The following is a 57,671-nucleotide window of genomic DNA, read 5'->3' as shown; positions in this document are numbered from 1 at the left end:
CCCGAGCGCGCAGAAGTACTACGTGCTGGCGCTGCACGCCGCCAAGGAGGCCGGGGACCGCCCGTTCGGCGCCCTGATCCTCACCGACATGAGCCGGCAGATGATCCACCTCAACCGGGGGGAGGACGCGCTGGAGCTGATCCACCTCGCCCAGTACGGCAGCCGGGACACCGCCACCCCGCGCCAGCAGTCCCTGCTGTACGCGATGGAGGCGCGCGCGTACGCCACGATCGGCGAGGTGAACCGGTGCGCCCGGGCGGTCCGGCTGGCCGAGGACACCTTCACCGACATCCGTGACGGCGACGCCGACCCGGACTGGCTGAAGTTCTTCTCGCCGGCCGAGCTGAACGCCGAGAACGCGCACTCCTTCCGCGACCTCGCCTACCACTCCGACAACGGCGCGCTCTACGCCTCGATGTCCGCGCCGGTGATGGAGCGCGCGGTCGACCTGTTCCGGCAGGACGGCGACCACGTCCGCTCGTACGCCTTCAACCTGGTCGGCATGGCCAGCGTGCACCTGCTCCAGAACGAGCCGGAGCAGGCGGCGGTCTTCGCCGAGCAGGCGGTGGACATCGCCACCAAGGTCCGCTCCGAGCGGCTCAACTCCCGGGTGCGCAAGACCACCGAGGCCGCCTCGTCCCGCTACCGGGGCGTGGACGCGGTCAGCCGGCTCAAGGAGCGGGTGGTGCAGGACATCCCGGAGTACGTCTCGGTGGTCTGAGCCGCCACCGACCTCGGGCCCCGACCCGGCCCCGATCCGGCCCCGATCCGGCCCCGATCCGGCCCCGACCCGCCGACCGTGCCGTCCGCCGACGGCACGGTCGGTGTCGTTCGGTGCCATTCCCTGCCGTCCCGCCCCCTGCCGCCCCCTGCCGTCCCGTTCCGTGCCGTCCCGGGCACACCGCGTGCGGGGCGGCCGTACGGTAACCCCTCCGGCCCCGCGACACGGCCGGGGTTCACGCGGGTGTAACCCCGCGGTCGCCCTCGTCACGGCGGTGAAACAACCGGCGGCATCGGCCGAAACCGGCCTTCGGCACGCTCCTCCTCATCGCCGACGCCCCGGTGCACGGGACAGGAACCCGGGTGCGGATCGGCTTCCAGTCAGGAGGTACGCCGATGCCGGACGGCTTCAGCGCGGGTGACACCGCCTTCGTACTCGTCAGTGCGGCCCTGGTCATGGTGATGACCCCGGGGCTGGCCTTCTTCTACGGCGGGATGGTCCGGGCCAAGAGCACGTTGAACATGCTGGCGATGAGCTTCCTCTCGCTGGGCATCGTCAGCGTGCTGTGGGTCCTCTACGGCTACTCGCTCAGTTTCGGGCCCGACGCGGGCGCCGGTCTGATCGGAAACCTGGACTTCCTGGGGATGCAGGGCATCGGCCTCAACGACCTCGCCGGGACGATCCCGGTGACGGCCTTCTCCGCCTTCCAGCTGATGTTCGCCATCATCACCCCCGCACTCATCAGCGGGGCGGTCGCGGACCGCGCGAAGTTCACGGCCTGGGGCCTGTTCGTGGCGCTCTGGGTCACTGTGGTCTACTTCCCGGTCGCGCACTGGGTGTTCTTCTTCGACGGCGGCGACGGCGGCTGGCTCGGCGACCGCAACGGCGTGATCGACTTCGCCGGCGGCACGGCCGTCCACATCAACGCCGGTGTCGCGGGCCTGGCGCTGTGCCTGGTGCTCGGCCGACGGATCGGCTTCCGCAAGGACCCGATGCGCCCGCACTCGCTGCCGCTGGTGATGCTCGGCTCCGGGCTGCTGTGGTTCGGCTGGTTCGGCTTCAACGCGGGCTCGGCGCTGGCCGCCAACGGCGTCGCGGCGATGGCCCTGATCAACACCCAGGTCGCCACCGGTGCCGCGCTGATCGGCTGGCTGGTCTACGAGAAGCTGCGGCACGGCGCCTTCACCACCCTGGGCGCCGCCTCCGGCGCGGTGGCCGGCCTGGTGGCCGTCACCCCGGCCTGCGGCTCGGTCTCCCCGCTCGGCGCGGTGGCGATCGGCCTGGTCTCCGGCGCCGTCTGCGCGGCCGCGATCAGCCTCAAGTACCGCTTCGGCTTCGACGACTCGCTCGACGTGGTGGGCGTGCACGCGGTCGGCGGGGCGATCGGCTCGCTGCTGGTGGGCCTGTTCGCCACCGGGACGGTCGGCCAGACCGCCAAGGGGCTCTTCTACGGCGGCGGGTTCGAGCAGCTGGGCAAGCAGGCGATGGGCGTGGCGGTCGTCGCCGCCTACTCCTTCGTGCTCTCCTGGCTGCTGGCCAAGGCGATCGACACGACGATCGGGTTCCGGGTCCCCGAGGAGGTCGAGGTGGCCGGTATCGACCAGGCCGAGCACGCCGAGTCCGCGTACGACTTCAGCGCCATCGGCTCGGGCCTTGCCCGCTCCTCGGCCGCCCCGGCGACCGCCGGAACCGAGACCGCCGCACCTGCCGCCGCCGCCGCACCCGCCACCGCCACCGCCACCGCCGTGGCGAAGAGCACCGAGAAGACCGAGGTGGACGCCCGATGAAGCTCGTCACCGCCGTCATCAAGCCCCACCGCCTGGACGAGGTGAAGGCCGCCCTGCAGTCCTTCGGCGTGCACGGCCTGACCGTCTCCGAGGCGAGCGGCTACGGCCGCCAGCGCGGCCACACCGAGGTCTACCGGGGCGCGGAGTACACCGTGGACCTGGTGCCCAAGGTCAGAGTCGAGGTCCTGGTCGAGGACGAGGACGCCGAGCAGTTGATCGACGTCCTGGTCGAGGCGGCCAGGACCGGGAAGATCGGCGACGGAAAGGTGTGGACCGTCCCGGTGGAGACCGCCGTCCGGGTCCGGACCGGCGAACGCGGCCCCGACGCCCTGTAGGCACCGGAGCGCCGGCCTCCCGGCTCCCGGCCGGCGGCCCACCCCGGCAGACCCTCCCCGCGGGCCTGCGACCCCCCACGGTCGCAGGTCCGCCGACGGCGTTCCGGCGCCCGCTCGACCGACCCGCACGACCACGGACGGGGACTTCACATGGCTTCCCACACCGACGACTCCCACCCGGGCCCGGCCGGACCGGCCGACCCCGCCGCCGCCCGGGCCCGGCTGGTCACCGCCCCCGGCCCCGGCGGCCGGGCCCGCCGCGCCGAACTGTCCGCGCGCACCGACGACTGGCTGGCCGCCCTGTTCGCCTCGGCCGGCGCCCCCGCCGGGGCCGCCGTGGTCGCGGTCGGCGGCTACGGGCGCGGCGAGCTCTCCCCGCGCAGCGACCTCGACGTGCTGCTGCTGCACGAGGGCCGGCTGGACCCCGCCCTGCCCGAGCGGCTCTGGTACCCGGTCTGGGACTCCGGCGCCGCCCTGGACCACGCCGTCCGCACCCCGGCCGAGGCCCGGTCGGTGGCGGCGGCCGACCTCAAGGCACAGCTCGGCCTGCTGGACGCCCGGCACGTGGCGGGCGACCCGGCGCTCACCGCCGCGCTGCGCTCCACCGTGCTCTCCGACTGGCGGGCGGGCGCGGTGCGGCGGCTGCCGGAGCTGCGCGAGCTGGGCCGGGAGCGGGCCGAGCGGCACGGCGAACTGTCCTTCCTGCTGGAGCCCGACCTCAAGGAGGCCAGGGGCGGTCTGCGGGACATGGTCGCGCTGGACGCGATCGCCGCGAGCTGGCTGGCCGACGCGCCCCGGGAGGGCCTGGACGCGGCCGCACTGCGGCTGGCCGACGTCCGCGACGCGCTCCACCTGGTCACCGGCCGGGCCACCGAACGGCTCGCCCTGCAGGACCAGGACCAGGTCGCCGAGCGGCTCGGCGTGCTGGACGCGGACACCCTGCTGCGGCAGGTCTACGAGGCGGCCAGGACCGTCGCCTACGCCGCGGACGTCACCTGGCGGGCGGTGGACCGGGTGCTGGCCGCCCGCTCGGGCCGGGGCCGGCGTCCGCACCGGCTCGGGTTCCCGTTCGCCGGTCCGTTCGGCGGCGCCTCCGGTGCGGCCCGGCGCGGCGCGGGCGCGGTGGCCCGGGGTGCGGTGGAGCGCCGGCCGCTCGCCGAGGGCGTCGTCGAGCAGGACGGCGAGGCGGTGCTCGCCCAGGGCGCCCGTCCGGCCGCGGACCCGGTGCTGCCGCTGCGCGCCGCCGCGGCGGCCGCGCAGAACGGGCTCACCGTCTCCCACGCGACGGTGCGCCGACTGGCCGCCGAGTGCCGTCCGCTGCCGGTGCCCTGGCCGGACGAGGCGCGCGAGCAACTGATCACCCTGCTCGGCGCCGGCGAGGCCTGTCTGCCGGTCTGGGAGGCGCTGGAGGCGGAGGGGCTGATCACCCGGCTGCTGCCGGACTGGGAGCGGGTCCGCTGCCGGCCGCAGCGCAACGCGGTGCACCGCTGGACGGTGGACCGGCACCTGGTGGAGACCGCGGTGCGGGCCGCCGCGATGACCCGCCGGGTGGCCCGGCCGGACCTGCTGCTGGTCGCCGCGCTGCTGCACGACCTCGGCAAGGGCTGGCCCGGCGACCACAGCGAGGCGGGCGAGGTGATCGTCCGCGACGTGGCCGCCCGGATGGGCTTCGACCCGGAGTCGGTGGAGACCCTCGCCGTGCTGGTCCGCCACCACCTGACCCTGGTGGACACCGCGACCCGGCGCGACCCGGACGACCCGGCCACCGTCGAGGCCGTCACCAAGGTGGTCACCACGCTGCCCCGGCTGGAGCTGCTGCGGGCACTGACCGAGGCGGACGCGCTGGCCACCGGCCCGGCCGCGTGGAGCGGCTGGCGGGCCTCGCTGGTGGACGGCCTGGCCGCGCGGGCCGCCGCCCGGCTGGCCGGGGACGCCGCCCCGGGCCCGGAGCCGGCCGCCGCGCCGACCGCCGAGCAGGAGCGGCTCGCGGTGGAGGCGGCGAGGACCGGCGGACCGGCGCTCTCCCTGCTGGCCCAGACCGGGACGGACACGGCGGGCACCGAGCCGATGGGCGTGCGGCTGCTGCTGGCCGTCCCGGACCGGCCGGGGCTGCTCGGCACCGTCGCCGGAGTGCTGGCCCTGCACCGGCTGGCGGTCCGCTCGGCCGGGCTGCGGGAGCTGGACCCGATCGGCGCGGGGCCGGTGCTGCTGCTGTCCTGGACGGTGGCGGCGGAGTTCGGTGAGCTGCCGGAGGCGGCGCGGCTGCGGGCCGACCTGCGCCGGGCCCTGGACGGCTCGCTGGACGTCGCGCGCCGGCTGGCCGAGCGGGACGCGGCGGCGCCGCGCCGGCGGGGGATCCCGACCCCGCCGCCGGTGGTCGCGGTGGCGCCCCCGGTCGCCTCGGCGAACGCGACGGTGCTGGAGGTGCGCGCCCACGACGCCCCCGGGCTGCTGCACCGGATCGGCCGGGCGCTGGACGGCGCGGGGGTGCGGGTGCGGACGGCGCACGTCTCCACCCTGGGCGCGGACGCCGTCGACGCCTTCTACCTGACCGACGCGGCGGGCCGTCCGCTGTCCGCCCGGAGGGCCGGGGAGGTGGCGGCGGCGGTGCGCGCGGCCCTGGGCTGAGCGGCTCCTCCGGGGGCTGCCGGAGTTCCTCCGAACCCGGGTGGAGACCGTCCGTGGACCGGCCGGATACCCTTGGGGGCGACGACCGTACTCAGACCGATGCCGTAGAGGACCCGCGACGACGTGTTCGACACCCTTTCCGATCGCCTCGCAGCGACGTTCAAGAACCTCCGGGGCAAGGGCCGCCTGAGCGAGGCGGACATCGACGCCACCGCCCGCGAGATCCGCATCGCGCTGCTGGAGGCGGATGTCGCGCTGCCGGTCGTCCGGGCCTTCATCAAGCGGGTGAAGGAGCGCGCGCTCGGCTCCGAGGTCTCCGGTGCGCTCAACCCGGCGCAGCAGATCATCAAGATCGTCAACGAGGAGCTCGTCGCCATTCTCGGCGGCGAGACCCGCCGGGTGCGGTTCGCCAAGAGCGGCCCGACGGTGATCATGCTCGCGGGCCTCCAGGGTGCCGGTAAGACCACCCTCGCGGGCAAGCTCGGCCACTGGCTCAAGAAGCAGAAGCACACCCCGCTGCTGGTCGCCTGCGACCTCCAGCGCCCCAACGCCGTCAACCAGCTGCAGGTCGTCGCCGACCGCGCCGACGTCGCCTTCTACGGGCCGCAGCCGGGCAACGGCGTCGGCGACCCGGTCCAGGTGGCCCGGGACTCGATCGAGTACGCCAAGCAGAAGCAGTACGACGTCGTCATCGTCGACACCGCCGGCCGCCTCGGCATCGACGCCGAGCTGATGCAGCAGGCCGCCGACATCCGGGCCGCGGTGAACCCGGACGAGGTCCTGTTCGTCGTCGACGCCATGATCGGCCAGGACGCGGTCACCACCGCGCAGGCCTTCCTCGACGGTGTCGACTTCACCGGCGTGGTGCTCTCCAAGCTCGACGGCGACGCCCGCGGCGGCGCCGCGCTCTCGGTCGCGCACGTCACCGGCCGCCAGATCATGTTCGCCTCCAACGGCGAGAAGGTCGACGACTTCGACGCCTTCCACCCGGACCGGATGGCCTCGCGCATCCTGGGCATGGGTGACGTCCTCTCGCTGATCGAGAAGGCCGAGCAGACCTTCTCGCAGGCCGAGGCCGAGAAGATCGCGGCCAAGCTGCGCGGCGGCCCGAAGGCCTTCACGCTGGACGACTTCCTGTCGCAGCTGGAGCAGGTCCAGAAGATGGGCTCGATCTCCAAGCTGCTGGGCATGCTGCCCGGGATGGGCCAGATCCGCGACCAGATCAACAACATCGACGACAAGGACGTCAACCGCGTCGGCGCCATCATCAGGTCGATGACCCCGACCGAGCGGGCCGAGCCGGAGCTGATCAACGGCTCGCGCCGGGCCCGCATCGCCAAGGGTTCGGGCGTCCAGGTCGGCGAGGTGAAGAACCTGGTCGAGCGGTTCTTCGAGGCCCGCAAGATGATGTCGGCGATGGCGTCCGGCAAGGGCATGCCCGGTATGCCGGGCATCCCGGGCATGGGTGGCGGCGGCAAGAAGAGCACCAAGAAGGCCCCGGCCGCCAAGGGCAAGCGCAAGAGCGGCAACCCGTTGAAGCGGGCGCAGGAGGAGGCCGCGGCCGCCGAGCGCCGCGCGCTCGGCCCCGGTGCCGACCAGGCGCCCGCCCAGGGCGGCGCGTTCGGCCTCGGCGCGGGCAAGGGCCCGGCCGACTTCGAGCTGCCCAAGGAGTTCAAGGACCTGCTGTAGTCCTGCCCCGGTCCTGCCCCGGCCCCGCCGCCCGCGGGTCCCGGGACGAACGGCCCGCCGCCCCGGCCTCCCCGGGGCGGTGGGCCGTTCGCATGCCCGATGGTCATCCGAGATGATGGTCCGATGCGAGTAACGATCAGGGCCCCGCGGGCCGGGGACGAGGTGGCGTACGCCGAGGCGGTCCGGCGGTCCGCCGAACACATCGGCCGGTGGAACCCGGTCGAGCCGGACGCGCTGCCCGACATCCTGGAGCGGCAAGGGCCGGGCCTGCGCACCTTCCTGATCGTCGACCTGGAGACCGGGGGACTGGTCGGCAAGGTCAATGTGGCCAACATCGTGATGGGCCGCTTCTGCAACGGCTCGCTGGGCTACGACTCGTTCCTGCCGTTCGCCGGCACCGGACGGATGACCGAGGGCCTGCGGCTGGTGCTGGACACCTGCTTCGCCGGGCACCCGGAGGGCGGGCTGGGGCTGCACCGGCTGGAGATCAACGTCCAGCCGGACAACGGGCGGTCGATCGCGCTCGCCAAGCGGCTGGGCTTCCGGCACGAGGGGTTCACGCCGCGGATGCTGTTCCTCCAGGGGGCCTGGCGGGACCACGAGCGGTTCGCGCTGACCTCGGAGGAGTGGCCGGGGTCGGCCGCGGCGGACGAGCGGGGCTGACGGCGGGTCGGCCGGGGACGCTGGGCGGATGTCCGTACTGTCCGACGGGTGACCGATCCCGTGCCGCCGCGCCAGACCCCCGACCAGCCATGGCGTTCGGAAGGGGCCCCGCCCCCGCCGCCCGCGCGCCGCAGGATGCCCGGCGGCTGGACCGGCCTCGTCCTGACCGCGCTCGTGGTGTTCCTGATCAGCGACCTGCTGCTGTCCTTCTTCGGCCCGGACGGCGCCACCACGATCTCCTACACCGAGTTCAACAACCAGCTGAACAAGGGCAACATCACCAAGATCTACTCCAAGGGCGACTCGATCGAGGGCACCCTCAAGAACGCCGAGCCGAAGCCGGACGGCGACAAGGGGACGTACACCGAGTTCGACACCCAGCGGCCGGTCTTCGCCGGGGACAACCTCTGGACCACCCTCCAGCAGCAGGGCGTCGAGGTCACCGCCGAGCCGGTCGTCCAGCAGCGCAGCTTCCTCGCCAACCTGCTGATCTCGCTGGCCCCGATGCTGCTGCTGATCCTGGTCTGGGTGCTGCTCGCCCGCCGGATGGCCGGCGGCCTCGGCGGCGGCCCGCTCGGCCGCAAGGCCCCGCCCAAGCCGGTCACCGCCGAGGCCGGCCGGCGCACCACCTTCGCCGACGTGGCCTGCATCGACGAGGTCGAGGCCGAGCTCAGCGAGGTGGTCGACTTCCTGAAGAACCCGCAGCAGTACCGCCGGCTCGGCGCCAAGATGCCGCGCGGCGTCCTGCTCAGCGGCCCGCCCGGCACCGGCAAGACGCTGCTGGCCCGGGCCGTCGCGGGCGAGGCGGACGTGCCGTTCTTCTCGGCCTCCGCCTCCGAGTTCATCGAGATGATCGTCGGCGTCGGCGCCGGCCGGGTGCGCGAACTCTTCGCCGAGGCCCGCAAGGTCGCCCCGGCGATCATCTTCATCGACGAGATCGACACCATCGGCCGGCAGCGCGGCAGCGGCGGCGGGATGGGCGGCCACGACGAGCGCGAGCAGACGCTCAACCAGATCCTCACCGAGATGGACGGTTTCAGCGGCTCCGAGGGCGTCATCGTCATCGCCGCGACCAACCGGGCGGACGTGCTCGACCCGGCGCTGCTGCGCCCCGGCCGCTTCGACCGGCGGATCACCGTCAGCCCGCCGGACCGCGACGGCCGCGCGGCCATCCTGCGGATCCACTCCCGGCACGTCCCGCTGGCCGGGGGCGCCGACCTCGACCAGCTGGCCAAGGTGACCCCCGGCATGACCGGCGCCGAACTGGCCAACCTCGTCAACGAGGCGGCGCTGCTGGCGGTCAAGCGCCGCCAGGACGCGGTGAACGAGCGCGACCTCTCGGACGCGCTGGAGAAGGTCCAGCTGGGCGCCGTCCGGCCACTGGTGATGCCGCAGGCCGAACGCGAGCGGACGGCGTACCACGAGAGCGGCCACGCCCTGCTCGGCATGCTCCAGCCGGGCGCCGACCCGGTCCGCAAGATCACCATCGTGCCGCGCGGCCGCGCCCTCGGGGTCACCCTGTCCACGCCGGAGACCGACCGGTACTCCTACACCGAGCCCTACCTGCGCGGCCGGATCATCGGCGCGCTCGGCGGGATGGCGGCCGAGCAGGTGGTCTACGGGGTCATCACCACCGGGGCGAAGAGCGACCTGGAGCAGGTCACCAACATCGCCCGCGGCATGGCCGGCCGGTGGGGCATGAGCGAGCGGGTCGGGCGGCTCACCGCCGTGCCGTCCGACCCGCAGGGGGCGTACGGGCTCTCCGCCGCGCCGACCACGCTGGACGCGGTGGACGAGGAGGCCCGGCGGATCGTGGCCGAGTGCTACGACGAAGCGGTGCGGCTGCTGACCGAGCAGCGGGCCCGGCTGGACACACTGGCGGCGGCGCTGCTGGAGGCCGAGACGCTGGACGAGGAGGCGGCCTACCGGGCGGCGGGGGTGCCCCGGAAGACGCTCGACCAGGCCTGAGCCGACGGTCCCCGTGCCCGTCTTTCTCCCCGTCCCTGTCCCCGTCCCCGTCGCCCTCCCCGGCCCGGGCGGACGGGCGTGCGTCAGGGTGACGCGCGCCCCGCCGTCAGCGGGGGCGTTCGGCGATCAGGTAGCGGAAGACGTTCGCCATCCGCACCGTCCCGTCCGGCCGCAGATACGGCTGCAGCGCCTCCTCCAGCTCCTTCGTGACCAGCGACGCCCCGGAGAACTCCGCCGCCGCGTCGTACAGCCCGGTGGAGAGCAGCCCGCGCACGGCACTGTCCAGGTCCGGGTAGGCGAACGGGCAGCCGACCCGTCCGCCGCCGGCCGGGCGCAGGCCGGTTCCGACGAGCAGGTCCTCCAGCGCCCCCGGCGGGCTCAGCTCGAAGGGGTCGCGCGCGCTGCGCCGGGCCATCCGCCGGGCGACGTCCAGGACGGCCGCGCTCCCGCAGCGCTCCCTGGGCCCCCAGGCGGCCAGCACCACGTGCCCGCCGGGCAGCACCAGCCGGGCCGCCGCCGCGACCGTCCGGCGCGGTTCGCCCGCCGGTGGCGGCTGCTCGAAAACGGTGACCAGCGAATAGGCCGAGCGGGCGACATCCGCGGTCGGAAGGCGGCCCGCGCCGACCCGCAGACCGCGTCCGCCGGCCAGCGCGCGCAGCTCGCCGTCCTGCTCCAGCCCGGCCACCTGGGCGCCCCGTCCGGCAGCCAGCAGCAGGGCGAGACCGGAGCGGCAGCCCAGGCCGAGCACGCTGGTCGCCGGACCCACCTCCAGGCGGTCGTGGACGGCCTCGTAGAGCGGTACCAGCATCCGTTCCTGGATCTCCGCCCAGTCCCGGGCCCGGGCGTTGTCCTGCCCGGTGCCGACGGGTCCTGCGGTCGTGCCGATCACCCCAGCCGAAGCCATCGCGGCCTCCCATCCGGTCCTCGACGTGCTGCTCCGAACCCCCCTCGACGTCCCGCCCCACTCCAGCGAACAGCGGCTCGGGCGCGGCGTCCAGAGGAGTGCGGGGTGGTGCGCGCGTGTCGGGGGCGTGCGCCCCGGTGCGGGGCGCCGAGGACGGGACCCGGGCGTCGGCCCGGAACGGATTCGAAGTCGGGGGCCCGCTCCCCGTACGATTCGCCCATGGCTAAGGCACCCGTTCTCACCCCCCAGGCGGAAGACTTCCCGCGCTGGTACCAGGACCTCATCAACAAGGCCGAGCTGGCCGACAACGGTCCGGTGCGCGGCACCATGGTCATCCGACCGTACGGCTACGGCCTGTGGGAGCGGATGCAGCAGGAGATGGACGCCCGGATCAAGAAGGCCGGTGCCCAGAACGCCTACTTCCCGATGTTCATCCCGCAGTCCTACCTGACCAAGGAGGCCGAGCACGTCGAGGGCTTCGCCCCCGAGCTCGCGGTGGTCACGCACGGCGGCGGCAAGCAGCTCGACGAGCCGGTCGTCGTCCGGCCGACCTCCGAGACCATCATCAACGAGTACTTCTCGAAGTGGGTCCAGAGCCACCGCGACCTGCCGCTGCTGATCAACCAGTGGGCCAACGTGGTCCGTTGGGAGCTGCGTCCGCGGGTCTTCCTGCGCACCACCGAGTTCCTCTGGCAGGAGGGCCACACGGCCCACGCCACCTACGAGGACGCGCGTGAGTACGCCTCGATGATCCACACCCAGGTCTACGGCGACTTCATGACCAACGTGCTCGGCATCGACGTCGTGCTCGGCCGCAAGACCGCCAAGGAGCGCTTCGCCGGCGCCATCAACACCCTCACCCTCGAGGGCATGATGGGCGACGGCAAGGCGCTGCAGATGGGCACCAGCCACGAGCTGGGCCAGAACTTCGCCAAGGCGTTCAACACCACCTACCAGCTGCAGGGTGCCGAGCGCGAGTACGTCTGGCAGACCTCCTGGGGCGTCTCGACCCGTATGGTCGGCGGCCTGATCATGTCCCACGGCGACGACAACGGTCTGCGCGTCCCGCCGCGGCTCGCCGCCGTCCAGGCCGTCGTGCTCGCCATCAAGGGCGACGACGCGGTGATCGCCAAGGTCCGTGAGATCGGTGCGGCGCTGGAGGCCGCCGGCATCCGCGTGGTCGTCGACGACCGCACCGACACCCCGTTCGGCCGCCGCGCGGTCGACTGGGAGCTCAAGGGTGTTCCGCTGCGGATCGAGGTCGGCCCGCGCGACCTGGAGAACGGCACGGCCATGCTGGCCCGCCGGATTCCGGGCGGCAAGGAGCCGGTCTCGATCGACTCGCTGGTGGCGACCCTCCCGGGCATCCTGGAGGAGGACCAGGCCCTGCTGCTGCGTCAGTCGCGCGAGCGCCGCGAGACCCGCACGGTGGACGTGGCCAACCTCGACGAGGCCGTCGAGGCCGCCGCCACCGGCTGGGGCCGGATCTCCTGGGCCGAGCTGGGTCCGGAGGGCGAGGCCAAGCTGGCCGAGCAGGGCGTCTCGGTCCGCTGCATCGTGGCCGCCGACGGCTCGGTGCCGCTGACGGACGACCAGGACGGCAACATCGCGATCGTCGCGCGCGCCTACTGACCGTTCGGTGGCTTCGGTGGCTTCGGTGGCTTCGGTGATGGCTTCCGCGGCGGCTTCCGCGGCATCCACCGCAGCGGCTTCCCGTGCGCGCGGGATGTCGCCGTAAAAGGGCGCCGGGCGACGCGTTCTGACGGTTCTCGGCCTGGCCGACAGGTAATTCGAACGTCCGATGAGCGGTGTTGTTCAACGGACGTCTCACCTGTCGACATCCCTACTGGTCGGTCAACTGCCGGTATTAACGGAATAGCGGTACGGTGTACGGCCCGTGGCCCTGTCAACTCGACAGGACCGCGGGCCGTACGTCCTGGGGGCGACAGCCCGTCTCCGGGCGGAATTGACGAGGCGCCCGTCGAGCTCGACGGGGCCCGAACCTGTAGGGGGTTGGTCTTGCGTCAGATCCGGAACGCGCATTTCGCGCGAGGTCGCGCATTCCTGAGAGTTTCCTGGGAAATCCCGGGGAACGGGAACACGCGGAACATCGGCTCCTACTCCATCGTTGGTCTAGCGTGAGCACGACACAGCCCCTCGTTCTCGCGGCCGAACTGGCCGCCGCCTGGAGTGACATCCAGGCCTACCACCAGGACCTCCCCGACCTCGCCTCGCCCGAGGCGCTGATCGGTGAGTCCTCCTCGGCCTGTGGCACCCGGCTCGGTTTCGAGCGGCTGCTCCACGAGGCTGCCCACGGTCTGGCCGCGGCCCGGGACATCCGGGACACCTCGCGCGCCGGCCGCTACCACAACCGGCGCTTCCTGCTCCTGGCCTCCGAGCTGGGCCTGGCGCACCCGGTCGAACCGCACGCCAGTAGCGGCTTCTCCCAGGTGACCATGCTCAAGGAGACCCGCGAGCGGTACGCCGACACCATCGAACGCCTGGACCGCGCCCTCGGCGCGCACCAGGAGGCGGTGGCCGGCGAGGGTGCCTCGCGCGCCTTCCGCGGCCCGGCGGCCCGGCACGGCTCCTCCGGGGGCGGCGTCCGGGTGAAGGCGGTCTGCGGCTGCGGGCGCAACGTCCGGGTCGTTCCCTCGGTGCTCGCCCAGGCGTCCATCGTCTGCGGCGCGTGCCAGCAGCCGTTCAAGATCGCGTAGCGCGGGTCGCGCGACGCGAGTGGTGCGGCTCGGGTCCTGTGATTCGGGTCGCGTGATGCGGGAAGTTCCGGGATCCGGGGAGACCCAGGGCCCGGGGAAGCAGGAGAGCCGGCCGGCGACTGTGCGGGCAGTGGTCCGGCCGCATCGACGGACGGTGGCCGTAGGGGATCCGCAGGGGGTCTGCGGATGTCCGGGGGCGATCGGTCGAAAGTCGGCCGGTGGTCCGGAGGCGGTCCACCGTGATCCGCCAGGGAGGTGTGCCGCGAAGGCGCACGTGTTGGGCTGACCGGGAGCGGGGGCTCCCGGTCGACCTGTTTTCGGGGGTAGGGCGCCCTTGTGGCAGAATGGACCGCTGAGTACCCGGCAGCCGGGCAGGACCCCTCTCTCCTACGGCTGGCGTGTCCCTTGGACGGCCCACCACGCAACCCCACGCGAGGGCGGGGCCGCTCACCCACGTCAACACCAGGAGAACCCACTCCCGTGGCAGTCAAGATCAAGCTGAAGCGTCTCGGCAAGATTCGCGCCCCGCACTACCGCATCATCGTCGCCGACGCCCGCACCAAGCGTGACGGCCGTGCGATCGAGGAGATCGGCCTCTACCAGCCGACCTACAACCCCTCGAAGATCGAGGTCGACAGCGACCGTGCCCAGTACTGGCTGTCCGTCGGCGCCCAGCCGACCGAGCCGGTGCTCGCCATCCTCAAGCTGACCGGCGACTGGCAGAAGTTCAAGGGCCTGCCGGCCCCGGCGCCGCTGCTGGTTGCCGAGCCGAAGGTCGAGGACTTCTCGCACCTGTTCGCGAAGGCCGTCGCCGGCTTCGAGGACGCCACCACCGGTGTCGCCATCACCCCGAAGGCCAAGAAGTCGGACAAGGCCGAGGCCGACGCCGACGCCGAGGTCTGATCGTGATCGAGGATGCCCTCGACCACTTGGTGAAGGGCATTGTCGAGCACCCCGACGAGGTGCAGGTGCGCTCGCGCAACCTGCGTCGGGGCAACACCATCGAGGTGCGGGTGCACCCCGATGACCTCGGCAAGGTGATCGGCCGGGGCGGTCGTACGGCTCGTGCTCTGCGCACGGTCGTCGGCGCCCTCGGCGGTCGCAACGTCCGGGTCGACCTGGTCGACGTGGACAACATTCGCTGATCCGGCTGCTCGTTCAGCCGTCAGGGTTTCGAGGCCGGCCGGGACGCATGTCGTCCCGGCCGGCCTTCGCCGTTCCGGCGGCAATCCCGCAACTCCGCAACTCCGTAGCACTCATCCAGGAGAACGATCACCGTGCAGCTCGTCGTCGGCAAGATCGGCCGCGCCCACGGCATCAAGGGGGACGTCAGCGTCGAGGTCCGCACCGACGAACCCGAGCTCCGGCTCGGCCCCGGTGCCGTCCTGTTCACCGACCCCGCCTCGGCGGGTCCGCTGACCGTCGAGTCCGGCAAGGTCCACAGCGGGCGGCTGCTGTTGCGGTTCGCCGGCGTCAAGGACCGCAACGCCGCCGAGGAGCTGCGGGGCACGCTCCTGATCGCCGAGGTGGACCCGGAGGAGAGCCCGGACGACCCGGAGGAGTACTACGACCACCAGCTGATCGGTCTGGACGTGGTGCTGCTCGACGGCACCCCGGTCGGTGAACTCACCGAGGTCGTCCACCTGCCGTACCAGGACCTGCTCACGGTGCGGAAGGCGGACGGGACGGATGCGCTGGTGCCCTTCGTCAAGCGGATCGTGCCGACCATCGACCTGGAGAACCAGCGCGCGGTGATCGACCCGCCGGTCGGGCTGATCGATCTGGGGCAGGCCGAGGTCGCCGCCGGTGATGTGGCCGGTGATGTGGCCGACGGTGTTGGTACCGATGCCGATGCCGACGTTGCTGCGGACGCCGGTGACGCGGAGGATTCGCGGTGAGCACCGAGGAAGGCGCGGCGGACGCGGCGGAGTCCCTCGGGTCGTCCGGGGAGTCTTCCGCGGGGTCTTCCGCGGGCTCGTCCGCGGGCTCGTCCGTGCAGCCGTCCGTGCGGGACGGGATGCGGATCGACGTCGTGTCGATCTTCCCCGAGTACTTGGAGCCGCTGAACATCTCGCTGGTCGGCAAGGCCCGCGCCCGCGGCCAGCTCGACGTGCACGTCCACGACCTGCGGGGCTGGACGCACGACGTGCACCGGACCGTCGACGACAGCCCGTACGGCGGCGGCCCCGGCATGGTGATGAAGCCCGAGCCCTGGGGTGAGGCCCTGGACGCGGTGCTCGGCCAGGGCCCGGAGGGTGAGGTGCCGACCCTGGTGGTGCCGACCCCCAGCGGTCGGCCGTTCACCCAGGAACTCGCGCAGGAGCTGGCCGGCCGGCCCTGGCTGGCGTTCACCCCGGCCCGTTACGAGGGGATCGACCGGCGGGTCATCGAGGAGGCGGCCACCCGGATGCCGGTGGTCGAGGCATCGATCGGCGACTACGTGCTGGCCGGCGGCGAGGTTGCGGTGCTGGTCATGGTCGAGGCGATCGCCCGGCTGCTGCCCGGCGTGCTCGGCAACGCCGAGTCCCACCGGGACGACTCCTTCGCGCCCGGCGCGATGGCCGACCTGCTGGAGGGGCCCGTCTACACCAAGCCCGCCGAGTGGCGCGGCCGCACCGTGCCGGACATCCTGCTGAGCGGAAACCACGGCCGGATCGCCCGCTGGCGCCGTGAGCAGGCCTTCGCCCGCACGCTGGCGAACCGGGCGGACCTGGTGGCGCGCTGGCGGCACGCGGACTTCGACAAGAAGGACCGCGAAGCGCTCAGCCTGCTTGGCCTGGCCTGGGACGAGCACCTCGGCCGATTTCGGTCCGTGGCCGATGGTGTGGAAGAATAGGCCGCTGCTGTCTGTCGCTGGGCTCCTCCCGTAGGGGTCACGTGGTCCGACGCCCCCGCCACGGGGGGCTCGTCGGCAACCGGTGCGGCCCGCAGCGAACCCCATTTGTGACGACTTCCGTGGGCGGCCCGTGGCGCCTGCGATGGAGAGCAACATGAGCAACAAGCTCGCTGCTGTCGACGCGGCCTCGCTGCGTAGCGACATTCCGGCCTTCCGCGCCGGTGACACCCTGAAGGTTCACGTCCGGGTCATCGAGGGCAACCGCTCCCGTGTCCAGGTCTTCCAGGGCGTCGTCATCCGCCGTCACGGCGCCGGCATCGGTGAGACCTTCACCGTTCGCAAGGTCAGCTTCAACGTCGGTGTCGAGCGCACCTTCCCGGTGCACACCCCGATCGTCGAGAAGATCGAGGTCGTGACCCGCGGTGCGGTTCGCCGCGCCAAGCTGTACTACCTGCGTGACCTCCGCGGCAAGGCCGCGAAGATCAAGGAGAAGCGCGACCGCTGATCCACCGGCCCCCGGCACTGCCGGGGGATCGGGATCGCTCTGGGGGGCCGGACTGCCGCACGGTAGGCTCAGCCCCCGATGAGCACGCACGAACCACCCGCGGACCGCGACGGCTGTCCCGCACCCACCGGTGCGGACTCGCCGACGCGGTCCGCGGTCGTTTCCGCGCCGGATGCGGGGACGGCGCCCGCCGCCGTGGTGGTGCCCGATGCGGGGGAGACGGTCGACCGGGGGACGCGAGGCGGCCCGGGCGCCGCAGCTCCGCCGGACAGCTCGGACGGCACGGGCGGTCCGGACACCTCGGACGACGCCCCGGTGGAGGGTGGGCGCTCCCGCTCCCGCGAGCTGTTGCTGCTCACCGGTACCTGCCTGTTCGTACTGCTGCTGGTGAACGCCTTCGTGGCGCGCCCGTTCTCGGTGCCCTCCGGATCGATGGAGAACACCCTGCGCCCGGGTGACCGCCTGGTCGTGAACAAGCTGTCCTACGCGTTCGGCGGCCACCCGCGCCGCGGCGACGTGGTCGTCTTCGACGGCACCGGCTCCTTTCTGCGCAAGCCCCTCGAACCCGCCGGCCTCGGGACCTCGCTGCGCTCCTTCGGCCGGGAGATCGGGCTGGTCCCGGCCGGTGACTCCGTCTACGTGAAGCGGGTCGTCGGCATCGGCGGTGACCGCGTCACCAGCACCGGGCCGGGCCACCCGATCACCGTCAACGGTGTGCCGGTCGACGAGTCCGGCCACCTCTTCCCGGGGGACGAGCCGTCCAATGTCGCTTTCGACGTGGTGGTGCCGCCCGGCAAGCTCTGGGTGATGGGCGACCACCGCGGCGCCTCCCGCGACTCCCGCGACCACCTCGGCGAACCGGGGGGCGGTTTCGTCCCGGAGTCCAAGGTGATCGGGCGGGCCGCCTGGGTGGTCTACCCGGTCGGACACTGGGCCGGCCTGGACCGGCCGGACGCCTACGCCGCTGCAGAAGGGACGGGCGGCCATGGGGAGCAGGGGTAGAGGGCGGCTCGCCGACCGCCCGGGCGCCGGCTCCGAGCCCTCTGCCGGTGCCGGTGCCAGTGCCGGTACCGGCTCCGGGACGGCGAGCGGTTCCGGGACGGAAGCCGACCCCGGGACGGAGGCCGGGTCCGGGGGAGCCGTCGGACCGGTGGATCCTGCCGGGGCTGCCGGGGCTGCCGGGGCGGCCGATGCCCCGGTGGTGCGCGGCCGTGCCGAGCGTCGCCGCACCGCCCGCAGGGCGGCCCGTCGCCGCAGGCGCTCCCATCTGCGGGAGATTCCGTTGATCACCGTGGTCGCGCTGATCGTCGCGCTGGTGATGAAGACCTTTCTGGTGCAGGTCTTCGTGATCCCCTCGGGATCGATGGAGCAGACGATCCTGATCGGGGACCGGGTCCTGGTCGACAAATTCACTCCCTGGTTCGGTGCCGAGCCGGAGCGCGGCGAAGTCGTGGTGTTCAAGGACCCGGGCGGCTGGCTGGAGAGCCGGCACGGGGCGTCGACGGACGGTGTGCTCCTGGGCGGGGCCAAGCAGGCGCTGACCTTCGTCGGACTGCTGCCCTCCGACAGCGAGCAGGACCTCATCAAGCGGGTGATCGGGGTCGGCGGCGACACGGTCGAGTGCTGCGACGAGCAGGGCAGGCTCCTCCTCAACGGCAAGCCCCTGGACGAGCCCTACCTCGCGTCGGGCAACCCGCCGTCGCGGCAGCCGTTCAAGGTGAAGGTGCCGCAGGGGCGGCTCTGGGTGATGGGCGACCATCGGGACGTCTCCGCCGACTCCCGTTTCCACATGGGCAATCCGGGTCAGGGCACGATTCCGGTGAGCGGGGTGCTGGGGCGGGCGTTCATGATCGCCTGGCCGGTCGGCCGGGTTCATCAACTTGATGTGCCGGTTTCACTCTCCTCGGTGGCGCGGAGTCCGATGGACCCCGGAACTGCGCGGAACGCGGTGGGTGTTGACCCGATTCCTGAGGAACCTCCGCTCGTTATGGGTGTGTTGGGCCTCCTTCCGCTCGTCGGCCGCCGGGTGGGACGACCCAGGCGGTAGGCCCGGCGGGGCCGGTGGACGGTCGGAACGCGCGCGTGGGACCGCGAGCCGGATGTCCGGGAGTGATAGAGAGGTGCTGGGTGCGGCCGTTGTGACGAGCCGCGCCCGAGGGCTGTGCCGGTGTCGGACTACCTCCGCAGGGGGCGGTTCCGGCGGGCGCGGCCGATCGTGGAACGTGGTGCCCGCTGTGCGGCACTGTGAGCGCGGACGCGCAGGCGTCCGCACAGCAGGGAGGAGACGTTGTGGGGGATTTGGTGATCGGCGCCCGCTCGGACGCGGGAGAGCCCGAGGGCTCCGGCGGCCGGGTGGCCCGGACCGTGGAGGCCGCGGCGCCTTCGGCCTCGGCCGAAGAGGCCGCTGCCCAGTCCGCGGACGAACACGGCGACGGCACGAACGACGCCCCGAAGCCCACCCCGGACAACGCGGAGCCGGCGGGCGGCACCGAGGAGCAGCCGGAGCGGAAGGAGCGCAAGCCCCGGTCGTTCTGGAAGGAGCTGCCGATCCTCATCGGCATCGCCCTCGTGCTGGCGCTCGTGATCAAGACGTTCTTCGTCCAGGCGTTCTCCATTCCGTCGGAGTCGATGCAGAACACGCTCCAGGTCGGTGACCGGGTCCTGGTGGACAAGCTCACCCCGTGGTTCGGCGCCGAGCCGGAGCGCGGCGAGGTCGTGGTGTTCCACGACCCGGGCGGCTGGCTGGCGGACGAGCCCACCAACGAGAGCAGCAACTCCTTCGTCCGGGGCGTCCAGAATGTGCTGAGCTTCGTCGGCCTGATGCCGTCCGACAACGAGAAGGACCTCATCAAGCGCGTCATCGCGGTCGGTGGGGACACCGTCGAGTGCGAGGGCGAGGGCCCGGTGAAGGTCAACGGGATCGCGCTCGACGAGCCCTACGTCTACCCCGGCAACACCCCCTGCGGGACCAAGCCCTTCGGGCCGGTGAAGATTCCGGACGGTCGGATCTGGGTGATGGGCGACCACCGCGCGGACTCGCTCGACTCGCGTTTCCACATGGACCAGCCGGGTGGCGGCGCCGTCCCGGTGGACGATGTGATCGGGCGTGCCTTCGTGGTGGCCTGGCCGATCAACCGCTGGTCGACGCTGCCGGTGCCGGACACCTTCGACCAGAAGGGGCTGGCGGCGGCGGCCCTGCCCGCGGTTCCGGCCGCGGCCGGTGCCGTGGGCGCCGTCGCACTGCTCCCGCTGGTCCGCCGGCGGTGGAACGGGCCGGACCGCGACGACCGGTCCTGACGACGACCGGGGGCGCCCGGGTCTTGCGCGGGCCGTGGTACCGACGAGTAATCTGCTCGGACGTGCCACGGCCCGCCGGGTTTTCCGCGCGTGGTCCCGGCGCGGCGCTGTGGGCGTTTCCGGGTCGGTCAGGGTTTGGACGGTATCGATGAGCAGTGTCGTGGAACGTGCGACCGACAATCCACCGACCGCCGCCCGTCGTCGGCGCGGACTCGCGGCCGTGGTGCAGGGTGTGCTTCTCGGTCTCGGACTGGTCCTGCTGATCGGCGGCTTCGCGGTGATCGCCGTGAGCTACCGGCCGTACAGCATTCCGACCGCCTCGATGGCGCCCACCCTCCAGGCCCAGGACACCGTGCTGGCCAGGAAGTCCGACGGCTCGGACGTCGGGCGGGGCGACGTGGTCGTCTTCCGTGACCAGGCCTGGGGCGGCGAGCTCATGGTCAAGCGGGTCGTCGCGGTCGGAGGGGACACCGTCGCGGTCGGCGACGGCGACCGGAGGCTGACGGTGAACGGCAAGCCGGTGGACGAGCCCTACCTCGCCGGGGCGGGTGCCCAGGGCGCCACCTTCAGTGTGGAGGTGCCGCCAGGCCGTCTCTTCCTGCTCGGCGACAACCGGCTCGGCTCGCTCGACTCCCGGGTCCACCTGGAGACCGACGGCGGGACCGTCCCGGCCACCGAGGTGCAGGCCAGGGTGGAGGCCACCGTGCTGCCGTTCGGCAGGGCGGCGGTGCTGAGCGGCACCTCGGCGTTCGAGGCGATCGACGGGCACCGGCCGGCGGGCCCGGGACCGCTGGAGCCGGCGTTCTGGGCGAGCGTTGCAGGCGCGGCGACGATCGTCGTGACCTCGGTGGTGGGCGGTGTGGCGGGCCTGGCGCGCCGCCGTCGCCGTTCCGCCTGACCCCGGCCGATACCGTCCGGGCCGGGACCGCTCTGCCGAACCTCGCCCCGGACGACCGCGCCGGGTGGCAGGATCGGGGGAACGACCGGGGCGGACGGAGAGAGTGTGGAGGCTCGTCATGGCGGCGCAGCGGCGCAGGGCCTCACGGATCCTGCTGCTCGACGGGCGGGACCGACTGCTGCTCTTCCACGGCTCGGACCCGGCGACGCCCGGCGTCACCTGGTGGTTCACCCCCGGCGGTGGGCTGGAGCCGGGGGAGAACGTCAGGGACGCCGCCGAGCGGGAGCTGGTGGAGGAGACCGGGTTGCGCGGCGTGGAGCTGGGACCGGTGGTCGCGTACGGCAATGCTTCGTTCTCCTATCGGGGACAGCGCTTCGAGCAGGAACAGTGGTTCCACCTGGCCCGGACCACACTGACGGTGCTGGACCACTCGGGCATGGGCGAGGACGAACACGCCCAGTTGCTCGCGGCGCGCTGGTGGACGGTCGAGGAATTGAGGTCCACCTCCGAGACGGTCTATCCGGTCGGACTGGTGGACTTTCTGGAGCGGCTGTTGACCGAGGGGCCGCCGGTCGCCCCGGTACGGCTCTGAGGGTGAGTGCGGTGGTCCACAATGGGTGGACGTGACAAGTTGAGGGGACGCCTGGATGAGTGCCGAAGATCTCGAGAAGTACGAGACCGAGATGGAGCTCAAGCTCTACCGGGAGTACCGGGACGTCGTCGGCCTGTTCAAGTACGTGATCGAGACCGAGCGACGGTTCTACCTCACCAATGACTACGAGCTGCAGGTGCACTCGGTGCAGGGCGAGGTCTTCTTCGAGGTGTCGATGGCGGATGCGTGGGTCTGGGACATGTACCGGCCGGCCCGGTTCGTCCGCAAGGTCCGGGTGCTGACCTTCAAGGACGTGAACATCGAGGAACTCGCGAAGAGCGACCTGGAGCTGCCCTCGGACGAGTCCGGCTTCGGGAACTGACGTTGGACCGCCCGGTCCCCGGATGTCCAGGGGAATTTCGGATATTCCGGAATTCTCACTCCCGTGGGTGACGGGAGTTATCCACAGGCCCGGGTTTTCCACAGGAAATAACAACCCTCTGGTCCGCTTCCGGACCGCACGGCAGCCTCCTCGTCGGAGGTGGTCACCGTGCAGGACATCGAGCGCGCCACGCGCCAACAGACCGCGAAGGCCCGGCGGGACGGGCAGCCACGTCGACGGGCGGCACGCGCCCCGGCGGGAGGCCCGCCACCCCAGGCCGACTCGGCCTCCGCCGTGCCCGCGTCCGCCCCTGCCGAGCCCACCCTGTCCGGGTCGGCACCGCCCGGGTCGGCACCGCCCGTGCCCGGCGGGGCCGGACCGGGTCGGCTGAGCAATACCGGCCTCGGCCGCTACGGCGAACGGGTGGCCGCCCGCCGGCTGGCCGAGAAGGGGCTGCGCATCCTCGACCGCAACTGGCGGTGCGTGGAGGGCGAGCTGGACATCGTCGCCCTCGACGGCGACACCGTGGCCGTCTGCGAGGTCAAGACCCGTTCCGAGCGGGGCTTCCAGCAGCCCAGCGAGGCCATCGACCCCATCAAGGCGGACCGGCTGCGCCGCCTGGCCGAGCGCTGGATGTCCGAGCGCTGGCCCGGCCACTTCGCCCGGCTGGCGGGCTCCGAGTACCGGCCCGGCTCCACCGAACCGCCGTGGGCACCCGTTCCGCCGGGCGGCGTCCGGATCGACCTCGTCGCCGTCATCAACCGGGTCCGCGGCGCGGCCACGGTCGACCACCTGCGGGGGGTGGTCTAGATGGCCTTCGCCCGGACGTGTTCCGTGGCCCTGGTCGGGGTCGACGGGGTGATCGTCGAGGTCCAGGCCGACCTGGAGCCCGGGGTGGCGGCGTTCACCCTGGTCGGCCTGCCCGACAAGGCGCTCTCCGAGGCCCGTGACCGGGTTCGCGCGGCGATCGTGAACAGCGGCGAGGCCTGGCCGCAGCGCAAACTGACCGTCGGGCTGAGCCCGGCGTCGGTGCCCAAGAGCGGCAGCGGCTTCGACCTCGCCGTGGCGTGCGCCGTGCTGGCCGCGGCCGAACGGCTCGACCCCTCCGCTATCGCCGACCTGCTGCTCATCGGGGAGCTGGGGCTGGACGGGCGGGTGCGCCCGGTCCGCGGGGTGCTCCCGTCGGTGCTGGCGGCCGCCGATGCCGGCTACCAGCGGGTGGTGGTCGCCGATCAGACGGCCGCCGAAGCCGAGCTGGTCCCCGGAGTGAGCGTCATCGGTGTGCGCAGCCTGCGCCAGCTGATCGCCGTGCTCACCGGTGCCCCCGAGCCGGAGGAGCCCGCCGACCGGATCGTCGGGCGTCCCGACCCGCTGATGGCGGGCCTCATGCTCCCCACCGCCGGGGTGCGCGGCCTGCCCGACGCGGCGGCCGCCCGGATGGACCTCGCCGACGTGGCCGGCCAGTACGAGGCCCGCCGGGCCCTGGAGATCGCCGCGGCCGGCGGTCACCACCTCTACCTCAAGGGCCCGCCGGGCGCGGGTAAGACGATGCTGGCGGAGCGGCTGCCGGCGCTGCTCCCGAGGCTGACCCAGAAGGAAGCACTGGAGGTCACCGCGGTCCACTCCGTCGCGGGGCTGCTCCCGGCCGGTCGGCCGCTGATCGACCACGCGCCCTACTGCTCCCCGCACCACTCGACCACCATGCCCGCCATCGTCGGCGGCGGCAGCGGTCTGCCGAGGCCGGGTGCGGTCTCGCTGGCCCACCGCGGGGTCCTGTTCCTGGACGAGGCGCCCGAGTTCCCCGTCCGGGTGCTGGACGCGCTGCGCCAACCGCTCGAGGCCGGCGAGGTGGTGATCGCGCGGTCCGCCGGATCGCTCCGGCTGCCCGCCCGCTTCCTGCTCTGCCTGGCAGCCAACCCCTGCCCGTGCGGGCGCCACTCACGGCGGGGCGAGGGGTGCGAGTGCACGCCTGCCATGGTCAGCCGATACCAGGGCAGACTGTCCGGCCCGTTGCTCGACCGGGTCGACCTCCAGGTCCAGGTCGCTCCGGTGACCAGGGCCGAGCTGATGGAGCGCGACACTTCGGCGGAGACCACCGAGATCGTCGCCGCCCGCGTACTGGCGGCTCGGGAGCGCGCGGCGGCCCGGCTCGAGGGCACACCGTGGCGGACCAACGCGGAGGTCCCCGGACACGAGCTGCGTACCCGCTGGCAGCTGGCGCCGGGCGCGCTGAACGACGCCGCGCGCCAGCTGGAGCGGGGCCTGCTGACCGCCCGGGGCCTGGACCGGGTGCTGCGGGTCGCCTGGACCGTCGCCGACCTCGCCGGCCGGGACCGCCCGGAACAGCGGGACATCCGGACGGCCCTCGTGCTGCGCACCGGCGTGGAACAGGGCCTCCCACTGACGGAGCAGTTCTTCCGCGGTCCGAAGCTCGTCGCCGACCGCCCCGACCGCCCCGACCGCCCCGACCGCCCCGACCGCCCCGACCAGTCCGACCGACCCGACCGGTCCGGCGACGGCTCCGAGGACCCGGCCGGTGACCGTTCCGGTGACGACCCGGACAAGCGGCCCGAGGAGCGACCGGGCGCCCGGGCCGGACGCCTTCCCGACCGGCCCCGGTCCGCGCGCCGCCCGCCCGATCCCACTCCCACCGAGAAGCCAGAGGAGAGCGGCACATGAGCCTCACCGCGAACGACCTCCCCCAGCGCCCGCCCACCGAACCGGGAGCCGCTCCGGAGTCCGGAACGCAGGCCCGGCCGCGCGTCGCCGAACCGTCCGGCCCGGCGGCGCCCCGGGCCCCCGGAGCGGAGGCCGAGGGACCGCCGGGGCCGGAGGCCCGGCCCCGGCCCGAGCCGGAGCGCCTCGCCAGGGCGGTGCTCAGCCGGCTCGGCGAACCGGGGGACGCCGCGCTCGGCCGCTGGCTCACCCGCCTCGACGCACTGGGCGTCGTACAGGCGATCCGGGGCGGCGCCCCGGCCGAGCAACTGGGCGTGGACGCCGCCAGACTGGCGGCCTACCGGGCCCGGATGACCGGCCTCGATCCCCTAGCCGACCTGGAACGGGTGCACGCGGCCGGCGGGCGCTTCATCATTCCGGGCGACAGTGAGTGGCCGAGTCAGCTGGACGACCTCGGGCAGGGCCGGCCCACCGGGCTCTGGGTGGTCGGGACGGGTTCGCTGCGCCTGCTCGCCCTGCGATCGGTCGCGGTGGTCGGGGCCCGGGCCTGTACGGCGTACGGTGCGCACGTCGCCGGGGACCTCGCCGCGCAGCTCGCCGAACGCGGCTGGGTGGTCGTGTCCGGCGGCGCCTACGGGATCGACGCGGCCGCCCACCGGGGCGCGCTGGCGGTCGGCGCTCCGACGGTCGGTGTCCTGGCCTGCGGGGTGGATGTGGCCTATCCGCGGGGCAACACCGCGCTGATCCGCCGGATCGCCGAACGGGGACTGCTGGTGAGCGAGCTTCCGCCGGGGGAGCACCCGACCAGGTTCCGGTTCGTGCTGCGGAACCGGGTGATCGCGGCGCTGACCCGCGGCACCGTGGTGGTCGAGGCGGCGCTGCGCAGCGGGGCGCTCAGCACCGCCAGACGCGCCCGCGACCTCAACCGGCACACCATGGGTGTCCCGGGACCGGTCACCTCGGAACTCTCTGCCGGGGTGCACGCGCTGATCCGCAGCGGCGCCGCCACCGTCGTGACCGACGCGGCCGAGGTCGCCGAGCTGATCGGGGCGATCGGCGAGGACCTGGCGCCGGAGCGAAACGGGCCGGTGCTGCCCAGGGATCTCCTGGAACCCGAGGCGGCACGGGTCCTGGAGGCCGTGCCGGCCACCGCGGAGGGCGCGCCGGTGGAGCGGTTGGCCCGACAGGCGGGCCTCCCGCCGGACGAGGTGCTCCAGCGCCTCTACGAGCTGGGATCGCTCGGTCATGTCGAGCGCCACGGCGCGCACTGGCGCCTGGTGCGGAGGAGGTGACGGCCCGGCCGGACGAGGGCGGCGGAGCGACTCGGGGGAAGCGTGGGGCGGAGCGTCAGGAGGGCACGCGCCCCGAAGGCCGACCGGGAGGAGGACGGGAAAGGGCACTGGGTTGACGGGGCGGACCGGCCGGGCGGGGCCGGCAGCCGGTTCGTCCACCTCCGGTGCCCGGACGGCGCGACACGAATGCCACCGGATCGGGGGACGACCGAGTGGCGGTAGCACTCTGCAGCGAGTCGGTCACGCTACGCTCGCCATGCCTTCCCTATCAGCACATGACTCGGCAGAACGGCGCAGACCAACGTATGCCCACACACATTCCCGGACACCGAGTGACCGGTGGCGCCCGGTCCTCGGCCGGGCCGCGCACCGAGCGGCGGACCGCGACCGAGTACCCGTCCAAGTCCACGGGTGCGATGGGGGCCCTGGCGCGGCAGGGCGGCCGTCCGGCGCTCACCGGGGCGCACGGCGACCGCCCGGACGCGCCCGGCGCTCCGGCCGCCCCCGCGTCCGCCGAAACGCCGGCGCCCCGCCGGGAGCGCACGGCGCTCGAAGAGCTCTGGCGCGCCTACAAGGAGACGGCCGATCAGCGGCTGCGGGAGCAGCTGATCCTGCACTACTCGCCGCTCGTCAAGTACGTGGCGGGCCGGGTCGGGGTCGGTCTGCCGTCCAATGTCGAGCAGGCCGACTTCGTCTCCTCCGGTGTCTTCGGGCTGATCGACGCGATCGAGAAGTTCGACATCGAGCGCGCCATCAAGTTCGAGACCTACGCGATCAGCAGGATCCGTGGCGCGATCATCGACGAGCTGCGCGCGCTGGACTGGATCCCCCGCTCGGTGCGCCAGAAGGCGAAGGCGGTCGAGCGCACCTACGCGACGCTGGAAGCCCGGCTGCGACGGACGCCGACCGAGCCCGAGGTCGCGGCCGAGATGGGCATCGCGATCGAGGACCTGCACACCATCTTCAGCCAGCTCTCGCTCGCCAACGTGGTCGCGCTCGACGAGCTGCTCCATCCCGTGGGCGACGGCGGCGACCGGCTGAGCCTGATGGAGACGCTGGAGGACCACGGGGCCGACGACCCGGTGGAGGTGGCCGAGGACCGGGAGCTGCGCCGCTTGCTGGCGCAGGCGGTCAACACGCTTCCCGAACGGGAGAAGACCGTCGTGACGCTCTACTATTACGAGGGGCTGACGCTCGCCGAGATCGGCCAGGTCCTCGGGGTCACGGAGAGCAGGGTCAGTCAGATCCACACCAAGTCGGTACTCCAACTGCGCGCCAAGCTGTCCGACATCCGGTAGCCGAACGCCCCCAGCCGGACGCTCCCGGCCGGTCGTCGCGCGGACCGGTCGGTGCGCCGCGTACGCCGGGTCCGCGCTCCGCGCCCCGGAACGCCTCCCTCCGTATCCGTCGTGGTCGCGGCACCGTACCGGCGGGATGTAGGGCTCCGTACAGTGGAGGGCGTGCCGAAGATCCGAGCAGCCAGTGTGGCCGAGCATCGACAGATGCAGCGGGCAGCCCTCCTCGATGCTGCCCGCAGTCTCCTCACCGAGGGAGGCATGGAGGCCCTGACCTTCCCCGCGCTCGCCACGCGTACCGGGCTCGCGCGTTCCTCGGTGTACGAGTACTTCCGTTCCCGCGCGGCGGTGGTGGAGGCGCTCTGCGAGGTGGACTTCCCGCTGTGGGCCGCCGAGATCGAGGCCGGGATGGCGAGCCGGGACACCGCAGCCGACCGGATCGAGGCGTATGTCCGGAGCCAGCTCGTGCTGGCCGCCGACCCGCGCCATCGGGCGGTCGCCGCTATCTCCGCACTGGAGCTGGACGACGCGGCCCGGGACCGTATTCGGGCCGCGCACGGGACGCTGGTCGGACTGGTGGTCCAGGCGCTGGAGGACCTCGGCCACGAGCAGCCCCGGCTGGCCGCCGCGCTGCTCCAGGGCATCGTCGAAGCGGCGGTGCGGCAGGCGGAGCACCGGGCCGCGGGCGGCCGGGCCGAGAGTCCCGAGGTGATCGCGGACGCCGCCGTCGCCCTCGCCCTGCATGGCCTCGGCCCGAGCTGAGCCGCCGCGGACCGAGGACGGCGAGCGGCCCGCCCAGGGGGAGCGGCGCGGCGGCGCCCGGTTCCGTCGGGCGGTCGAGCGGAAGCAGTCGGGCCCGGCCGGTTCCGAACAGGGCCGGCGGGTCGAGGTAGCGCTTCCCGCGCAGCAGGCCCCAGTGCAGGCAGGGGCCGTCGGCACAGTGGCCGTCGCCGGGGGCGAGCCGTCCGATCACCTGTCCGGCCGCCACGGTGGTGCCGACCGGGAGGGCGCCCTCCACCGGTAGATAGGTGGTCCGCAGCGGGGGTGTCGGCGGAGCCACGGATGTCGCGGATCCCGCCACCGCGTGCGTGACCGTGACGACCGGCCGTCCGGCCACCGGCTCGGTGAACGTCACCACCCCCGGCGCCGCGGCGCGGACCTCCGCACCGGCGACGGCGGCCAGGTCGACGCCCCGGTGGCCCGCGCCCCACGGTCGCGCGGGCGGCTCGAAGCGGCCGATCACGGCCCCCGGCCCGCCGCCCGGTCCGTCCACCGGCCACCACCGCCCGCTCCCACCCACCTCGGGAACGTCCGGAACCCCGGGAGCGCCAGAAGCCCCGGAAGCCCCGGAAGCGACCGCGCCAGGACCGGCCTCCCCCGCGACACCGACCGCGGCCCCGTCCGTCCTGCCCGCCGCGTGCCCGAGTGCCCCGGACCAGCCGCCGGTCAGCAGGGCGACCAGCACCACCGGCACGAGCGGCAGCACCCGCCGCCTCGCCCCCGCAACGCCGGCCCGCTTCCCCCGAGCGGCACCCGCATCCACACGCACACCCGCACCCGCACCCGCATCCACACGCACACCCGCACCCGCACGCACACCCACACCCACACCCACCACCCCCGCGTCGACAGTCATGCCGCCGAGACTCCCCGGGACGGGCCGACCCGGCCACCAGGAGCCCGTTTCCTGTGGACAACCGGCCCCTGGGGACAACGGCCATCCCTCCAACGGGTGGACCCCGGCAGGTCCACGTGACTCCGACCCGGCGGCCCGGGTGCCCCGGACCTGGCCGGTCCCTGCCCGCCCGCCTTCCGCGGAGTCGCTCGGCGCTCGGCGCTTCCCGTACACTTCACACGCGACCCGGTCCGCCGGGTCGACTTCGCACGCCCCGCCACCGGTGGTCGGACAGCGGCTCAGCCGCCGCCCCCACCAGGTGCGAGTGCCGCTCGGTCCGCCGAGCCCGACCGGCCCCAGGGCCGCCGGGGGAAGCGGCTCGGCACGTTCGGGGCGTCAGGCGTGGCTGTCACCTGGCCGCCACGGACAAAACCGAGCCTGACCCGGCCGTTCGCACCAGCCGAGCGGGAAGCGCTACGCGCCTCCCGTGACGCCGATGCGTAGGAGCCGGGCGTAACACCTGAGGAGCACGGCTATGGCCGTCGTCACGATGCGGGAGCTGCTGGAGAGCGGCGTCCACTTCGGTCACCAGACCCGCCGCTGGAACCCGAAGATGAAGCGCTTCATCATCACGGAGCGCAACGGCATCTACATCATCGACCTCCTGCAGTCGCTGAACTACATCGACCGCGCCTTCGAGTTCATCAAGGAGACCGTTGCCCACGGCGGCAGCGTCCTCTTCGTCGGCACGAAGAAGCAGGCCCAGGAGGCCATCGCCGAGCAGGCCACCCGCGTGGGCATGCCCTACGTGAACCAGCGCTGGCTCGGCGGCATGCTGACCAACTTCTCGACCGTCTACAAGCGCCTGCAGCGCCTCAAGGAGCTGGGCGAGCTGGACTTCGCGGATGTGGCCGGTTCCGGCCTCACCAAGAAGGAGCTCCTGGTCCTCCAGCGCGAGCACGACAAGCTGGAGAAGACCCTCGGCGGTATCCGTGACATGCAGCGCGTTCCCAGCGCTGTCTGGATCGTGGACACCAAGAAGGAGCACATCGCGGTCGGCGAGGCCCGGAAGCTCAACATCCCGGTCGTCGCCATCCTCGACACCAACTGTGACCCCGACGAGGTCGACTACAAGATCCCGGGCAACGACGACGCGATCCGCTCCGTCACCCTGCTGACCCGTGTGATCGCCGACGCCGTCGCCGAGGGCCTCAAGTCCCGCGCGGGTGTCGCCAAGGGCGACGTCAAGGCCGAGCCGGGTGCCGACCAGCCGCTCGCCGACTGGGAGAAGGACCTCCTGGAGGGCGAGAAGACGGCTGAGGAGGCTCCGGCCGCCGACGCCGCCGCTGAGGCTCCGGTCGTCGAGGCCGACGCCGCCGAGGTCACCGAGGCACCGGCCGCCGACGCCGCCGCTGAGGCTCCGGTCGTCGAGGCCGACGCCGCCGAGGCCACCGAGGCTCCGGCCACCGAGGCGCCGGCCGAGCAGGCCTGACGTACCAAGGGTGAGGGGCACTCGCCGGTACGACACCGGTCGGTGCCCCTCTCTCCCGTGCCGGGGCCGAATCATCGGTCCCGGCACTACTCCACGCAGACACGCGAGACGCGAGAAGAGATTCACACCATGGCGAACTTCACCGCCGCGGACGTCAAGAAGCTCCGTGAGCTCACCGGCGCCGGCATGATGGACTGCAAGAAGGCCCTGGACGAGGCCGAGGGCAACGTCGAGAAGGCCGTCGAGCTTCTGCGCATCAAGGGCCAGAAGGGCGTTGCCAAGCGTGAGGGCCGCGACGCCTCCAACGGTGCTGTCGCCGCGCTGATCGCCGAGGACAAGAAGTCCGGCGTCCTGGTCGAGCTGAACTGCGAGACCGACTTCGTCGCCAAGGGTGACAACTTCGTCAAGGTCGCCGACGCGATCGCCGCCCACGTCGCCAAGAGCGCCCCGGCCGACCTGGACGCCGCCCTGGCTTCCGAGATCGAGGCCGGCAAGACCGTCCAGCAGTTCGTGGACGAGGCCAACGCGACCCTGGGCGAGAAGATCGTCTTCCGCCGCTTCGCGCAGTTCGGTGGCGACGGCTTCGTCGCCGTCTACCTGCACAAGACCAGCCCCGACCTCCCGCCGGCCGTCGGCGTCCTGGTCGAGCTGGACAAGGAGAACGCCGACGTCGCCAAGGACGTCGCGCAGCACATCGCCGCCTTCGCGCCGAAGTACCTGTCCCGCGAGGACATCCCGGCCGAGGACATCGAGAACGAGCGCCGCGTCGCCGAGGCCACCGCTCGCGAGGAGGGCAAGCCGGAGGCCGCCCTGCCGAGGATCGTCGAGGGTCGCGTCACCGGCTTCGTGAAGGAGAACTCCGTCCTGGAGCAGGCCTTCGCGAAGGACAACAAGAAGACCGTCGCCAAGGTCCTCGAGGAGAACGGCGTCGCCCTCAAGCGCTTCGCCCGCTTCCGCGTCGGCGCCTGAGCCACGTTCCACCGGTCCCCCGGCCGTAGGCTGGAAACCGCCCCCGCCCGCTGACCAGGGCGACGGGGAACGCGCCGTACGGGCTCACCCAGCGCCATCCGTTCACGGGCGAGCCGCGTCGGCGACATGAACGACGAGGAGGCCATTGCCGTGCAGGACACCGAACCGGTTCCCGCGGCAGTGGCCTCCTCGCGTGTACGCGCAGACCGGGCACCCGCACACCCGCGTCTGTGAACCAGTAGGTGCAGAAGGAGAAGTCCATGCAGGAGACGCAGGAGACCGCGCGGGAGACCCAGGACGGCACACGCCGCCGGGTGATGCTGAAGCTGTCCGGTGAGGCCTTCGCCGGCGGCGGCGGGCTCGGCGTCGATCCGGACGTCGTGCACGCGATCGCCCGTGAGATCGCCACGGTCGTCCGCGCGGGCACCGAGGTCGCCGTGGTGATCGGCGGCGGCAACTTCTTCCGCGGCGCCGAGCTCCAGGTCCGCGGTATGGACCGGGCCCGTTCGGACTACATGGGCATGCTCGGCACGGTCATGAACTGCCTGGCCCTCCAGGACTTCCTGGTCAAGGAAGGCATCGAGACCCGGGTCCAGACCGCCATCACGATGGGCCAGGTCGCCGAGCCGTACCTGCCGCTGCGCGCCGTCCGGCACCTGGAGAAGGGCCGTGTGGTGATCTTCGGCGCCGGTATGGGCATGCCCTACTTCTCCACCGACACCACGGCGGTCCAGCGGGCGCTGGAGATCCACGCCGACGTGCTGCTGATGGGCAAGAACGGCGTGGACGGCGTCTACGACTCCGACCCCCGCACCAACCCGGACGCGGTCAAGTTCGACGCGCTGGAGTACTCCGAGGTCATCGCGCGCGACCTCAAGGTGGCCGACCTCACCGCGATCACGCTGTGCAAGGACAACAACCTCCCGATGCTGGTCTTCGAGCTGCTTGCGGAGGGCAATATCGCGCGTGCGGTGAAGAGTGAGAAGATCGGCACACTCATCAGCCGGGATTCTGTCCGGGCCTGAGCAGTAACCAGCCGCACCGGACGGCGCCGCCGCCGCGAGGCTCCGGCGCCCGACCCCGGTCGGGACACCAGCAGATGAACCGGACAGGGAGATCACAGTGATCGAAGAGACCCTCCTCGACGCCGAGGAGAAGATGGAGAAGGCCGTCGGCCACGCCAAGGACGACCTCGCCGCCATCCGCACCGGCCGCGCGCACCCGGCGATGTTCGCCAAGATCGTCGCGGAGTACTACGGCACCGTGACGCCGATCAACCAGCTGGCTTCCTTCTCCGTGCCGGAGCCCCGGATGGCGGTCGTCTCGCCGTTCGACAAGACCGCGCTGAAGGCGATCGAGCAGGCGATCCGCGACTCCGACCTGGGCGTCAACCCGTCGAACGACGGCTCCATCATCCGGGTCGTGCTCCCCGAGCTGACCGAGGAGCGCCGCCGGGAGTTCATCAAGGTCGCCCGCGGCAAGGGCGAGGACGCCAAGGTCTCGATCCGCGCCGTCCGCCGCAAGGCCAAGGACGCCATCGACAAGCTGGTGAAGGACGGCGAGATCGGCGAGGACGACGGCCGTCGCGCCGAGAAGGAGCTCGACGACACCACGGCCAAGTACGTGGCCACCGTCGACGAGCTGCTGAAGCACAAGGAAGCCGAGCTGCTCGAGGTCTGATGAACGACGCCCCTGACGCCCCTGGCTATTGGGGCACGTCCGACCAGCAGTACCAGCCGTACCGTCCGTACGAGCCTGCGCAGGCCCCCAGCACGCCTGCGCAGGCCGCGGGCGCACCCGGCACGTCCGGCCTGCCGGCCGCGCCCGTCACCGGCGGGTACCCGGCTCAGCCGCCGCACGGGCAGTACGACCAGCACGGGCAGTACGACCGGCAAGGGCGGCACGACCCGCACGGGCAGTACGACCGGCCCGGGCAGTACGCCCAGCACGGCCAGTACGGCTCGGGCGACCCCGGCCACCGAACGGGTCACTCCCAGCAGCCTCCGGTGTACTGGGACCCCGACGCGGAGGAGACTCAGGTCATGCCTCCCGTACCGGCCGACCCGGGCCCGCAGCCCGTATCCCCGTCCGGGCCCGACCCCGCCGGGGGATCGCCCCGGGAGACGGGCCGGCTGAGCGGACCGCTGTTCCGCGACGAGCAGCCCGGGGCGGTGGAGCCGGGCGCGTCGGAGACGGTCGTGCTGCGCGCGATCACCGACGACACCCGGGCCGCTCCGGTCGGCGGGCCGTACCCGGGCGCCGCGGCGTACCCGGGGCCGTCGGCGCCGCAGGCGCCGCCGGTCGCGGCGGGTCACCCCGGTGTGCCGGGCGGACCGGCGGGGCAGCCGTTCCTCGTGCCGTCGTCCCACCCAGGGCAGGAGACACCCGTGGCCCAGCCCGATCCGCAGCCTCAGCCGGCGCAGCGCAAGCAGCGCGGTGGCCGCAACCTCCAGGCCGCGATAGGCGTGGGTGTCGGCCTCGGCGCGGTCATCGTCGCCTCGCTCTTCGTCGTCAAGGCCTTGTTCCTGGTCGTGGTGATCGCGGCGGTGTCGGTCGGCGTCTGGGAGCTGACCAGCCGGCTGGCCGAGCGCAAGGAGATCAAGGCGCCGCTGGTCCCGCTGGTCGTGGGCGGCATCGCGATGGTCGCCACCGGCTACTGGTCGGGTATCCAGTGGGCGGCGGCCTCGCTCGCGCTCACCGGCCTGGCGGTGATGGTCTGGCGGATGGCCGAGCCGCCGGAGAACTACCTGCGGGACATAACGGCGGGCATCTTCACCGCCTTCTACGTCCCCTTCCTCGCCACCTTCGTGGGGATGATGCTGGCGGCCGACGACGGTCCGCAGCGGATCGTGCTGTTCCTCATCGTCACGGTCTGCAGCGACACCGGCGCCTACGCGGTGGGTTACAAGTTCGGCAGGACCAAGCTGGCGCCGACGATCAGCCCGGGCAAGACCCGGGAGGGCCTGGCCGGCGGCATCGGCCTGTCGATGCTGGCGGGCGCGCTGCTGATGGGGCTGATCATCGACGGCGGCAGCTGGTGGCAGGGCCTGATCCTGGGCGGCTGCGCGGCGGTCGTCGCGACCCTGGGCGACCTGGGCGAGTCGATGATCAAGCGCGACCTCGGCATCAAGGACATGGGCACCCTGCTGCCCGGTCACGGCGGCATCATGGACCGGCTGGACTCGCTGCTGCCGACCGCCCCGGTGGTCTGGCTGCTGCTGGCGGCCTTCGTGGGCAGCTGAGACCGACACCACCCCGGCCCAGGGGCCCCGGACGCCCGGCGTCCGGGGCCCTCGCGCGTCTGCGACACTGGATGAACCATGCCTAAGCCCGGAGAACTCACCTTTGTCGCGCCGCGTGGCGCCAAGCCCCCGCGACACCTCGCCGACCTGAGCCCCGCCGAGCGCAAGGAGGCCGTCGCCGAGCTGGGCGAGCAGCCGTTCCGCGCGAAGCAGCTCTCCAACCACTACTTCGGCCGGATGTCGAACGACCCGGCGAGCTGGACGGACATCCCCGCCGCCAGCCGGGAGAAGCTCAGCGACAGCCTGCTGCCGGAGCTGATGTCGGTGCTGCGGCACGTGTCCTGCGACGACGACACCACCCGCAAGACGCTGTGGAAGCTGTTCGACGGCACGCTCGTCGAGTCGGTGCTGATGCGCTACCCGGACCGGGTGACCATGTGCATCAGCTCGCAGGCGGGCTGCGGCATGAACTGCCCGTTCTGCGCTACCGGCCAGGCCGGGCTGACCCGCAACCTGTCGACCGCCGAGATCGTCGAGCAGATCGCCGCCGGGATGCGCTCGCTCAGGGCCGGGGAGATCCCCGGTGGCGAGGCCCGGCTGTCCAACGTGGTGTTCATGGGCATGGGCGAGCCGCTGGCCAACTACAAGCGGGTGCTGGCCTCGATCCGCCGGCTGACCGACCCGGCGCCGGACGGCTTCGGCCTGTCCCAGCGCGGCATCACGGTCTCGACCGTCGGTCTGGTCCCGGCGATGTACCGGTTCGCCGACGAGGAGCTCAGCTGCCGCCTTGCGCTGTCGCTGCACGCTCCGGACGACGAGCTGCGCGACGAGCTGGTGCCGGTCAACACCCGTTGGAAGGTCGCCGAGGTGTTGGACGCGGCGTGGAACTACGCCGAGAAGTCCGGCCGTCGGATCTCCATCGAGTACGCGCTGATCAAGGACATCAACGACCAGGCGTGGCGGGCGGACCTGCTCGGCCGGCTGATCAAGAACCAGCGGGTGCACGTCAACCTGATCCCGCTGAACCCCACCCCGGGCTCCAAGTGGACGGCCTCGCGCCCCGAGGACGAGCGGGAGTTCGTCCGGCGGCTCCAGTCGCACGGTGTGCCGACGACCGTCCGTGACACCCGCGGCCAGGAGATCGACGGCGCCTGCGGCCAGCTCGCGGCGGCGGGCTGAGCGCCTGAGCATCCGAGTACCTGAGCATCCGAGTACCTGAGCATCCGAGTACCTGAGCATCCGAGTACCTGCGCATCTGAGCACCTGAGCGCTTGAGCACCTGAGCGTCCTACCGAGCCCGACCCCCTGAGCCCGGCCCCGTCTGCACCGGGGTCGGGCTCAGCGCAGTCCGGCGGCGGCCAGGGCCGCGGTCGCCCCGCCGGTGACCAGCAGGATCGTGCCGGTCATCAGGGTCCGCAGCACGACGGCGCCGAACAGCAGCCGGGGCGCCGCCCCGAGCCGCAGCAGTGCCTCGGCGACACCCCGGCGGGCGGTGCGCAGTTCGGCCAGCCGGACCACCACCGCCCCGGCCGCGCAGCCCAGCACCAGCCCGGCCTCGATCGCGGGCAGGACATCGGCGCTGCCGGGCTCGCCCAGCCAGTAGCGGATGGTGGTGAGCACCACCGCGAGCGCCAGGGTGAGGACGGCCAGCGGTGCCGCGAGCCGGCGGGCCTGGGCGGTGAGGCCCCGGCCGGCGAGCAGTCGCAGCGGGGTGGGCCGCCCGAGTGCCAGCAGCCGGCCGGCCCAGCCGAGCAGCGGGCCGGTGAGCAGGGCGAGGCCGACCGCGGAGGCGGTCCATCCGCCCAGCGCGGCGGTGCTGGTGCTGCCGAGGCCGGCCGGCAGGTGGATCGGGCGGCCGTCGGCGGCGGCGCCGGGGCGCAGCGCGATCAGTTCCAGGGCGAGGCCGATGACGGCGAGGCCGATCGGCAGGGCGAGCCGCCACGGGCCGAAGCCGGTCGGTTCGGTGCCGGAGCGGCCGGGCAGGGTCTCGGCGGGCCGGACGGCCCCGGCCGCGGCGAGTCCGGCGGTCAGCGGCACGAGGGCGAGCAGGGTGACCGGTGCGGCGGCCGGGAGGGCGACGCCCATGCCCAGTTCGTCGGCGAGGGTCGGTCCGGCGATGTCGTTGCGCAGGACCAGGAAGAGCAGCAGGGTGAGTCCGGCGCCGGCCCCGCAGGCGAGCGCGACCTCGCCGGCGATCAGGGCGCGGATCCGCCCTGCCCCGGCGCCGGCCGTGGTGAGCCCGGTGATCCGGTCGGCCCGCCGGGCGGGTACGGCGCGGGCGGCGACGGCCGCGAACCAGGCGACCGAGGCGAGCGGGGGCAGGCACCACAGCAGCCGGACGAGCGCGTCGTGGCCGTCGGCGGGGCCGCTCATCGCCCGGCCGAGGGCGCGCAGCAGGAAGGCGGCGACGACCGCGCCGGCCAGGGCGGTCAGCAGCCAGCGGCCGAGGTCGAGGACCCGGTAGCCCCGGGCCAGGCGGAGATAGAACACGGCGTCGACTCTTTCAGCGGCCGGCGGCCGGGACGGCGGCGGCCCCGGCCGTGCCGGGGGCGGCGGTGCCGCGCGGCACGGGCGTGGCGGGGCCGGTCAGGCGGCCGTCGAGGAGGGCGACGGCGCGGTCCGCGTACCGGACGAGCTCGGGATCGTGGGTGGCCAGCACGAGGGTGAGCTGGTGGGAGCGGGCCGCGCTGGTCAGTATCCGCAGGACCTGTTCGGCGGTCTCGCGGTGCAGCGGGGCGGTGGGGTCGTCGGCGAAGACGACCGGCGGGAGCGGTGCGAGGGCCCGGGCCACGGCGATCCGCTGGCGCTGGCCCTGGACCAGCCGTTCCGGCCGGACCTTGGCGAGGTCGCCGATGTCCAGGCGTTCCAGCCACTCGTCGGCGGCGGTGTAGGCGGCCCTGCCGCCGGCGCCGGCCAGCAGCAGGGGCAGGGCGACGTTCTCCCGGGCGGTCAGTTCGGGTACCAGGTGCGGCTCGGAGCCGACGAAGCCGAAGCGGTCGCGGCGCAGCCGTTCGCGGCCGGCCCGGCCGAGGGTGTGCACGGGGGAGCTGTTGAACCAGACCTCGCCCTCGTCCACCGGGAGCAGGGCGGAGAGGCAGCCGAGCAGGGTGCTCTTGCCGGAGCCGCGCGGGCCGGTGACGGCGAGGACCTCGCCCTCCCGGACCCCGAGCGAGACGCCGCGCAGCGCGGGGGTGCCCTGGTGGGATTTGACGATCTCCCGGGCCCACAGCACGTCGTTGTCAGGAGGGGCCGCTGGCATGAGGTTCCATCCTGGGTGGCCGCAGGGATATGACAGTCGTCAGATTAGAACGATCGGGCCTGGGCGCGGTTGCGGCACACTGGCCCATCCGGGGCAAATCACCCGCAATCAGGCGTGTTTGGTCGAAGAGTCGATGCCGGAACGGCCGGGACCCGTCGTCGAGGGGCGCCGCGGGAACCCCGCAGGAACGCCGCAGGAACGCCGCGGGGCGCCGCGGGAACGCCGCAGGGCGGCCCCGCCGAAGCGGGGCCGCCCTGCGGCGGAGGGTGGGGAGGAGAGTCCGAAGGTCAGAGCTTCGCCCACGCGTCGGTGAGGCTGGTCCGCAGGATCTGCTCGATCTCGTCGAAGGTCGACTGGTCGGAGATCAGCGGCGGGGCCAGCTGGACGACCGGGTCGCCACGGTCGTCGGCGCGGCAGTACAGGCCGTTGTCGAAGAGCGCCTTCGACAGGAAGCCGTAGAGCACGCGCTCGACCTCGTCGTCGTTGAACGACTCCTTGGTGACCTTGTCCTTCACGAGCTCGATGCCGTAGAAGTAGCCGTTGCCGCGGACGTCGCCGACGATCGGCAGGTCGCGCAGCTTGCTGAGGGTGCCCAGGAAGTTGGCCTCGTTGTCGAGGACGTGCTGGTTCAGGCCCTCGCGCTCGAAGATGTCGAGGTTGGCCAGCGCCACCGCGGAGGAGACCGGGTGGCCGCCGAAGGTGTAGCCGTGCAGGAAGGTGTTGTCACCCTTGTAGAACGGCTCGGCGAGGCGGTCCGAGATGATCGTGGCGCCGATCGGGGAGTAGCCCGAGGTCATGCCCTTGGCGCAGGTGATCATGTCGGGCTGGTAGCCGAACTTGTCGGCGCCGAACATGGTGCCGAGGCGGCCGAAGGCGCAGATGACCTCGTCCGAGACCAGCAGCACGTCGTGGCGGTCGCAGATCTCGCGCAGGCGCTGGAAGTACCCGGGCGGCGGCGGGAAGCAGCCGCCGGCGTTCTGCACCGGCTCGACGAAGACGGCGGCGACGGTGTCGGCGCCCTCGTTGAGGATCGCGACCTCGATCTCGTCGGCGCACCAGCGGCCGTACGCCTCGGGGTCGACCGTGCCGTCGGGGCCGGCCAGGAAGGCCGGGGCGCGGTAGATGTTGGTGTTCGGGGCCTTGTGGGTGCCCGGCACCAGCGGCTCGAACGGGGCCTTCAGGCCCGGCAGGCCGGTGATGGACAGGGCGCCCTGCGGGGTGCCGTGGTAGGCGACGGCCCGTGAGATGACCTTGTACTTGGTCGGCTTGCCGGTCAGCTTGAAGTACTGCTTGGCAAGCTTCCAGGCGGTCTCGACGGCCTCGCCGCCACCGGTGGAGAAGAAGACCTTGTTCAGGTCGCCCGGGGCGTAGTTGGCCAGGCGCTCGGCCAGCTCGATGGCCTTCGGGTGGGCGTAGCTCCACACCGGGAAGAAGGCGAGCTCCTTGGCCTGCTTGGCGGCGGCCTCGGCGAGTTCCTCACGGCCGTGGCCGGCCTGGACGACGAACAGGCCGGCGAGGCCGTCGAGGTACTTGCGTCCCTTGTCGTCCCAGACGTAGGTGCCCTCGCCCTTGACGATCGTCGGCACGGGGGAGTTCTCGTACGACGACATGCGGGTGAAGTGCATCCACAGGTGGTCGTAGGCGGTCTTGGAAAGGTCCTTCTGCGCCGGGTCGGCTGTCATCTGGTGCCCCAGGTGTAGGTCTGTTTCCGGAGCTTCAGGTAAACGAAGCTCTCGGTGCTCCGCACGCCGGGAAGCGCGCGGATGCGCTTGTTGATCATTTCGAGCAGGTGCTCGTCGTCCTCGCAGACCAGTTCGGCCAGGAGGTCGAACGAGCCCGCGGTGCAGACGACGTAGTCGACCTCGTCGAGGGCGGCCAGCGCGTCGGCGACGGGATCGATGTCCCCTTCGACCCGGATCCCGACCATCGCCTGGCGGGTGAAGCCGACGGTGAGCGGGTCCGTGACGGCGACGATCTGCATCACGCCTTGGTCGAGCAGCTTCTGGACGCGCTGTCGCACGGCCGCCTCGGACAGGCCGACGGCCTTGCCGATGGCGGCGTACGGGCGGCGCCCGTCCTCCTGGAGTTGCTCGATGATCGCCTTGGAGGCGGCGTCGAGGGGAACGCTGGCGTTCCGGTCGCGGTTGGCCACGCCGCCACTGTGCCCGATGGGCCTCGGGTTCGCAAGCGCGGCAGCTGCTGATTTCGTCGAGATCTTGGAAAACGCATGCGGATTTCATCGTTGATGCGCGGTCGGCCTGTCGATAACGGCAGTCGTGCGGCTACCCTGGCTACGGTACGCGCGCGGCTCCGCTGTGCCGCGCGCATTCCGCCAACCAGTGGACCGCGGCGCGCCCGGCGCGGCCACTCGGCGCCCGCCGCCGGCCCGGGCGGCCGACGTACCATGGCGCCGGAATCTGCAATGCCGCAGGCCGAGACCGAGGAGACATCCGTGAGCGACCTTCGCACGCTGCGCAACTACATCAACGGTGAGTTCGTCGATGCGGCCGACGGCCGCACGCTCGACATCGTCGACCCCACGACCGGCGAGGTCTACGCGACGTCCCCGCTGTCCGGCGCCTCCGACGTCGACGCGGCCATGGACGCTGCGGCGGCCGCGTTCCCGGCCTGGCGGGACTCCACCCCGAGCACCCGGCAGAAGCTGCTGCTGAAGATCGCGGACGCGGTCGAGGCCCGTGCCGACGAGATCGTCGACGCCGAGGTCCGCAACACCGGCAAGCCGCGCGGGCTGACCCTCTCCGAGGAGATCGGTCCGATGGTGGACCAGATCCGCTTCTTCGCCGGCGCCGCCCGCCTGCTGGAGGGCAAGTCCGCCGGTGAGTACATGGACGGCATGACCTCGATCGTCCGCCGCGAGCCGGTCGGCGTCTGTGCCCAGGTGGCGCCGTGGAACTACCCGATGATGATGGCCGTCTGGAAGTTCGCCCCGGCCATCGCCGCCGGCAACACCGTGGTGCTGAAGCCCTCCGACACCACCCCGGCCTCCACCGTGCTGCTGGCCGGGATCATCGGCGGCATCCTCAAGGACCTGGAGCTCCCGGCCGGCGTCTTCAACGTGATCTGCGGCGACCGTGAGACCGGCCGTCTGATGGTCGAGCACCGGACCCCGGCGATGGCCTCCATCACCGGCTCGGTGCGCGCCGGCATCCAGGTCGCCGAGTCGGCCTCCAAGGACGTCAAGCGCGTCCACCTGGAGCTGGGCGGCAAGGCGCCGGTCGTGGTCTTCGAGGACGCCGACATCGCCGAGGCCGTCGAGGGCATCTCGGTGGCGGGCTTCTTCAACGCCGGCCAGGACTGTACCGCCGCCACCCGCGTGCTGGTGCACGAGTCGATCCACGACGCCTTCGTCGAGGCGCTGGCCAAGGCCGCCGCCGAGACCAAGACCGGTGGCGTGGACGACGAGGACGTGCTCTACGGCCCGCTGAACAACGCCAACCAGCTGAAGCAGGTCTCCGGCTTCATCGAGCGCCTGCCGGAGCACGCCAAGGTCGAGGCCGGCGGCCACCGGGTCGGCGACAAGGGCTACTTCTACGCCCCGACCGTCGTCTCCGGCCTGAAGCAGGACGACGAGATCATCCAGAACGAGGTCTTCGGCCCGGTCATCACCGTGCAGAGGTTCTCCGACGAGGAGCAGGCGGTCGGCTACGCCAACGGCGTCGAGTTCGCGCTGGCCTCCTCGGTGTGGACCAAGGACCACGCCCGCGCCATGCGGATGTCCCGCCGCCTGGACTTCGGCTGCGTCTGGATCAACACCCACATCCCGCTGGTCGCCGAGATGCCGCACGGTGGCTTCAAGAAGTCCGGCTACGGCAAGGACCTCTCCTCCTACGGCTTCGAGGACTACACCCGCGTCAAGCACGTGATGACCGCCATCTGAGCGAGCGGCACCGCCGGAACACGGTCCGACCGGACGACGATCGTGTGATCCGACCATGGGCCCGGGTCCCCGCGACCCGGGCCCTGTGGCTTTGCACCCTGTCGGCCGTTGCGGCGACCGGCTGACAGGATGGCTCTCCACTTCGGTACGGCGAATCCCTAGCCTTGCCGCATGAGCATCCCCACCGCCGACTCAGCCGCCGGCCAGGCCGTCAAGGCCGCCGACCGCGCGCACGTCTTCCACTCGTGGTCCGCCCAGGCGCTGATCGACCCCCTCGCGGTGGCCGGCGCCGAGGGCTCGTACTTCTGGGACTACGACGGCAACCGCTACCTGGACTTCTCCTCGCAGCTGGTCAACACCAACATCGGGCACCAGCACCCGAAGGTGGTCGCGGCCATCCAGGAGCAGGCCGCGAAGCTCTGCACCATCGCCCCCGGCTTCGCGGTGGAGTCGCGCAGCGAGGCCGCCCGGCTGATCGCGGAGCGCACCCCCGGCGACCTGGACAAGATCTTCTTCACCAACGGCGGCGCCGAGGCCAACGAGAACGCCATCCGGCTGGCCCGGCTGCACACCGGCCGGCAGAAGGTGCTCGCCACCTACCGCTCGTACCACGGCGCCACCGCCAACGCGATCGCCCTCACCGGCGACCCGCGCCGCTGGGCCAGCGAGACCGGTGTCTCCGGCATCGTGCACTTCTGGGGCCCGTACGCCTACCGCACCAACTTCCACGCCGAGAACGAGGCGCAGGAGTGCGAGCGCGCGCTGGCGCACCTGGAGCAGGTCATCGCCTTCGAGGGTCCCGGCACCGTCGCGGCCGTCATCCTGGAGACCGTGGTCGGCACCGCCGGCGTCCTGATCCCGCCGCCGGGCTACCTGGCGGGCGTCCGGGAGATCTGCGACCGCTACGGCATCGTCTTCATCCTCGACGAGGTGATGGCCGGCTTCGGCCGTACCGGCGAGTGGTTCGCCGCCGACCACTGGGGCGTCACCCCGGACCTGCTGACCTTCGCCAAGGGCGTCAACTCGGGCTACGTCCCGCTCGGCGGCGTGGCGATCAGCGCGGAGATCGCCGCCACCTTCGCGGAGCGGCCGTTCCCCGGCGGGCTCACCTACTCCGGCCACCCGCTGGCCTGCGCCTCGGCCGTCGCCACCATCAACACCATGGCGGAGGAGGGCATCGTCGAGAACGCCAGGCACATCGGCGAGACCGTGCTCGGCCCCGGCCTGCGCGAGCTGGCGGAGCGCCACCCGTCCATCGGCGAGGTGCGCGGGCTCGGCGTCTTCTGGGCGCTCGACCTGGTGAAGGACCGCGCCACCCGTGAGCCGCTGGTGCCGTACAACGCGGCCGGCGCCGCCAACGCGCCGATCGCCGAGCTGGCCGCCGCGTGCAAGCAGCGCGGGCTCTGGCCGTTCGTCAACATGAACCGCTTCCACGTCGTGCCGCCGTGCACGGTGACGGAGGAGGAGGCGAAGGCCGGTCTCGCCGTCCTCGACGAGGTGCTGTCGCTGGCCGACGCGCACACCGTCTGACTCTCACCTACAGGACGGCCCCGGGCGCCCGCGCGTCCGGGGCCGTCTCCCGCTCCGGAGGCTCCACCATGCCCAGCACCACCCCGGCCCGCCGCCCGAGCGGCCTCCACGGTCCGACCCTCCACGGTCCGACCCGCCGCCGTCCGACCCGCCGACGGGTGCTCGGCGCCGGCGCCGGACTGTTCGGGGCCGCCGCCCTGACCGGCTGCGGCATCCCGTCCGCCTACGTGGACGAGGACCGCCGATCCGCACCCGACCGCTCGGAGAGCGAGAAGCGGCTGGGCTTCTCCAACTGGACACAGTACATCGACGTCGACGACGACGGCGGGCGCCCGACCCTGGACGCCTTCACCGAGCGGACCGGCATCAGGGTCGCCTACACCGAGGACATCAACGACAACGACGAGTTCTTCGGCAAGATGGGCCCGGTCCTCACCCAGGGCACCGACCCGGGCCGCGACCTGATGGTGGTCAGCGACTGGATGGCCGGCCGGTACGTCGCGCTCGGCTGGGTGCAGGCCATGGACCGGGCCAACCTGCCCAATGTCACGGCGCAGCTGGACCCGCAGCTCGCCGACCCGGCCTTCGACCCCGGGCGCCGGCGCAGCGTGCCCTGGCAGTCCGGGATCACCGGCATCGCCTACAACCGCAAGGAGCTCGGCCGGGAGATCAAGTCCGTCGCCGACCTCTGGGCGCCCGACCTGAAGGGCCGGGTCACGCTGTTCGCCGGACTGGACGAGGCGCTCGGCCTGCTGATGCTCGCTCAGGGCGCCGACATCTCGGCCTTCACCGAGGACCAGGCCCGGCAGGCGATGGACCTGGTGCAGCGGATGGTCGACAGCCGGCACGTGCGCCGGTTCACCGGCAACGACTACACCAGCGACCTGGCCTCCGGCGCGGCGCTGGCCTGCCAGGCGTACTCCGGCGACGCCGTGCAGCTCACCGCCGAGAACCCCGACATCGCGTTCGTGGTGCCGGAGGAGGGCGGCGAGCTGTGGGCGGAGAGCCTGCTGATCCCCAACCGGGCCGGGCACAAGCGCAACGCCGAGCTGCTGATCGACCACTACTACCAGCCCGAGGTGGCCGCCGAGCTGGCGGCTGCGGTGCAGTACATCTGCCCCGTTCCGGCCGCCCGCGAGGTGCTGGCGGCCAGCGGGGACCGGGAGAAGGCGGAGCTGGCGGAGCACCCGCTGCTCTTCCCGACCGAGGAGATGCGGGCCCGGCTGCACAGCATGCGCGACGTCGGCTCCGCCGAGCGGCCCGGCCTGCACAAGGTCTGGACCCGGATCACCGGCGTCTAGGGCTTCTCCCCGGGACCCTCGCCTCCGGCGTCTCGGAGGCGGGGCCGGGTCGGGGTCGGGCCGGGCCTGGGCGGAGGCCGGGCCGGGGTCAGCGGCGGACGGCGTCCAGCGCGAGCAGGGCGACGTGCAGCGAGAGGCAGGACTCGACCTGGTCGAGGTCGACCCCGAGGATCCGCTCGACCTTGTGCAGCCGGTCGTAGAAGGACGGCCGGGACAGGTGCGCCGCGTCCGCCGCCGCGGACTTGTTCCGGCCCTGCTCCAGGTAGATCCGCAGCATCCGCACCAGCTGGCCGTTGTGCTCGGCGTCGAAGGCGAGCAGCGGCCCCAGCTCCCGTTCGACGTAGGTCTGCAGCCGGGCGTCGTCCCGCAGCAGGTGCAGCAGCCCGCGCAGCCGCACGTCCGGCAGCCGGTAGTAGGACGCGGCCCGGCCGCCGGGCGCGTCGTGCAGCGCCGCGTCGGCGACCTGGGTGGCCTCCAGCAGGGTGCGCCGGGCGTCGCGGACCGAGCCGACCGAGGAGCCGACCGCGACCACCGGCTCCGGCGCGGCGGCGTCCCGGGCCGCCTCGGCGGCCAGCCGGCGCAGCGCCGCCGCGAAGGCGTCCAGCGCGGCGTGCTCGTCCTGCTGCGGGCCGAGCGTGATCAGCACGCCGACGCCCTCGTCGTCCAGGGCCCCGACCAGGGCGGACAGCCGACAGGCGCGGACGGCACTGGCCGCGAGTTCGGTGAAGTCGCGCAGCCGGGCCTGCGCCTCCAGCGCGGCCGGGATCGGGCCGCGCCGCTGCCGCAGCACCGCGCCGACCAGCCGCCGCCCCTCCAGCGGGACACCGAGCGCCTGGGCCCGCAGAGCCACCTCGGAGACGGTCAGCGCGTGGGTGAGGATCCCGGAGAGCAGCGTGCGGTGGGTCTGCCGCTCCAGGCTCTCCCGGTCGCGGACCACCAGCCGGTTGAGGGCCAGCGCGGAGGCGCCGCGCTCCAGCAGCATGGTGAACGGGTGCGGGCCGCCCTCCGGTCGCGGACCGGGCTCCTGCATCAGCACCAGCCGCCCCCAGTCCTGGCCGCGGGCGCCCACCGCGGTGACCAGCCAGCCGCTGCGCGGGTCGTACCCGGTGCGCCCGGGCGGGCGGACCCCGCGCGAGCGGCGCTCCCAGTCCTCCAGCAGCTCGGTCTCGGACCGGCCGGCGGACTCGTGGGTGAGCACCTGGTGGGCGAGGTTCTCCAGGACGACCGGGGCTCCCGCTATCCGGGACACCTGGCGGACCACCTCGGCCGGTTCGGCGCCCTCCACGACCAGCTCGTTGAACACCTGGTGGATCGCCTCGGAGGTGCGCAGCTGCTCCAGCTGGGCGTTGACCACCAGGGCGTGCACGGCTTCGGTGACGGAGACGAAGCGCAGCTCGCGGCGGAGCGCGATCAGCGGCAGCCCGCGCTGCTCGGCGGCGTGCACGAGGGCGCGCGGCAGGCTGTCGAAGTAGCGCCGGCCGTACTCGATGACCAGTCCGGCCACGCCGATGTCGGCGAGCTCGCGCACGTACCGGGCCAGGCCCTCGCGGTCCTCGGGCAGGGCGATGCCGGTGCTCAGCACCAGCTCGCCGCCCTGCAGCATGCCGGCGACGTCGGGCAGCTCGCTGACGTGGACCCAGCGGACCGGGCGTTCCAGGTGGTCGGCTCCGGCCACCACCTGGGGGAGGCCGCGGCGCATCACCTCCAGATCGAGCACATGGGCGACGGTGGGGAGCATCGCGGGGGCCTCCAGGGTTCAGAGTGTCAAGGAAATCATCCATCCCGGCGACGACCTGTTGCCCTGCCCGAAGCCTTGCACCTTGTAAGGCGCTTTCCGCCGAGCTTGTCGCAGTGCTCCTTGTCACGCCCCGGCGCCAGCAGGCATGGTCAGCGGGTCGACCGTGACGGATCCGGCCCGGTGGCCGGAACCCGCCGCCACGAGTGCGACGACCGGCCTGCCGGCCACGCCCTGTCCGCCCCCCTCGCCCGTCCCCCACGGCGGCGTCGGCGGGGGCGGGCGGGCCCGTCGTCCGGACGGTCGCACCACCGGAACCTGGAGGAACCAGATGGACCTGACCGACTTCGGCGCGGGCGCGCAGTACATCGCGGGCCGGCAGAGCCGCGGGAGCGGTGACGCCTTCCAGGTCGTCAACCCGGCCGACGGCAGCGTCGTCGAGGAGTTCTCGCTGGCCTCCACCGGGCAGGTCGACGAGGCCGTGGCCGCCGCCCGGGCGGCGCTGCCGCAGTGGGCCGGCGCCACCCCCGGAGCCCGCTCCGAGGCGCTCACCCGGCTGGCCGCCGTCCTCACCGACGCGGCCGCCGACCTCGCCCGGGTGGAGACCTCGCAGACCGGCAAGCCGATCAAGCTCGCCACCGAGTTCGACGTCCCCGGCACCATCGACAACACGGCCTTCTTCGCCGGGGCCGCCCGCAACCTGGAGGGCAAGGCGGCCGGCGAGTACTCCGGCGACCACACCTCGTACGTGCGGCGCGAGGCGATCGGCGTGGTCGGTTCGATCTCGCCCTGGAACTACCCGCTCCAGATGGCCGCCTGGAAGGTCCTCCCGGCGATCGCGGCCGGCAACACCATCGTCCTCAAGCCGGCCGAGCTGACCCCGCTGACCTCGCTGATGTTCGCCCGGGCCTGCACCCTGGCCGGCATCCCGGACGGCGTGGTCAACGTCGTCACCGGCGCCGGCCGGGTCGCGGGCGAGCACCTGGTGTCGCACCCGGACGTCGCGATGGTCTCCTTCACCGGCTCCACCCCGGTCGGCAAGCGGGTCGCCGAACTCGCCACCGCCACCGTCAAGCGCACCCACCTGGAGCTCGGCGGCAAGGCCCCGTTCGTGGTCTTCGACGACGCCGACCTCGACGCGGTGGTGCACGGCGCCGTCGCCGCCTCCCTGATCAACAGCGGCCAGGACTGCACGGCCGCCACCCGCGCCTACGTCCAGCGCCCGCTCTACGACGCCTTCGTGGCCGGCGTGGCCGAGCTCTACGAGGGCGTCCGGCTGGGCGACCCGCTGGACCCGCGCACCGACCTCGGCCCGCTGGTCTCCTTCACCCACCGCGACCGGGTGGCCGGCTTCGTCGAGCGCGCCCGCGGCTACGCGACCGTGGTCACCGGCGGCGCCGCCCCCGCGAAGGGCCACGACGGCACCGACCTCACCCGCGGCGCCTACTACCGCCCCACCCTGGTCACCGGCGCCGCCCAGGACAGCGAGGTCGTCCAGGGCGAGATCTTCGGCCCGGTGCTGGTGGTACTGCCCTTCGACAGCGACGACGAGGGCCTGCGGCTGGCCAACGACACCCCCTACGGCCTGGCCGCCTCCGCCTGGACGAGCAACGTCCACCGCTCGCTGCGGGCCACCCGCGAGCTGGCGGCCGGCTGCGTCTGGGTCAACGACCACATCCCGATCATCAGCGAGATGCCCCACGGCGGCTACAAGTCCTCCGGCTACGGCAAGGACATGTCGCAGTACTCGCTGGACGAGTACACCCAGGTCAAGCACGTCATGTTCGACACCACCGCGGTCGCCCGCAAGGACTGGCACCGCACCGTCTTCGGAGACAGATAACCCGGACCGGGGTGCCCCCCACACCCCAATTCGCCCCCCAGGAGGCCCGCCCCATGGCGTTCAACGAGCTCACCGACGGACTGTCGGAACCGGTCCGCAAGGCCTGGGAACGCAGTCTGACCAGTGGCCGGGCCGCTCTCGGCCGGCGCGCCGTGCTGCGCGCCGCCGCCCTCACCGCCGGCACGGCCGGCCTCGCCGCCTGCGGCATCCCGCCCGCCAGGAACACCGGCGGGACGGGCGACTCCACCGCGAACGCCGCCAAGGACCTCTCGGACAGCGAGCAGGAGGTGAACTTCTCCAACTGGCCGCTCTACGTCGACACCGACGAGAACGACAAGGAGAAGCACGGCACCCTGGAGGCCTTCACCGCCGCCACCGGCGTCAAGGTCAGGTACACCGAGGACGTCAACGACAACGTCGAGTTCTTCGGCAAGGTCAAACCGCAGCTCGCCGCCGGCCAGGACACCGGCCGCGACCTGATGGTGCTCACCGACTGGATGGCCGCCCGGCTGATCCGCCTCGGCTGGGCGCAGAAGCTCAACCCGGCCAACGTCACCACCGCCATCACCACCGTCGAGTCCCGCTTCCGGGCCCCCGACTGGGACCCGGGCCGGCTGTACAGCTACCCGTGGGCCGGCATCCAGGTGGTCATCGCCTACAACCGCAGGGCCACCAAGGGGAAGGAGGTCGCCAGCGTCGCCCAACTGCTGGAGGACCCCGACCTCAAGGGCCGGGTGACCTTCCTCTCCGAGATGCGCGACAGCATCGGCATCACCCTGCTGGACATGGGCAAGGACCCGGCGAAGTTCACCGCCGACGACTACGCCGCCGCCGTCGCCCGGCTGCAGAAGGCGGTCGACAACAAGCAGATCCGCCGCTTCACCGGCAACGACTACGGCCAGGAGCTCTCCTCCGGCGACATCGCCGCCTGCGTCGCCTGGGGCGGCGACCTGATCCAGCTGCGGGCGGACAACCCCGACATCGAGTTCGTCATCCCCGAAAAGGGCTTCGTGACCAGCACCGACAACCTGCTGGTCCCCGCCAGGGCCCAGCACAAGACGAACGCCGAGAAGCTGATCGACTTCTACTACCAGCCGAAGATCGCCGCACAGCTGACCGCGGGCATCGGCTTCGTCTCCGCCGTCACCGGGATGAAGGAGGAGCTGGCCGCCATCGCCCCGGACACCGCGGCCAACCCGCTGGTCGTCCCCACCCCCGAGATGGCGGCCAAGGCGCACGTCTTCCGGACCCTCACCGAGACCGAGGAGAGCGACTTCGAGGAGAAGTTCTCCAAGCTCATCGGCGCCTGACCCCCACTGACGGCAGCAAACCCAGAGAGACACCATCCATGACAGAGCAGCAGAGCCCCGCGGCCGTCGGCGGCGACGTCCGGCTCACCGGCATCGGCAAGACCTACGGCTCCTTCACCGCCGTCCACCCCCTGGACCTGACCGTCCCCCAGGGCTCCTTCTTCGCCCTGCTCGGCGCCTCCGGCTGCGGCAAGACCACCACCCTGCGCATGATCGCCGGCCTGGAGGAGCCCACCAGCGGCACCGTCCTGATCGGCGGCCAGGACGTCACCGTCCTGCCCCCGTACAAGCGGCCGGTGAACACCGTCTTCCAGAGCTACGCGCTCTTCCCGCACCTCGACATCTTCGAGAACGTCGCCTTCGGCCTGCGCCGGCGCGGCCGCAAGGACGTCAAGAAGCAGGTCGAGGACATGCTCGAACTCGTCGAGCTCGGCCAGTACGCCCGGCGCAAGCCGCACCAGCTCTCCGGCGGGCAGCAGCAGCGCGTCGCCGTCGCCCGCGCGCTCATCAACCACCCGCAGGTGCTGCTCCTCGACGAGCCGCTCGGCGCTCTCGACCTCAAGCTCCGCCGCCAGATGCAACTGGAGCTCAAGCGGATCCAGACCGAGGTCGGCATCACCTTCGTGCACGTCACCCACGACCAGGAGGAGGCCATGACCATGGCCGACACCATCGCGGTGATGAACGGCGGCCGGGTCGAGCAGCTCGGCGCGCCCGCCGAGCTCTACGAGAACCCCGCCACCACCTTCGTGGCCAACTTCCTCGGCCAGTCCAACCTGCTGCCCGCCGACGTCACCGGCGGCGCCGGCGAGGACCTGCTGCTCACCGCCGCCGGCGTCCGGCTCACCGTGCCCCGGGCCCGCTGCGCCACCGAGGCCAAGCGGGTCCACCTCGGCGTCCGCCCGGAGAAGATCACCATCGAGCACGGCTCGGCCGAGATAGCCGAGGGCCGCAACCGGCTGGCCGGCACCGTCGTCGACTCCAGTTTCATCGGCGTCTCCACCCAGTACCTGGTGCGCACCGACAGCGGCCAGGAGGTCACCGTCTTCGAGCAGAACATGGAGCGCGACGCCCGGGTCGTCCCCGGCGCCCCGGTCGTCCTGCACTGGAACCCGGCGCACTCCTTCGCCCTCGACGCCGCGCAGGCGATCGACGCGGGCACCGGGGAGGCGGCGGCATGACCACCACCACCCCGGCGGCGCCGCCGCAGGCCGTACCCCCCGACGGCGGCGCCGCCCCGGTACCGGCCCCGAAGGCGAAGCGCCGGCTCACCCCGTACTGGCTGCTGCTGCCCGGCGTCGCCTGGCTGGCCGTCTTCTTCGCGGTGCCGATGCTCTACCAGGGCTCCACCTCGCTGCAGACCGGCTCGCTCGAGGACGGCTTCCGCGTCACCTGGCACCTCGCCACGTACTGGGACGCCCTGGTCGAGTACAGGTGGCACTTCGTCCGCTCGTTCGGCTACGCCGCCACCGCCACCCTGTTCTGCCTCGCCATCGGCTACCCGCTCGCCTACACGATCGCGTTCAAGGCGAGCAAGCGCTGGCGCAGCGTGGTGCTGATCCTGGTCATCGCACCGTTCTTCACCAGCTTCCTGATCCGCACGCTGGCCTGGAAGACCATCCTCTCGGACGGCGGCCCGGTGGTCGGCCTGCTCAACACCCTGCACATCCTGGACGTCACGAGCGCGATCGGCCTCACCTCCGGCGACCGCGTGCTGGCCACCCCGCTCGCCGTGGTCTGCGGCCTCACCTACAACTTCCTGCCGTTCATGATCCTGCCGCTGTACACCTCGCTGGAGCGGATCGACCCGCGCCTGCACGAGGCGGCCGGGGACCTCTACGCCCGCCCGTTCACCACCTTCCGCAAGGTCACCTTCCCGATCTCGCTCCCCGGTGTGGTCGCGGGCACCCTGCTCACCTTCATCCCGGCCTCCGGCGACTACATCAACGCCCAGCTGCTGGGCTCGCCGAGCGAGCAGATGGTCGGCAACGGCATCCAGAAGCAGTTCCTGAACGTGCTCGACTACCCCACGGCCGCCGCGCTCAGCTTCATCCTGATGGCCCTGATCCTGGGCATGGTGACGGTCTACATGCGCAAGGCCGGGACGGAGGAACTGGTCTGATGTCCCGATTCTTGAGATGGATCCGCGCGCACCTGGTGGTGCTGGCGGGCCTGCTGGCCCTCGCCTACCTGGTGCTGCCCAACCTGGTGGTCCTCGCCTTCTCGTTCAACAAGCCGGTCGGCAAGTTCAACTACGAGTGGAACGAGTTCTCCACCGACGCCTGGACCGACCCCTGCGGTGTCGCCGACATGTGCCGGTCGCTCTCGCTGAGCCTCCAGGTCGCGGTGCTCGCCACCATCGGCGCCACCGTGCTCGGCACCATGGTCGCCTTCGCGCTGGCCCGCTACCGCTTCCGCGGCCGCTCCGCCACCACCGCGATGATCTTCCTGCCGATGGCCATGCCCGAGGTGGTGATGGCCGCCTCGCTCGGCACGCTCTTCCTCAACATGCGCATCCCGTTCGGCTTCACCACCATCCTCATCGCGCACATCATGTTCTGCCTGAGCTTCGTGGTGACGGCGGTCAAGGCGCGGGTGATGAGCATGGACCCGAGGCTCGAACAGGCCGCCCAGGACCTCTACGCCACCCCGGTCCAGACCTTCCTGCGGGTCACCCTGCCCCTCGCCGCCCCCGGCATCGCGGCCGGCGCGCTGCTGAGCTTCGCGCTCTCCTTCGACGACTTCATCATCACCCAGTTCAACTCGGGCCCGACCACGGTCACCTTCCCGATGTTCGTCTGGGGCGCCTCGCAGCGCGGCATCCCGGTCCAGGTGAACGTCATCGGCACCGCGATGTTCATCGCCGCCGTCGGGCTCACCGTGACCGGACAGTGGCTCGGGAACCGCCGGAAGGCCACCGCCTGACCACCCCGGCCGCCTTCCCGGCGTACCGTCGGAAGGCGGCCGATCATCACCATCAATGTGCAGAAAGTGGCTGATAATGCATGGACTCCGCCCGCGCGCTCAGTGACGCCAGGCCCACCCCCTTCTGGCTCGAGGACCCGGGGCGGCCGACGGCCCAGCCCGCCCTGGCCGGCGACGCCCACTGCGACCTCCTGGTCGTCGGCGGCGGCTACTCCGGCCTCTGGACCGCCCTCGTCGCCAAGGAGCGCGACCCCTCCCTGGACGTCGTCCTGGTCGAGGGCCAGGAAGTGGGCTGGGCCGCGTCCGGGCGCAACGGCGGATTCTGCGCGGCCAGCCTGACCCACGGCTTCGGCAACGGCCTGCAGCGCTGGCCCGCCGAACTCGGCCGGCTGGAGCGCCTCGGCGCCGACAACCTCGACGGCATCGAGGCCACCCTCACCCGCTACGGCATCGACGCCGAGTGGGAGCGCACCGGCGAGATCGACATCGCCACCCAGCCGCACCAGCTCGACGAACTGCACGAGGTCGCCGAGGCCGTCGCCCAGTACGGCCTCGACATCACCGTGCTCGACCGCGACGAGCTGCGCGCCCAGGTCGACTCGCCGACCTTCCTCGGCGGGATCTGGGACAAGGAGGGCGTGGCCATGGTCCACCCCGCCAAGCTGGCCTGGGGCCTCAAGCAGGCCTGCCTCGGCCTGGGCGTGCGGATCTTCGAGCACACCCCGGCCGAATCCCTGCGCGAGCACGGCGCCGGCATGGCCGTCCGCACCCCCTACGGCCGGATCTTCGCCGGCAAGGTCGCGCTCGGCACCAACGCCTTCCCCTCCCTGGTCAAGCGCGTCCGTCCGTTCATCGTCCCGGTGTACGACTACGCGCTGATGACCGAGCCGCTCAACGACGAGCAGCTGGCCGCCATCGGCTGGAAGGGCCGCCAGGGCCTCAGCGACAGCGCCAACAAGTTCCACTACTTCCGGCTCTCCGCGGACAACCGGATCCTCTGGGGCGGGTACGACGCCGTCTACCACTTCGGCGGACACGTCCGGCACGAGTACGACCAGCGGCCGGAGACCTTCCGCACCCTGGCCCGGAACTTCTTCACCTGCTTCCCGCAGCTGGAGGGCGTCCGCTTCACCAACGCGTGGGGCGGCGCGATCGACACCTGCAGCAGGTTCTCCGCGTTCTTCGACACCGCCTACCGCGGCCGGGTCGCCTACGCCGCCGGCTACACCGGCCTCGGCGTCGGCGCCACCCGGTTCGGCGCCGAGGTCATGCTCGACCTGCTCGCCGGCGAGCGCACCGAGCGCACCGAACTGGAGATGGTGCGGCGCAAGCCGCTGCCCTTCCCGCCCGAGCCCGTCCGCTGGGCCGGCATCGGGATCACCACCCGCTCGCTGGAGCGCGCCGACCGCACCGGCGGAGACCGAAACCTGTGGCTGCGCACCCTCGACAGACTGGGGCTCGGCTTCGACAGCTGACCGGGACGCGGTAAAGACCCGCGCGGATCCGGGCCGGACCCGTGTAAGAGAGACCCGCCGTTCACCTCTCGATGGTGACGGCGGGTCTCGCATGCCCCGCCGCGCCATCGAACGCACAGACGAGCGGGGACAGCACATGGAGACCACGGCACTCGACTGGCTGGCCCAGGCCGCACCGGACCCGCAGGCCTTCCGGGCCCAGTGGGAACGCTCCGGCCTCGGCCTGGTCCTGCTCCCGGCCGGGACGCACTGGGACGTCCTCTCGGTACCCGGCCGGCTCGGACGCCCGGTCGTCGAACTCCTCGGCACCGGCTCCTGCGGACCGGTCCTGGCCGACTTCGGCGAGGAGCACATCGGCTTCCTGGTGCCCGTCGGCACCGCCGCCCGCTGGATCGGCACCGGTGTGCGCTGCGCCGGGGAGGGCACCTGGATCGTCGTCCCCCATCCCGAGCGGCGGGGCCGGGGGGTGCGCTGGCTCGTCCCGCCCGACGGGTCCGGTCGGCTCAACGACCCGGTACTGCTGGAACTCGCCCTGCACGAGGCCGCGGCCGACCTCGGCGACTGGTGACCCGAGGGGCCCGGCCGGCCCGCCGCCCCTCGCGGCCGGGCGCGCCTCGAGGCCGGGCGCGCCTCACGGCCGGGCGCGCCGGAGAGGGCGGCGCGCCAGACTGGAGGGGTGACCACAGCCCCGGACGCCGTCGACCCCGCCCTCCACCCGGGACCGGCGCAGCGACGCCTCATCGACCTGGCCCGCCCCGTGTGCGAGCGGTACGGCCTCGCCCTCGCGGGCGGCCACGCCCTGCGCGCCCACGGCGTCCCGGCCTGCGACCAGGACGGGCTCACCCTGGTGGCCACCGGGGCCGTCGACCTGCCCCGGGCCGCCGCGGAGCTGGCGCGGGCCTACCGAACGGTGGGCGGCGTGGTCGCGGAGCGCCCCGGTACGCCCCGGCTGGCACAGCTCTCCGTCCGGCTCACCCTGGGCGGGCGGGCGCACACCGTCGAACTGCGCAAGGAACCGCTGGGCCACCGTCCGGTCAGCCTCGACCTCGGCGGCCCTGACCCTGCCGGCGCCGACCGCGACGGCCCTGACCGCGATAGCCCTGATCCTGACGGCCCCGGCCCCGCTGGCCCTGAGCCCGGCGGTGCGCCCGGCAACCCGTTGGTGGTGGGCACGGTCGCGCTGGAGGACGCCGCCGCCCTCACCACCGCGTTGCTCGTCGACCGGGCCCTGCCCCGGGACCTGATCGACGTGCACGCGCTCACCGCCTGCTACCGGGAGGGCGAACTGCTCGCGCTGGCCACCGGGCTGGACGCCGAGTTCCAGCCCACCGCACTCGCCGACCGGCTGGAGACCCTGGCCGAGGCCGCCGACGGGCGGTTCCGGGCCCGCGGCCTGCCGGGCGGAGAGGTCGACGCGCTGAAACGGTGGGCGCTGGCCTGGGCCCAGGACCTCAGGCTGGACCTCCTGGAGACCCGGGAGGCCGCGGACGGTCTGCACGACCCGTATCTCGAGGACGTGGAAGCGCGAGAGGACCTGTAGGACCCGGGGACCTGCGGGACCCGGAGGCCCTGCGGCGCCTGGGGGACCGTGGGAGCCGGACCGGGGAAGCGGGCCGGCGGTACGACCTGTAAGGCTGAATCCCCAATCCCCGTCAGCCTGTTCGTTGAGCCCGCCCCGACCGCCCAGCAGACTGGACGAGTGAGCGCGGTAGCCCCGTGACCTCGCCGCCCCCGTCCCGTGCGGGGCGGCGTCACACAAGGGACCGGTGGCGCAAGGCCGCCCGGACTTCGGAGGCAGACGGACCTTGAGCAAGCACATCACCCACTGGATCGGCGGCCGCCCGGTCGCCACCGCCGGTGCCGCGCCCCGTCGCGGTGACATCTTCGACCCGGCCACCGGCCAGGTCACGGGCCACGTCGACTTCGCGGACGTCGCCGACGTCGACCAGGCGGTGGCCGCCGCCGCCTCGGCCTTCACCGAGTGGCGCACCGCCTCGATCGCCAAGCGCACCACGGTGCTCTTCGCCTTCCGCGAGCTGCTCAACGCCCGCAAGGACGAGCTGGCGTCGATCATCGTCGCCGAGCACGGCAAGGTGCACTCCGACGCGCTCGGCGAGATCGCCCGCGGCCTCGACGTCGTCGAGTACGCCTGCGGCATTCCGCAGTTGCTCAAGGGTGGCTTCACCGAGCAGGCCTCCACCGGCATCGATGTCTACTCGATCCGTCAGCCGCTCGGCCCGGTCGCGATCATCTCGCCGTTCAACTTCCCGGCCATGGTGCCGATGTGGTTCTTCCCGATCGCCGTCGCGGCCGGCAACACCGTGGTGCTCAAGCCGTCCGAGAAGGACCCGTCCGCCGCCAACTTCCTGGCCGAGCTGTGGAAGGAGGCCGGTCTGCCGGACGGCGTCTTCAATGTCGTGCACGGCGACAAGGTCGCGGTGGACCGGCTGCTGGAGCACCCCGACATCAAGTCGGTCAGCTTCGTAGGCTCCACCCCGATCGCCCGCTACGTCTACGAGACCGGCACCCGCTACGGCAAGCGCGTGCAGGCCCTCGGCGGCGCCAAGAACCACATGCTGGTCCTGCCGGACGCCGACCTCGACCTGAGCGCCGACGCCGCCGTCAACGCCGGCTTCGGCGCGGCGGGCGAGCGCTGCATGGCGGTCTCCGTCCTGGTCGCGGTCGACCCGATCGGCGACGAGCTGGTCGAGAAGATCAAGCAGCGGGTCGCCACCCTCACCGTCGGCCCCGGCTGCAACGGTGAGTCCGAGATGGGCCCGCTGGTCACCGGCCAGCACCGGGACAAGGTCACCTCCTACGTGGAGTCCGGTCTCGCCGACGGCGCCGAGCTGGCCGTCGACGGCCGCAAGCACGAGATCACCGCCGAGGACCGCAACGGTTCGCCGACCGCGGACGGCTTCTGGCTCGGCCCCACCCTGTTCGACCACGTCAAGCCCGGCATGTCCGTCTACAACGACGAGATCTTCGGCCCGGTGCTGTCCGTGGTGCGGGTCGAGTCCTACGAGGAGGGCCTGGCCCTCATCAACGCGAACCCGTACGGCAACGGCACCGCCATCTTCACCAACGACGGCGGCGCGGCCCGGCGCTTCCAGTACGAGGTCGAGGTCGGCATGGTCGGCATCAACGTGCCGATCCCGGTCCCGGTCGCCTACTACTCCTTCGGCGGCTGGAAGGCCTCGCTGTTCGGCGACGCCCACGCCTACGGCCAGGACGGCGTCCAGTTCTTCACCCGCGGCAAGGCGGTCACCCAGCGCTGGCTGGACCCCTCGCACGGTGGCCTCAACCTGGGCTTCCCGACCAACAACTGATCCGGACGGGCGCCCCGCCCGCTTCCGCTCCGAGTCCGTCCCGTTCGACAGGCCGGCCCGCACCCGTGCGGGCCGGCCTGCGGCTTGTCCCGGGAGTTTGCCGTGCGTTTGCCTTCGGCCGCGAACGGGCGTAGTGTTCCCTAGTCGCTCGACAGGGAGCACCGGACACGCAGCAGCGCGGACGGTCCCGGGGTGGCCAATCCTCGAAACACCACTTCCAGAACCTACTTTGCTGCGCCATGTCTTTTGGCATTCGTGGTGATGGTTTGTTTTGTTGTGCTCATTTTTGATGATTGCAGCCGGATTCGCTTTTCGGAGCGGGGATCGGCTAGAGTTTGAAACGTCGGACGGGGCATCAAGCCGCAGAAGACGCCAGCGAGTTGGATGAAGGAAGCGCCGGGAACGGCACGGAAAACGTCTGATAAGCTGGGAACATGAAAGAACGAAGCGCCCGGAGGGTCGGTGTGAAAGCCGCCTGAAGGAAGTGTCCGTTCCTTGAGAACTCAACAGCGTGCCAAAAGTCAACGCCAGATATGTTGACATCCCCGGCCTCGGTCTTTGAT

At 72.4% G+C, this 57,671-nt stretch carries 49 protein-coding genes and 2 pseudogenes (1 of these 51 running past the window's edge); 43 read left to right on the top strand and 8 right to left on the bottom strand.

Annotated elements, in window-relative coordinates; translation table 11 throughout:
* The 7 genes from SM793_RS15720 to ftsH form a co-directional block, all read left to right on the top strand.
* Positions 1–721: the final stretch of a hypothetical protein gene (locus tag SM793_RS15720; protein ID WP_320438803.1), read on the top strand. It extends 734 nt beyond the left edge of the window; 721 of the gene's 1,455 nt are visible here — the last part of the coding sequence; its start codon lies off the left edge, out of view; its stop codon occupies positions 719–721.
* Between the two features lie 395 nt (positions 722–1,116).
* Positions 1,117–2,508: an ammonium transporter gene (locus SM793_RS15715; RefSeq protein WP_320438802.1), complete on the top strand. Its 1,392-nt coding sequence runs from the start codon at positions 1,117–1,119 to the stop codon at positions 2,506–2,508.
* On the top strand, positions 2,505–2,843 hold the full coding sequence (locus SM793_RS15710; protein WP_320438801.1) for a P-II family nitrogen regulator: 339 nt from the start codon (positions 2,505–2,507) through the stop codon (positions 2,841–2,843). The genes SM793_RS15715 and SM793_RS15710 overlap by 4 nt, the downstream gene beginning before the upstream one ends.
* A 150-nt stretch (positions 2,844–2,993) precedes the next feature.
* Positions 2,994–5,471: a [protein-PII] uridylyltransferase gene (locus tag SM793_RS15705; protein WP_320438800.1), complete on the top strand. Its 2,478-nt coding sequence runs from the start codon at positions 2,994–2,996 to the stop codon at positions 5,469–5,471.
* 123 nt (positions 5,472–5,594) lie between these two features.
* Positions 5,595–7,160, top strand: coding sequence for a signal recognition particle protein (gene ffh / locus SM793_RS15700; RefSeq protein ID WP_320438799.1), 1,566 nt, complete (start codon positions 5,595–5,597; stop codon positions 7,158–7,160).
* Between the two features lie 123 nt (positions 7,161–7,283).
* Positions 7,284–7,823: a GNAT family protein gene (locus tag SM793_RS15695; RefSeq protein ID WP_320438798.1), complete on the top strand. Its 540-nt coding sequence runs from the start codon at positions 7,284–7,286 to the stop codon at positions 7,821–7,823.
* A 48-nt stretch (positions 7,824–7,871) separates the two neighbouring features.
* A complete protein-coding gene (gene ftsH / locus SM793_RS15690; RefSeq protein WP_320438797.1) occupies positions 7,872–9,791 on the top strand; it encodes an ATP-dependent zinc metalloprotease FtsH in 1,920 nt (639 codons plus the stop codon).
* 106 nt (positions 9,792–9,897) lie between these two features.
* Here the strand turns inward: ftsH and SM793_RS15685 are convergent, their stop codons facing one another.
* A complete protein-coding gene (locus SM793_RS15685) occupies positions 9,898–10,695 on the bottom strand; it encodes an SAM-dependent methyltransferase (protein ID WP_320438796.1) in 798 nt (265 codons plus the stop codon).
* A 219-nt stretch (positions 10,696–10,914) separates the two neighbouring features.
* Here SM793_RS15685 and proS point away from each other — a divergent pair, with 219 nt between their 5' ends.
* From proS to SM793_RS15595, 18 genes and pseudogenes are all read left to right on the top strand, one after another.
* Positions 10,915–12,327 (top strand): proline--tRNA ligase, encoded by a 1,413-nt coding sequence (gene proS, locus SM793_RS15680; RefSeq protein WP_320438795.1) that lies wholly within the window; start codon positions 10,915–10,917, stop codon positions 12,325–12,327.
* A gap of 506 nt (positions 12,328–12,833) precedes the next feature.
* Positions 12,834–13,412: a hypothetical protein gene (locus SM793_RS15675; protein ID WP_030396737.1), complete on the top strand. Its 579-nt coding sequence runs from the start codon at positions 12,834–12,836 to the stop codon at positions 13,410–13,412.
* 480 nt (positions 13,413–13,892) lie between these two features.
* A complete protein-coding gene (rpsP, locus tag SM793_RS15670) occupies positions 13,893–14,315 on the top strand; it encodes a 30S ribosomal protein S16 (protein WP_320438794.1) in 423 nt (140 codons plus the stop codon).
* A 2-nt stretch (positions 14,316–14,317) separates the two neighbouring features.
* Entirely contained in the window at positions 14,318–14,557 is a 240-nt protein-coding gene (locus tag SM793_RS15665; protein WP_030056773.1) for an RNA-binding protein, read from the top strand.
* A gap of 132 nt (positions 14,558–14,689) precedes the next feature.
* Positions 14,690–15,310 carry a ribosome maturation factor RimM gene (gene rimM / locus SM793_RS15660; protein WP_320438793.1) on the top strand — a complete coding sequence of 207 codons (621 nt, stop codon included), beginning with the start codon at positions 14,690–14,692 and terminating at the stop codon, positions 15,308–15,310.
* A 119-nt stretch (positions 15,311–15,429) separates the two neighbouring features.
* On the top strand, positions 15,430–16,248 hold the full coding sequence (gene trmD / locus SM793_RS15655) for a tRNA (guanosine(37)-N1)-methyltransferase TrmD (protein WP_320438839.1): 819 nt from the start codon (positions 15,430–15,432) through the stop codon (positions 16,246–16,248).
* A gap of 154 nt (positions 16,249–16,402) precedes the next feature.
* Entirely contained in the window at positions 16,403–16,753 is a 351-nt protein-coding gene (gene rplS, locus SM793_RS15650; RefSeq protein WP_030396741.1) for a 50S ribosomal protein L19, read from the top strand.
* Between the two features lie 78 nt (positions 16,754–16,831).
* Positions 16,832–17,755, top strand: coding sequence for a signal peptidase I (gene lepB / locus SM793_RS15645; protein ID WP_320438792.1), 924 nt, complete (start codon positions 16,832–16,834; stop codon positions 17,753–17,755).
* 289 nt (positions 17,756–18,044) lie between these two features.
* Complete coding sequence (gene lepB / locus SM793_RS15640) at positions 18,045–18,800, top strand: signal peptidase I (RefSeq protein ID WP_320438838.1); 756 nt, start codon at positions 18,045–18,047, stop codon at positions 18,798–18,800.
* Between the two features lie 242 nt (positions 18,801–19,042).
* Complete coding sequence (gene lepB, locus SM793_RS15635; RefSeq protein WP_320438791.1) at positions 19,043–20,050, top strand: signal peptidase I; 1,008 nt, start codon at positions 19,043–19,045, stop codon at positions 20,048–20,050.
* A gap of 160 nt (positions 20,051–20,210) precedes the next feature.
* Positions 20,211–20,948: a signal peptidase I gene (gene lepB, locus SM793_RS15630; protein WP_320438790.1), complete on the top strand. Its 738-nt coding sequence runs from the start codon at positions 20,211–20,213 to the stop codon at positions 20,946–20,948.
* A gap of 118 nt (positions 20,949–21,066) precedes the next feature.
* On the top strand, positions 21,067–21,540 hold the full coding sequence (locus SM793_RS15625; protein ID WP_320438789.1) for an NUDIX hydrolase: 474 nt from the start codon (positions 21,067–21,069) through the stop codon (positions 21,538–21,540).
* 55 nt (positions 21,541–21,595) lie between these two features.
* Positions 21,596–21,922 carry a DUF2469 domain-containing protein gene (locus tag SM793_RS15620; RefSeq protein WP_030056781.1) on the top strand — a complete coding sequence of 109 codons (327 nt, stop codon included), beginning with the start codon at positions 21,596–21,598 and terminating at the stop codon, positions 21,920–21,922.
* Between the two features lie 168 nt (positions 21,923–22,090).
* Positions 22,091–22,732: a YraN family protein gene (locus tag SM793_RS15615; RefSeq protein WP_320438788.1), complete on the top strand. Its 642-nt coding sequence runs from the start codon at positions 22,091–22,093 to the stop codon at positions 22,730–22,732.
* Positions 22,733–24,325 (top strand): annotated as a pseudogene (locus SM793_RS15610) (YifB family Mg chelatase-like AAA ATPase); the annotation flags it as partial. It lies immediately after the preceding gene.
* Between the two features lie 272 nt (positions 24,326–24,597).
* Positions 24,598–25,890, top strand: coding sequence for a DNA-processing protein DprA (gene dprA, locus SM793_RS15605; RefSeq protein ID WP_320438787.1), 1,293 nt, complete (start codon positions 24,598–24,600; stop codon positions 25,888–25,890).
* Positions 25,891–26,306: 416 nt separating this feature from the next.
* The gene (whiG, locus tag SM793_RS15600; protein ID WP_320438837.1) at positions 26,307–27,188 is read left to right on the top strand and encodes an RNA polymerase sigma factor WhiG; all 882 of its coding nucleotides are present in this window, start codon (positions 26,307–26,309) and stop codon (positions 27,186–27,188) included.
* Between the two features lie 186 nt (positions 27,189–27,374).
* Positions 27,375–27,947 (top strand): helix-turn-helix domain-containing protein, encoded by a 573-nt coding sequence (locus tag SM793_RS15595; RefSeq protein WP_320438836.1) that lies wholly within the window; start codon positions 27,375–27,377, stop codon positions 27,945–27,947.
* 130 nt (positions 27,948–28,077) lie between these two features.
* On the opposite strand, the pseudogene SM793_RS15590 reads toward SM793_RS15595, so the two are convergent.
* Positions 28,078–28,821: pseudogene (locus SM793_RS15590) on the bottom strand (peptidoglycan DD-metalloendopeptidase family protein); the annotation flags it as partial.
* Positions 28,822–29,335: 514 nt separating this feature from the next.
* Between SM793_RS15590 and rpsB the strand changes: the two are divergent.
* From rpsB to rlmN, 6 genes are all read left to right on the top strand, one after another.
* Complete coding sequence (rpsB, locus tag SM793_RS15585; RefSeq protein ID WP_320438786.1) at positions 29,336–30,292, top strand: 30S ribosomal protein S2; 957 nt, start codon at positions 29,336–29,338, stop codon at positions 30,290–30,292.
* A 129-nt stretch (positions 30,293–30,421) separates the two neighbouring features.
* On the top strand, positions 30,422–31,261 hold the full coding sequence (gene tsf / locus SM793_RS15580; protein WP_320438785.1) for a translation elongation factor Ts: 840 nt from the start codon (positions 30,422–30,424) through the stop codon (positions 31,259–31,261).
* A 260-nt stretch (positions 31,262–31,521) separates the two neighbouring features.
* Complete coding sequence (gene pyrH / locus SM793_RS15575) at positions 31,522–32,286, top strand: UMP kinase (protein ID WP_320438784.1); 765 nt, start codon at positions 31,522–31,524, stop codon at positions 32,284–32,286.
* Between the two features lie 97 nt (positions 32,287–32,383).
* On the top strand, positions 32,384–32,941 hold the full coding sequence (gene frr / locus SM793_RS15570; RefSeq protein ID WP_266313049.1) for a ribosome recycling factor: 558 nt from the start codon (positions 32,384–32,386) through the stop codon (positions 32,939–32,941).
* A complete protein-coding gene (locus tag SM793_RS36425; RefSeq protein ID WP_413815969.1) occupies positions 32,941–34,503 on the top strand; it encodes a phosphatidate cytidylyltransferase in 1,563 nt (520 codons plus the stop codon). Before frr ends, SM793_RS36425 begins: the two co-directional genes overlap by 1 nt.
* A gap of 78 nt (positions 34,504–34,581) precedes the next feature.
* Positions 34,582–35,682, top strand: a complete 1,101-nt coding sequence (gene rlmN, locus SM793_RS15560; RefSeq protein ID WP_320438783.1) for a 23S rRNA (adenine(2503)-C(2))-methyltransferase RlmN — start codon at positions 34,582–34,584, stop codon at positions 35,680–35,682.
* 159 nt (positions 35,683–35,841) lie between these two features.
* On the opposite strand, the gene SM793_RS15555 is transcribed toward rlmN, so the two are convergent.
* The 4 genes from SM793_RS15555 to SM793_RS15540 all read right to left on the bottom strand — a co-directional run bounded on the left by SM793_RS15555 (position 35,842) and on the right by SM793_RS15540 (position 39,914).
* Positions 35,842–36,993: a hypothetical protein gene (locus tag SM793_RS15555; protein WP_320438782.1), complete on the bottom strand. Its 1,152-nt coding sequence runs from the start codon at positions 36,991–36,993 to the stop codon at positions 35,842–35,844.
* Positions 36,994–37,006: 13 nt separating this feature from the next.
* Positions 37,007–37,762, bottom strand: coding sequence for an ABC transporter ATP-binding protein (locus tag SM793_RS15550; RefSeq protein WP_320438781.1), 756 nt, complete (start codon positions 37,760–37,762; stop codon positions 37,007–37,009).
* Positions 37,763–38,049: 287 nt separating this feature from the next.
* Positions 38,050–39,444, bottom strand: coding sequence for an aspartate aminotransferase family protein (locus tag SM793_RS15545; RefSeq protein WP_320438780.1), 1,395 nt, complete (start codon positions 39,442–39,444; stop codon positions 38,050–38,052).
* Positions 39,441–39,914, bottom strand: a complete 474-nt coding sequence (locus tag SM793_RS15540) for an Lrp/AsnC family transcriptional regulator (protein WP_030396761.1) — start codon at positions 39,912–39,914, stop codon at positions 39,441–39,443. The genes SM793_RS15545 and SM793_RS15540 overlap by 4 nt, the downstream gene beginning before the upstream one ends.
* 270 nt (positions 39,915–40,184) lie before the next feature.
* On the opposite strand from SM793_RS15540, the gene SM793_RS15535 reads away from it, so the two are divergent.
* From SM793_RS15535 to SM793_RS15525, 3 genes are all read left to right on the top strand, one after another.
* Positions 40,185–41,660 carry a gamma-aminobutyraldehyde dehydrogenase gene (locus SM793_RS15535; protein ID WP_320438779.1) on the top strand — a complete coding sequence of 492 codons (1,476 nt, stop codon included), beginning with the start codon at positions 40,185–40,187 and terminating at the stop codon, positions 41,658–41,660.
* Between the two features lie 171 nt (positions 41,661–41,831).
* The gene (locus SM793_RS15530; protein ID WP_320438778.1) at positions 41,832–43,190 is read left to right on the top strand and encodes an aspartate aminotransferase family protein; all 1,359 of its coding nucleotides are present in this window, start codon (positions 41,832–41,834) and stop codon (positions 43,188–43,190) included.
* Positions 43,191–43,258: 68 nt separating this feature from the next.
* Positions 43,259–44,491 (top strand): spermidine/putrescine ABC transporter substrate-binding protein, encoded by a 1,233-nt coding sequence (locus SM793_RS15525; protein WP_320438777.1) that lies wholly within the window; start codon positions 43,259–43,261, stop codon positions 44,489–44,491.
* Positions 44,492–44,579: 88 nt separating this feature from the next.
* On the opposite strand, the gene SM793_RS15520 is transcribed toward SM793_RS15525, so the two are convergent.
* Entirely contained in the window at positions 44,580–46,229 is a 1,650-nt protein-coding gene (locus SM793_RS15520) for a PucR family transcriptional regulator (RefSeq protein ID WP_320438776.1), read from the bottom strand.
* 328 nt (positions 46,230–46,557) lie between these two features.
* Between SM793_RS15520 and SM793_RS15515 the strand changes: the two genes are divergently transcribed.
* From SM793_RS15515 to SM793_RS15475, 9 genes are all read left to right on the top strand, one after another.
* Positions 46,558–48,069 (top strand): gamma-aminobutyraldehyde dehydrogenase, encoded by a 1,512-nt coding sequence (locus SM793_RS15515; protein WP_320438775.1) that lies wholly within the window; start codon positions 46,558–46,560, stop codon positions 48,067–48,069.
* Positions 48,070–48,122: 53 nt separating this feature from the next.
* A complete protein-coding gene (locus SM793_RS15510) occupies positions 48,123–49,379 on the top strand; it encodes a spermidine/putrescine ABC transporter substrate-binding protein (RefSeq protein WP_320438774.1) in 1,257 nt (418 codons plus the stop codon).
* 38 nt (positions 49,380–49,417) lie between these two features.
* Complete coding sequence (locus SM793_RS15505; protein WP_320438773.1) at positions 49,418–50,560, top strand: ABC transporter ATP-binding protein; 1,143 nt, start codon at positions 49,418–49,420, stop codon at positions 50,558–50,560.
* Entirely contained in the window at positions 50,557–51,501 is a 945-nt protein-coding gene (locus tag SM793_RS15500) for an ABC transporter permease (RefSeq protein ID WP_320438772.1), read from the top strand. The genes SM793_RS15505 and SM793_RS15500 overlap by 4 nt, the downstream gene beginning before the upstream one ends.
* Positions 51,501–52,304 carry an ABC transporter permease gene (locus SM793_RS15495; RefSeq protein WP_320438771.1) on the top strand — a complete coding sequence of 268 codons (804 nt, stop codon included), beginning with the start codon at positions 51,501–51,503 and terminating at the stop codon, positions 52,302–52,304. The genes SM793_RS15500 and SM793_RS15495 overlap by 1 nt, the downstream gene beginning before the upstream one ends.
* 80 nt (positions 52,305–52,384) lie before the next feature.
* On the top strand, positions 52,385–53,779 hold the full coding sequence (locus SM793_RS15490) for an FAD-dependent oxidoreductase (RefSeq protein WP_320438770.1): 1,395 nt from the start codon (positions 52,385–52,387) through the stop codon (positions 53,777–53,779).
* Between the two features lie 136 nt (positions 53,780–53,915).
* On the top strand, positions 53,916–54,347 hold the full coding sequence (locus tag SM793_RS15485) for a bifunctional DNA primase/polymerase (protein ID WP_320438769.1): 432 nt from the start codon (positions 53,916–53,918) through the stop codon (positions 54,345–54,347).
* Between the two features lie 108 nt (positions 54,348–54,455).
* Positions 54,456–55,319, top strand: coding sequence for a hypothetical protein (locus SM793_RS15480; protein WP_320438768.1), 864 nt, complete (start codon positions 54,456–54,458; stop codon positions 55,317–55,319).
* Between the two features lie 265 nt (positions 55,320–55,584).
* Complete coding sequence (locus SM793_RS15475; protein ID WP_320438767.1) at positions 55,585–57,108, top strand: CoA-acylating methylmalonate-semialdehyde dehydrogenase; 1,524 nt, start codon at positions 55,585–55,587, stop codon at positions 57,106–57,108.
* 355 nt (positions 57,109–57,463) lie between these two features.
* Here SM793_RS15475 and SM793_RS15470 read toward each other — a convergent pair.
* On the bottom strand, positions 57,464–57,671 hold a 208-nt coding region (locus tag SM793_RS15470; protein WP_320438766.1), incomplete at its 5' end, for a hypothetical protein.

The sequence above is a fragment of the Kitasatospora purpeofusca genome (assembly GCF_034043715.1).
GTDB lineage: Bacteria > Actinomycetota > Actinomycetes > Streptomycetales > Streptomycetaceae > Kitasatospora > Kitasatospora purpeofusca_A.
The sequence above is the reverse complement of the archived record's forward strand: the minus strand, read 5'-3'. Positions and strand labels throughout refer to the sequence as shown.

Excerpts from the sequence above, each read along its gene's own strand:
- SM793_RS15530 (WP_320438778.1), top strand. The coding sequence starts at position 41,832 with ATGAGCATCCCCACCGCCGACTCAGCCGCCGGCCAGGCCGTCAAGGCC.
- lepB (WP_320438792.1), top strand. The coding sequence starts at position 16,832 with ATGAGCACGCACGAACCACCCGCGGACCGCGACGGCTGTCCCGCACCC.
- SM793_RS15495 (WP_320438771.1), top strand. The coding sequence starts at position 51,501 with ATGTCCCGATTCTTGAGATGGATCCGCGCGCACCTGGTGGTGCTGGCG.
- whiG (WP_320438837.1), top strand. The coding sequence starts at position 26,307 with ATGGGGGCCCTGGCGCGGCAGGGCGGCCGTCCGGCGCTCACCGGGGCG.
- SM793_RS15505 (WP_320438773.1), top strand. The coding sequence starts at position 49,418 with ATGACAGAGCAGCAGAGCCCCGCGGCCGTCGGCGGCGACGTCCGGCTC.
- tsf (WP_320438785.1), top strand. The coding sequence starts at position 30,422 with ATGGCGAACTTCACCGCCGCGGACGTCAAGAAGCTCCGTGAGCTCACC.
- SM793_RS15510 (WP_320438774.1), top strand. The coding sequence starts at position 48,123 with ATGGCGTTCAACGAGCTCACCGACGGACTGTCGGAACCGGTCCGCAAG.
- SM793_RS15485 (WP_320438769.1), top strand. The coding sequence starts at position 53,916 with ATGGAGACCACGGCACTCGACTGGCTGGCCCAGGCCGCACCGGACCCG.
- SM793_RS15535 (WP_320438779.1), top strand. The coding sequence starts at position 40,185 with ATGCCGCAGGCCGAGACCGAGGAGACATCCGTGAGCGACCTTCGCACG.
- dprA (WP_320438787.1), top strand. The coding sequence starts at position 24,598 with ATGAGCCTCACCGCGAACGACCTCCCCCAGCGCCCGCCCACCGAACCG.
- SM793_RS15525 (WP_320438777.1), top strand. The coding sequence starts at position 43,259 with ATGCCCAGCACCACCCCGGCCCGCCGCCCGAGCGGCCTCCACGGTCCG.
- SM793_RS36425 (WP_413815969.1), top strand. The coding sequence starts at position 32,941 with ATGAACGACGCCCCTGACGCCCCTGGCTATTGGGGCACGTCCGACCAG.
- rlmN (WP_320438783.1), top strand. The coding sequence starts at position 34,582 with ATGCCTAAGCCCGGAGAACTCACCTTTGTCGCGCCGCGTGGCGCCAAG.
- SM793_RS15715 (WP_320438802.1), top strand. The coding sequence starts at position 1,117 with ATGCCGGACGGCTTCAGCGCGGGTGACACCGCCTTCGTACTCGTCAGT.
- SM793_RS15515 (WP_320438775.1), top strand. The coding sequence starts at position 46,558 with ATGGACCTGACCGACTTCGGCGCGGGCGCGCAGTACATCGCGGGCCGG.
- SM793_RS15710 (WP_320438801.1), top strand. The coding sequence starts at position 2,505 with ATGAAGCTCGTCACCGCCGTCATCAAGCCCCACCGCCTGGACGAGGTG.
- SM793_RS15705 (WP_320438800.1), top strand. The coding sequence starts at position 2,994 with ATGGCTTCCCACACCGACGACTCCCACCCGGGCCCGGCCGGACCGGCC.
- rpsB (WP_320438786.1), top strand. The coding sequence starts at position 29,336 with ATGGCCGTCGTCACGATGCGGGAGCTGCTGGAGAGCGGCGTCCACTTC.
- SM793_RS15685 (WP_320438796.1), bottom strand. The coding sequence starts at position 10,695 with ATGGCTTCGGCTGGGGTGATCGGCACGACCGCAGGACCCGTCGGCACC.
- SM793_RS15625 (WP_320438789.1), top strand. The coding sequence starts at position 21,067 with ATGGCGGCGCAGCGGCGCAGGGCCTCACGGATCCTGCTGCTCGACGGG.
- rplS (WP_030396741.1), top strand. The coding sequence starts at position 16,403 with ATGAGCAACAAGCTCGCTGCTGTCGACGCGGCCTCGCTGCGTAGCGAC.
- SM793_RS15695 (WP_320438798.1), top strand. The coding sequence starts at position 7,284 with ATGCGAGTAACGATCAGGGCCCCGCGGGCCGGGGACGAGGTGGCGTAC.
- SM793_RS15500 (WP_320438772.1), top strand. The coding sequence starts at position 50,557 with ATGACCACCACCACCCCGGCGGCGCCGCCGCAGGCCGTACCCCCCGAC.
- SM793_RS15490 (WP_320438770.1), top strand. The coding sequence starts at position 52,385 with ATGGACTCCGCCCGCGCGCTCAGTGACGCCAGGCCCACCCCCTTCTGG.
- SM793_RS15545 (WP_320438780.1), bottom strand. The coding sequence starts at position 39,444 with ATGACAGCCGACCCGGCGCAGAAGGACCTTTCCAAGACCGCCTACGAC.
- SM793_RS15520 (WP_320438776.1), bottom strand. The coding sequence starts at position 46,229 with ATGCTCCCCACCGTCGCCCATGTGCTCGATCTGGAGGTGATGCGCCGC.
- trmD (WP_320438839.1), top strand. The coding sequence starts at position 15,430 with ATGCGGATCGACGTCGTGTCGATCTTCCCCGAGTACTTGGAGCCGCTG.
- proS (WP_320438795.1), top strand. The coding sequence starts at position 10,915 with ATGGCTAAGGCACCCGTTCTCACCCCCCAGGCGGAAGACTTCCCGCGC.
- SM793_RS15550 (WP_320438781.1), bottom strand. The coding sequence starts at position 37,762 with ATGCCAGCGGCCCCTCCTGACAACGACGTGCTGTGGGCCCGGGAGATC.
- SM793_RS15620 (WP_030056781.1), top strand. The coding sequence starts at position 21,596 with ATGAGTGCCGAAGATCTCGAGAAGTACGAGACCGAGATGGAGCTCAAG.
- pyrH (WP_320438784.1), top strand. The coding sequence starts at position 31,522 with ATGCAGGAGACGCAGGAGACCGCGCGGGAGACCCAGGACGGCACACGC.